This is a genomic window from Acidovorax sp. Root219, from assembly GCF_001428665.1.
GTDB lineage: Bacteria > Pseudomonadota > Gammaproteobacteria > Burkholderiales > Burkholderiaceae_C > Acidovorax.
The window spans coordinates 198,194-255,580 of the sequence record NZ_LMIJ01000046.1; the positions used below are offsets into that span (position 1 = coordinate 198,194).

Below are 57,387 nucleotides of genomic sequence, written 5' to 3' on the forward strand. Positions count from 1 at the left end.
AGTTAGACGGTTGAAGGCAAATCCGTATCANACGTTGTACTTCTGCCGCGCCTTGCGCACCCACTCGTTGCTGAAGGTGCGGGCCAGGTCGACCTTCACGTCGGTCACCTCAGGGCCGGTGCGGCCCAGCACGCGCAGCGCGGTGGCGGGCCCGTCGTCGGGCATCAGGCCGTTGGGCGAGAAGGTCTCGCGCACACGGCTGAAGGCGGCCAGGTACAGCCCGCGGTCGCCCAGCAGGTAACTGGGCGGTACCACCTTGATCAGGTCGGCCGGCGCGGCCGTCTGCAGCCACTTGAGCGCATGCACGATGCCATTGGTCAGCGCCTGCACCTGGGCCGCCTGCTTTTGCACGAAGGCCTGGGGCCCATACAGGCAACCGGCCGGCATGTTGCCGCCAAACAGCTCCTGTGAGCCCTTCAGGGTGCGCATGTCGCCTACGATGTGCACGTCCATCTTCTGCTCCAGCAGCGTCATGATGGGATCTGCATGGCACAGCGCCTGCACCTGGCCCGTGCGCAACGCCGCCACGGCCGGCGCGCCCGAGCCCACCCCCACAAAGCCCACGTCGCGCTCGCGCATGCCAGCGCGCGCCAGCAGGTGGATGGCCATGAGGTGCGTGGACGACCCCAGGGCCGAGACACCGATGCGCCGGCCCGCGAGGTCAGGGAGTGCCTCGTAGCGCGGCAAGGCCTTGCGCGAAACGCCCATGGCGATCTGCGGCGCGCGGCCATGCACTGCCATGGCGCGCAGGTAGCTGCCACGCACCTGCTGGCGGATGGTGTATTCGTAAGCCCCCGACCCCACGTCGGCGGCCCCTTGCAACACGGCCTGCAGTGCCATGGCGCCACCGGCAAAGTCGGAGACCACCACCTGCAGCCCTTCGCTCTCGAAGTAGCCCAGCAGGTCGGCCAGCGCCAGCGGCAGGTGGTAAAGCACGCTTTGCCCCCCGACAGCTACCGTGACGCGACCCAGCCCCGGCGCGGCCGCCTGCTGTGACAGCACGGCAGGCGCAAACACCGCAGCCGCCGAGAGGGCGGATACGGCACCAAATGCGCGGCGGCTGAGCAAGGGACTGGGCATGGAAAAATGAAAGGCGAAGAGGCCATTGTTGCACTGCAACAATCGTGCCTCAGCATAGCCCGGCAGGCATCAGGGACTACCCCTGAGGACTAATACGTAGGTGACAGTGGCGTGGGGCCCACGAAGGGCAAAAAAGCGGGCCGCGAGGGCCCGGCCGCGGGCGAAAAACGCCCGCCAGCCCTGGCGATCAGCGGTATCCCATGAACAGGATGCCGATGTTGACGAGCAAGGCACCCGACCACAGCGCACTGCGCACGGTAGGCATGTCCGCCACATACATCATGATGTAAAAAATGCGCAGAAACACCCACAGCAGGGCTGCCAGGTCCAGCAGTGTCTGGCCTGCGCCGAGCTGGTGCGCAATGATCACCGCGCCGATGAAGAACGGCAGCGCCTCGAAGCTGTTGGTCTGCGCTGCATTGGCGCGTGCCTGCCAGCCTGTCTGCCGGGCCAGCCAGGCCCGTGGGTCGCTGTTGTCGAAACCGCCCTGCCCGCGCGATTTTCCCAGCCCCCCGCTCTTGGCCAGGTAGGAGCACACCATGGGCAGCAGCGCAGCCACCAGCACACACCAGTAGGCCGCCGTGAACCGGGCCATGTGCATGGAGGAGTTCATTCTTGTTGCACTTTCTTCTTGCTATTGCCTGCCAGCCTTGCCTGGAAAGCCATTGAATCGATAGGAGGGCACGGATTCTAAGCGGCCCTGCACCCAAGCCACTTCAGCGCCGGTCCACGAGCGCATGGGCGATGGTGCCCAGGTCCACGTATTCCAGCTCGCTGCCCACCGGCACGCCGCGAGCCAGCCGCGTGACGTGCAGGCCCCGGGCCTTGAGCGCCTCGCTGATCACATGCGCGGTCGCCTCGCCCTCGGCATTGAAATTGGTCGCCAGGATCACCTCCTGCACCGTGCCGTCGCTGGCCCGGTCCATGAGCTTGTGCAGGCCGATCTCCTTGGGGCCGATGCCGTCGAGCGGACTGAGCCGCCCCATCAGCACGAAGTACAGCCCCTTGAAGGCCCCCGTGCGCTCCAGCGCCGACTGGTCCGCAGGCGTCTCCACCACGCACAGCCGCGTGGCATCGCGCTCCGGGTCCAGGCAGGTGCTGCACACATCGGCCTCGGTGAATGTATGGCAGCGGCTGCAGTGGTGAACCGACACAGCCGCATCGTGCAGCGCCCGTGACAAGGCCTCGGCCCCCTCCCGGTCATGCTGCAGCAGATGAAACGCCATGCGCGAAGCCGACTTCACCCCCACCCCCGGCAGCCGCTTGAGCGCCTGGATCAAAACATCAAGGGAGTTCGTGGAAGAAGAAGCCATAGGCCCAGTGTACGCAGCGAAAAGCCGGTTTCAAAAAAATGCCCAGGCGCAAGCAAGCGAAGCGAGCAACGCGCCGCCCCCCCCGGCTTCACACCCCGCCCTGACAGGCGTAGCGAGCGGGATAAGCTGCTAGGCGGACGGAGCACAGGAACCGGAACGTACTTGAAGTACGTGAGGATTCCGAGCACCGCCCAACGACGCAGATTGCCCGCTCGGTAGCCAGCCAACTTAGAAAGGGAGTTTCATGCCGCCGGGGAGGCCTGGCATCCCTGCCGTGAGCTTGCCCATCTTCTCACTGGAAGTCTCTTCCGCCTTGCGCACCGCCGCATTGAACGCAGCCGCCACCAGGTCTTCGAGCATGTCCTTGTCTTCGGCCAGCAGGCTCGGATCGATGGTGATGCGCTTGACGTCGTGCTTGCAGGTCATGAGCACCTTCACGAGGCCGGCGCCGGATTCGCCCTCGACCTCGATGAAGGCCAGTTCGTCCTGCGCCTTCTTCAGGTTGTCCTGCATGGCCTGGGCTTGCTTCATCAGGCCGGCGAGTTGTCCTTTGTTGAACATGGTGGTGGTCCTTGGGTTGGAGGTTGTAGGTTGGAGGTTGTCTGTCTATCGATCTGTCGGCATCGGTTGCTGCAAACGCCTCACGCAGGCTTGATGCTGCCCGGCACGATTTTCGCGCCATGGTCGCGCAGCAGCGTCTGCACATAGGGGTCGTTCATCACGATCTCTTCGGCCACGCGCTGGCGCTCGGCAGCGGCAGCGGCGTTGCGGCGCGCGGGGCTGTCGATCACCACGCCCACCTCGACGGTGATCTGGGTGGCATGGCCGGCATTTTCCAGCGCGGCGCGCAGGCGCTCGCGCGCCGTGGGCTGGTTGAGCGACTCGCGCTCCACGCGCAGCAGCCAGTGGCCACCATCGCGTGCCACCAGTTGCGACTGCAGCGCCAGCTCGCGCACCAGCGCGGTGATCACTTCGGCGGCCACCAGGGACTGTACGGTGGTGTACCAGACCTCGCCCTCTTCGGTCGGCGTATAGCGGGCCGAGGCAGGCAGCGATGCCGCCGAAGGCGAATGCGCCGTGGGCTGCAGGCGCACGCCAGGCTCTGCGGACATGCTGCGCACGGGGATGGACATCACGTCGGCCGCCGGGCGCTCGGCCACGGCCGTGGCGGGTGACGATGACCTGGCGTGCTCGCCGCCATCGCGCTCATCGCCAGACCCGCCGTGCTGCCGGTCGAAATCGTCGAGCGTGCGCACCGGCAATAGCGTGGACTGGGGCGCCGCGGCCACGGGCGCAGGTGCGGGCACGGGAACCTCCGGTGCAGCGACGACCTTGGCAGCCGCAGGCTCTGCGGCCAACGGAGCGGCGACATGGGCGGCGGCGGCCACCGGGACAGGGGCAGTGGCAACCACCGCGGGTGGCTGCACGACAGCCACGACCGGGGCCGGAGCCGGAGCCGGAGCCGCCGGCAAAGGTGCAGCAACCGGGGCGTGAACAGGGGCCGAAGCCGCCGGTTCAGGCCGCGTCAGAGTTTTTTTTTCTGCCGGGCCGTCGCCGGCCGGGGGTTTGAAGGCCAACAGGCGCAGCAGCACCATGGTCAGGGCTGCGTATTCGTCGGGCGCCAGGCCCAGCTCGCTGCGGCCGTGCAGGCACATGCTGTACAGCAGTTGCGTCTCATCAGGCGGCATGGCAGCCGACAGGCGCGCGGTCTCGGCAGCCTCGGGGTCGTCGGCATCGACGGCGCCCACCATCTGCGGCACGGCCTGGAACACGGCCATGCGCTGCAGCACGGCACTCATCTCTTCGAGCGTGGAGGCGGCAGACAGGCCGTTCAGGCGCAGCACATCGGCGGTTTCCACCACCGTCTTGCCGTCGCCCAAAGCCAGGGCTTCGATGAGGCGGAACACGTAGGAGCGGTCCACCGCGCCCAGCATCTGGCGCACGCCGGCTTCCTGCAACTGGCCGCTGCCGAAGGCAATCGCCTGGTCGGTGAGCGAAAGCGCATCGCGCATGGAGCCGCGCGCGGCGCGCGAGAGCAGGCGCAGCGCCTGGGGCTCGGCGGGCACGTTCTCGGCCGCGAGCACCTGTGTGAGGTGGCTGAGCACCGTCTCGGGCGCCATGGGGCGCAGGTTGAACTGCAGGCAGCGGCTGAGCACGGTGACCGGCACCTTCTGCGGGTCCGTCGTGGCAAGCACGAACTTCAGGTACTCGGGCGGCTCCTCCAGCGTCTTGAGCATCGCATTGAAGGCGGTGTTGGTGAGCATGTGCACTTCGTCGATCATGAAGACCTTGAAGCGCCCCTGCACCGGCTTGTACACGGCCTGCTCGAGCAGGCTCTGCACCTCGTCCACGCCGCGGTTGGAGGCAGCGTCGAGTTCGGTGTAGTCCACGAACCGGCCGCTGTCGATGTCGGTGCAGGCCTGGCACACGCCGCAGGGCGTGGCGGTGATGCCGCCCGTGCCGTCCGGCCCCTGGCAGTTGAGCGACTTGGCCAGGATGCGCGACACCGTGGTCTTGCCCACCCCCCGCGTGCCCGTGAACAGGTAGGCATGGTGCAGGCGCTGCTGGGTGAGCGCATTGGTGAGCGCCTGTACCACGTGCTCCTGCCCCACCATTTCGGTGAAATTGCGGGGGCGGTACTTGCGGGCGAGCACGAGATAGGACATGGCTTGATTCTAAGGGGGTCTGCGGATGCCCCTGCACAGCGCTCGCCACCACCGGAGACGGCTTTCACCCCCCCAAAAGGCGCCGCTGGCAACCCGGGGAAAACGGATCTGGGGAGGCCCTGCTGTCGATGGTGCTGCAGAGCAAGGGGGCGACTGTTCGCGATGCCCTGGGTGCCGGTGTGTCCGGGGTAGGCCGGGCAATGTCCATGGCCTTGCAGGGATTGCCATCTGTGCCATGCATCGGCGTCACCATCTGGGGGCTGGTGGGGCCCCAACCTTCATTGCTTGGCAGCGCCGTGTGGCACGAGCATCCAAATAACCCGTCGCGGCAAGGACAAACTGGCCATCGAAGCCGGCCACCTGCCGCGCACCCGCTACAATAGCCAGTGACGGGCCTCCCCGCATGGTAAAGCGGCCAAACGGGTCAGGTGGGGAACCAAGCAGCCCTAACTGTGGAGTCAGTGCCGGGGGTAAGGCTCGTCAACTTCTTTCTTCTTTTTTGCGCCCTGCGCAAAAATGCCTTTTTGGTCGCGCACGCATTGGCGCGCGACGCGCCACAACCGATTGCCATCCCTCCTGAGGTTCCGCCCAAGGTTCTTTTGAACAGGCGCGCAGACCTTGTCGGTGATGTCCGACACAGTTTCGCGGCATTCGGAGCTTCCCCTCGCCGATGGAGAGGCGCACACTTTGCAGCATCGCCTAGTCCATCTTTTTTCTATCGGGTGCTGCCATGTCTACCGCCATGACCGTGCAAGTATTCACCGCCCGCAGCCAAGCAACCGGGCATCCCGATGGCTACGCCATTGCAATGGCAACAGGGCATGCGGCCCACCGCAGAAGCAGGGATCTTTGCACCGCAGGGCTGTTTTGGCTCACCACCGGAGTGGCCACGGCGGCGGGTGTGAACTTCGCCGACGAAGCCATGGCCAGCCTGCGCGAAAAGACCACCAGGGCATCCTCGTTCTATGAGATCAACAGCGTGGTGCTGCCGGACTTTGGCGACTATTCCGCACGCATCAATGCGCTACCCGGCAGCCCGGGATACCAGTTCAACAGCACCCAGTCCATTGACCTCACCGGCTGGCTCATCACACGCGAGTCTTACGGCAAGTTCGGGCTGTCATTGGGCATGAGCGCGCCAACGGCCAGTGCCGTGCCGCTGGCATCGGATGCACCCAGCCCTGCAAGCGTGGACTTCGGCGTGCGCTGGCGTTCGCAGCGTGAGAGCGGGCCACAGTTCGACGTATCGGCCTGGGCACGGACTTCGCAGCTGGCGCCTTCATCCGACGCATTGACCATGATCCGGGACGCACAGCAACCCCTGTATGGCACGCGCCTCGAAGTGCAATGGGAATCGTCAAAGACCCGGGGTCTCGTGCCCGAATTCGGCGCGGTCGGCGTGCAGTTGCAGGGCGGATCGCGCCTGCTGTTGCGCGCCAGGAAGGGCGGGCCGATGCTGTATTACCGGTCGAGGTTCTGACAACCTGCATCCGTGCGGCATTGCAGCAGTGCCGACAACGCCCGCGCTCGGGCAAGCCCTCAAGCGCCAGCGCGCAGGAACTTCAGCACGCCCTGCCCCGCCAGCCTGCCGCTGGCCATGCTGGCCGTCAGCAGGTAGCCACCCGTCGGAGCCTCCCAGTCCAGCATTTCGCCGGCGCAGAACACACCCGGCGCGCGGGAGGCCATGAGGTCGCCGTCAAGTGCCTCGAAAGCGACGCCACCGGCGGTGCTGATGGCTTCGTCCAGCGGCCGGGTGGCCACCACCGTCACGGGCAGCGCCTTGATGGCATGGGCCAGTGCCACAGGGTCGGCCACGCCATCCTTGCCCAGGTGCTCGTAGAGAATGCCGGCCTTGATGCCATCGAGCCCCAGGCGACTTTTGAGGTGGCTGGACAGCGAGCGTGAGCCACGCGGGTGGCGCACCTCCACCAGCACGCGCTCGGGCGTGTGGTCGGGCAGCAGATCGAGGTGGAAGGTGGCGTGGCCATGGGCCTCGATCTCGTCGCGCAGCAGCTGCGAGACAGCGTAGACCAAGCTACCCTCCACGCCCGTGGCCGTGGCCACGAATTCGCCGCGGCGGCTGAAGCTACGCCCTTCGCTGTCGGTGAAGCTGATGGCCACCGTCTTGAACGGCTGGCCGCCGAAGCGCTCGGTGAAGTGCGGGGTCCAGCCTACGGCGGGGGTGGGCGCGCGGCCGATCAGCTCGCGAAAGAAATCACGCCGCGTCTCGCCAGCGGGCACATCGCCACGCACCACGTCGAAACCGCAGTTGGCCGGGCGCAGCGGTGCCACGGCCACGCCGCGTGCAGCCAGCAGCGGCACCCAGGCGCCATCGGACCCCAGGCGTGCCCAACTGCCACCGCCCAGGGCCAGCACGGTGGTGCGCGCGGTCACGGCCAGCTCCCCAGCGGGCGTGGCAAAGCGCAGTGCACCGCCCTGCCCCTCATTGGCCCAACCCAGCCAGCGGTGGCGCATATGGAACTGCACGCCCTGGCTGCGCAGGCGCTGCAGCCAGGCGCGCAGCAGCGGCGCGGCCTTCATGTCGGCCGGGAAGACCCTACCCGAGGTGCCGACGAAGGTTTCCACACCCAGTCCCTGCGCCCAGTCGCGCACCGCCGGCCCGCCGAAGGCGGTGATCAGCGGCTCGACCTGCTTCTCGCGGCCCACGAAGCGGGTGGCAAAGCTCTCGTGCGGCTCGGAGTGCGTGAGGTTGAGCCCACCCTTGCCCGCCAGCAGGAACTTGCGGCCCACCGAGGGCATGGCATCGAACAGGTGCACGGCCACACCGGCCTGCGCGAGCACCTCGGCCGCCATGAGGCCCGCCGGGCCGCCGCCGACGATGGCGACGTCACAGGCCAGGCCAGGGGTGGCAGCGTCCTGCGCGATGGGGGTGCTTGCATTCATGGTGAGGGGCTTTCGGAAATCGGGAGAACAACAACAGCGGGGATCAGAACAGCGAGCCCTGCGGGGAATCGTCCGTGCCGGGCGGTGCCTGGCGCGGCTTGCGGGACGAAGAAGAAGGAGAAGAAGCGGGGGTTGCCGCGGCCATGGCCACAGGCACAGCGGGGGCGAGAGTATGCCCCACCACGGCGACGGCCCCATCCACTGCGCTGGAATCCGCAGCCAGCACCACCATGCGCCCGTCCCCGGTCAGGAAGGCCGCGTGCACGGCCTCGCCCGGCATCAGGGCGTGCACGGCCTCGCGGTAGCGCTGCAGTTGCGCCATCAGGCCGGGCTGGCGCTCGGGCTGGGCGGCGCTCTTGTAATCCAGCACCCACCAGCCCGGCGCAGGGCCTGGGCCTTGGCGCCCCACCGGCCGGCGCACCAGCCGGTCGAGCCGCAGGCTCTGGCCCTGGTGGTTCAGGGGTGCCTCGTTCATGGCGCTGTCCATCTCGGCAGGGTCCCAGGCCCAGGCGCCCTCGCCCGCCAGGATGCGCTGGGCCAGTTGCGCGGCGCGCGCGGCGGCGGCAGCGGTGATCTCGTGGTCCTGCGCCAGGCGGGCCAGGCGCGCCGGCGGCCAGCCGTGGGCGCGCAGAGCGGCCAGCGACATGCCCGCCACGCCGGCCTGCTCGAGCAACTGGTGCATGGCATCGCCGAGGCGGGATTCGGGGGTGGACTGCGCAGGCGCCAAGGCGCCGGGGCTGGCGGCGCCTTGGGCCGCGCCGAACCCTTCGACCAGGCCCGCACCCGACTCACCCTTGCGGCCCTGCCCCAGTTCGGGCGGCAGCACGGGCAACTCAGGCACCACAAAGTGGGCAGCCGCTTCGCCGCCGGCCGCCACTGCCGGGGCATCGACCCCTTCCTCCTCTGGCAAGACCGCATCGTCCACCAGCATGGCCAGCCGGTTCCACCAGCTGCCAGGAGATGAGCTGGCGGGCTGCACCGACGACAGGGCTAGGCAGTGCTTGGCCCGCGTCATGGCCACGTAGAGCATGTTGAGTTCTTCACGCTGGCGCGCCTGCTGCTCCACGGCGAGGGCATCGACCGCGCTGGGCGGCGGGCTCGATTCGCTGGCCAGGAAGACAAAGCCCGTGGGCACCGGCTGCTCGCCAGGCCAGTCCACCAGCACGCCCATGGTCTCGGCCTTCTGGGGGCGGGTGTCGGTGTCGAGCAGCAGCACGCACTGCGCCTCCAGCCCCTTGGCGCCGTGCACCGTGAGCAGGCGGATGGCCTGCGCATCCACCCGGCCGGGCGCACGCACGCCGCCCTTCTTCATGGCGCGCACGAAGGCATAGGGCGTGAGGTAGCGCCCGCCATCGTGCTGCAGCGCGGCGGCCAGCAGCGCGCGCAGGTTGGCCTGCACCGCTGCGCGCTGGGTGGCCGGGGCCGCCGCCGCAAAGCGGGCCAGCACGTCGCCATGGGCATAGATGGCGTGCAGCGCATCGTGCGGGGGCAAGGTGTCGACCCAGGCCTTGTACTGCGCGAGCACGGGGCCGGCAGCAGCGCAGGGCGTGGCGTCCACCAGTTCAGGCCGCTGCAGCAGTTCGAACCAGCTCAGGCCGGAATGCTCGGGCTGGCGGCGCAGCAGGGCCAGGGCCACCAGCGCATCGTCACCCAACCCGAACAGCGGCGACCTGAGCGCGCGCGCCAGCGACAGGTCGTGCCCGGTGGAGACCAGGGCATCGAGCAGGGCCACCATGTCCTGCACCTCGGGCGCGTCGAACAGGTCGGCCTTCTCGGGCTGCACGCAGGGCAGGTGCAGGGCACGCAGCGCGTCCTGCATGGAGGCGAGGCGATCACGCTTGCGCGCCAGCACCAGCACCTCCTTGGGCGGCACACCGCCCGCGATCTGCGCCGCCACCCAGCGCGCGGCCTGCTCGCATTCGCGCATGCGCTGGGTTTCCTCGGCCTCGTGGCGCGGCTCGGTCAGGCTGTCGCGCCAGGCCAGCAGACCGCCGCCCGCAGGGCCACTGGCTTCCAGAGGCTCGATGGCCGGCAGGCGCAGCAGTTCGCCAGGGTCGGTCGATTCGGTCGTGTGGTTGCGAAAACCACTGGTCTCGCCCTGCGCCTGCGCCGTGCCCAGGGCATCGTTCACGGCGGCGATCACACCCGTGGCATTGCGGCGTGTGTGGTCGCAGCTGAGCAGGTCGCCCGAGAGGCCGTTGCGCACGAAGGCCTGCGCCGCCAGGAACACCTGCGGCTCGGCCCGGCGAAAGCGGTAGATGCTTTGCTTGGGGTCGCCCACGATGAACACGCTGGGCGCGGCGGAACCGCCGCCCGAGCCCGCGTAGCCCGAGAGCCAGGCGTGCAGCGCCTGCCACTGCAGCGGGTTGGTGTCCTGGAACTCATCGACCAGCAGGTGGCGGATGCGTGCATCGAGCCGCTCCTGCACCCAGCCGCTGAGCACCGGGTCGGCCAGCATCACCAGGGCCGTGCGCTCCACGTCGTTCATGTCCACCCAGCCGTGCTGGTTCTTGACGGCCGCGAACTCTTTGATCAGGCAACGCGCCAGCCGCGCCATGCGCTGCTGGTGCAGCCAGGCGTCATGCTGGCGGCGCGCCAGCAGCAGGCGCTGCAGCTCGGGCTCGGCCTCCTGCGCGGCGGCGAATTTCTCCAGGTTTTTCGACAGCCGGTCTTCCTTGGCCACGAACAGGGCCTTGCGCAACAGGTCCAGGCGCAGGTCGAGGTCGTCGCAGGCGAAGGCATCGACGATGGAATCGGCTGCCTTCTGCGGGGTCTTGGCAGACTCCACCCTCAGGGCCTGGGCCCGGTCGAGCCAGCGGCGGCGCACGAGGTCGCCGCGCAGCGCATCGGCAGGGTTGTCCATGCCGGCCAGCTCGGGGCAGTGCTCCGCGAACGGGGGCACCGAGGCATCGACCACCCCGGCCTCGTCGGCCAGATCGAATTCCACGCGCTTGGACAAGGCTGCCGCGAGCGCCTTGTGCGTCTGCGAACGCCCGTGGCGGAACACCGCCGCCTCGTAGTCGGCGCGCAGGCCGGCGTGGCTGTCCACCGCGTGCAAAAAGGGCTGCCACACCTCGCGCACGGCCTCGGCATCGTCCTCCAGCAGCTCGAAATTGGCGGGCAGGCCCTGCGCCTGCAGCAGCGCCAGCGGCGCCGTGCCCAACAGCGCGGCAAACCAGCTGTGGAAGGTACGGATCTGCACCGGCCGGCCGCTGGCCAGGACCTGCCGGTACAGCCCGCTCAGCGCCTCGCGCTGCTCCAGGGCCCGCTCGGGGCGGATGCCGCGGGCCACCAGTTCACCCGTGAGCTGGTCCAGAGGCGCATCGGCAAACTGCTCCAGCCATTCCTGCAGGCGCTGGCGCATTTCGCCTGCGGCCTTCTTGGTGAAGGTGATGGCCAGGATCTCGTGCGGCGCAGCGCCGTCGAGCAGCGCGCGCAGCATGCGCGAGACCAGCATCCAGGTCTTGCCCGCACCGGCACAGGCCTCGACCGCCACGCTGCGCGCTGGGTCGCAGGCAATGGCATAGAAGGCCTCGCGCGAAACGCCCTGGCCGTTGTGTTCGTACGCAGCGTTCGTCATGCCCAGAAATCCTTGCGGCACAGGCCGCGCGCCGCGCAGTACTCGCACACCATGCCCTCGCCCAGTGCGGGCATGGGGTCGCCTGCGGCGATGCGCTCGAAGTCGTGCTGTATGCCCTCCACCAGCAGGTCGCGCAGGGCCACCACCTCCTCCTGCTCGTGCATCTGCGTCTCGCCGCGCTCGCCCACGTTCACATAGGCGGCGCGCAGGGTGTCGTGGCTCAGCAGCGCGGCGTAGAAGGCCAGCTGTGTGTCTTCAGCCCCGGCACCGATGCGCTGGCGCGTGACGGAGTCGCTCTCGGTCTTGTAGTCGATCACCAGGGTGGTCACCTCGCCGGCGCCCGACACCCCATCGATGCGGTCGATGGTGCCCACGAGCTCCATGCCCCCCAGCGGCTGCGTGGTCCGGAACTCGGCCTGGCGAAAGCCCGCGCCCAACTGCTCGTGCTGTGCCAGCCAGCGCAGGTAGCCATCGCGCACCTGCGGCCAACCCGCGGCAAAGGGCAGAAAGTCGCCACCTGTGAGGCCCTGGCGCGCCGTGACGGCCTCGGCCGATGCGTCGAGCCGATGCGTGCGTCCAGGGCCCGCATCAAGCGGCGCCTGCAACAGGCCTTCGTGAAAATGCTGCAGCACCTCGTGCAGCCAGTTGCCGAAATCGCGCTTGTCCACTTCGCTGCCCAGTTCCTCCGCATCCTGCAGGCCCAGCTGGCGCAGCGCGAAGAAGCGGTAGGGGCAATGGCGCAGGTCCGAATACGCGGTGGACGACAGCTTGTGCACCGGCAATGCCTGGCCGCTGGGCAGCGGCCGGGCCGTGGGCGCACTGGCCACGCTGCGCGCAAGGCGCAGGTCCTCGCCCGCGTGTGCTGCGCCGTCGAGGTGCAGCGCCAGCACCAGGGCACTGGCCAGCAGCGGCTCGCCCCCCTCATCGCCGGTGCGCCACAGCACGTCCACCACGGGGGTCTGCAGCGCGCTGCGCCAGGCCAGGCGTTGCGCGGCCTCCAGCGAATCGCGGGTGGGCAGACCCCAGGCCTCGCGCTGGGCCTGCGTCCATTCGCCCGGCGGCTCCGGGGCGGGCTGCAGGCGCTTTTCATCGCAGCCCGGCAGCACCAGCGCGGCAAAGGGCCGGGCCAGCAGCTGCGGCAGCGGCAGGATCACGACCGGCGCGCCGGGCGGCGGCGGCGGCACGAAGCGCGCGGCCTCCAGCACCTCGTCTACCCAGCGGGTGAACTCGGCCAGCGCCATGCGCCGGCCCACGCCGTCCCAGGCTTCGAGTTCGGCCTGCAGGCCCTCGGGCAGGCGCAACACGGCAAGCACGCGCTCGCCCGCCTCATCGGCCTCAAGCACGGCCCACTGACCCGTGGCTTCGAGCAGGCCGCGCAGGGCGGCAAGCCACTGCACCAGCGGGCGCGCCGCACGCAGGCCGGCGCGCCAGGCCTCGGTCTGCGCCACGGTCGCTGCCAGTGCCGGGTGGGTGCTCCAGTCGCGCTCGGCCACCGCACCCCAGCGCGCCAGCGATGCCTTGCGCAGGGCTTTTTCCAGCGGGTTGAGGGTGCCTGCCTCCCACGCCGGCACCTGCTTGAGCCAGGCAAGCACGGCGTCGGCGTCGGCATCCCAGGCGCAGGCTTTCAAGGCGGCCATGAGCTGCGCGGCCGCGCGCGTGGTCGACAGCGTCCAGCCGCTCTCGTCGCGCACGTCCACGCCGCTGCTGCCCAGGTGGGCGCGCACGCGGCGGGTCAGCGCCCGGTCGGTCGCGGCCAGCACCACGGGCACGCGGCCGGCGGCCAGGTGGGCCAGCACGCAGGCGGCGGCGCGCTGCGCTTCGTCCTCGGCATCCGTTGCGGCATGCAGGGCGATCTGCCCTTGCACCGCGCCATCCCCTTCGGGCGCATACAGCGGCAGCAGCAGCGCTCGCTCGCCCCAGTGGGCCAGCAGCGCGGCCGCCATGGGCTCGGCCTGGAAGCCTTCGAACACCACCAGCGCATCGGTGGCGGCCCGCACGCCAGGCTCGAACAGCACATCGGTCGCGTAACGCGAGGCCAGCGCCCATTCAAGCGCAATGCGCGCCACCACGGCCTCGAAGCGCAGCGCGCTGCCTTCGTCCGCCGGCGGCAGCAGGCTGCGCGCCTGCACTCCCCAGGCATCGCGCTGTGCGGGCGGTACGGCCGCCACGGCCAGGGCCAGTTGGGCGGCGGCCTCCTGCAGCGGCGTGGCCAGCACGTCGCGCTGGGCCGACAGGCCGGCCTGGTCCAGCAATGTGCGCGCGGTGAGCGTGTCGCGCGCCACGTCGCCCGCCAGGTCCTGCCCCTCTGGCACGAAAACCGCGAGCTGGTGGGCCCAGTTGCGCGTGGTTTCGAAGCGCGGCACGAAGCTGTCCGGGTGCCGGCGCGCCCACAGGCGCTGGCCCCAGGGCATGAGCTGCGCATAGGGCACCAGCACCACGGTGCGGGCCGGGTGCGCGCCGTGCCCGGCGAGGTGCCGGGCGACCTCGCCCAGCACCCGCGCCCAGCAAGGGGCTGCATGATCGGTTTTAGCTATGACAGTCATAGCATCGGAGGGCCCGGCCACACCGGTGAACGTGGGATTGGTTTCTGTCACAATGACCCAACTTTATACGTACCCCGGTCCCAACCCGCCCAGCTACAAGGAATACGCCATGGCCAGCGAACTCATCAAGCACCTCACCGACGCCAGCTTTGAAGCCGACGTACTGCAGTCCACCACCCCCGTGCTGGTGGACTACTGGGCCGAATGGTGCGGCCCCTGCAAGGACATCGCCCCCCACCTCGACGACCTGGCCAAGGCCTATGAAGGCAAGCTGCAGATCGCCAAGCTGAACATCGACGAGAACCGCGAGACGCCTGCCAAGTTCGGCATCCGCGGCATCCCCACGCTGATGTTCTTCAAGGACGGCCAGCTGTCGGCCACCAAGATCGGCTCCATGCGCAAGGAGCAGTTGACGGCCTTCGTCGACCAGCAATTGGCATAACGCCACTGCTGGTGGTGGCACTCCGGGCCGGGGTGCCACCGCCTTGCATTTCACCGCCGCTTGCATCTCTTCACATGCCCGAGGGCAGCGGCCTGGCCTTCCCGGATTTTTTCCTGTCATAATTCCAGCAGATCACCGGCTTGCACGCATTGGCAACCGGTTCGAGAGATCCCCAGGCACGCCGTGACTGCCATCAGCAGACCACCGGCGAACAGCCCACCTCCCCCGAGACACCTACCTACTCCGCCAAGGAGTCATTCCATGCACTTAAACGAACTCAAGGCACTGCACGTGTCTGAAGTCCTGAAGCAGGCCGAAGAACTCGAAATCGAAAACACGGGCCGGATGCGCAAGCAGGAGCTGATGTTTGCCATCATCAAGAAGCGCGCCAAGGCCGGAGAGCAGGTGTTTGCGGATGGGGTGCTGGAAATCCTGCCCGACGGCTTCGGCTTCCTGCGCAGCCCGGACACGAGCTTCACCGCCAGCACGGACGACATCTACATCTCCCCCAGCCAGGTGCGCCGCTTCAACCTGCACACCGGCGACATGATCGAAGGCGAAGTGCGCACCCCGAAGGACGGTGAGCGCTACTTTGCCCTGACCAAGCTCGACAAGGTCAACGACGGCCCGCCGGAGCAGAACAAGCACAAGGTGATGTTCGAGAACCTGACGCCCCTGTTCCCCAAGGAACAGATGCGCCTGGAACGCGACGTCAAGAGCGAAGAGAACATCACCGGCCGCATCATCGACATCATCGCGCCCATCGGCCGTGGCCAGCGCGCCCTGATCGTGGCCCCGCCCAAGAGCGGCAAGACGGTGATGATGCAGCACATCGCCCACGCCATCACGGCCAACAACCCCGATGTGCACCTGATGGTGCTGCTGGTGGACGAGCGCCCTGAAGAAGTGACCGAAATGCAACGCACGGTCAAGGGCGAGATCATCGCCTCCACCTTCGACGAGCCCGCAGCGCGCCACGTGCACGTGGCCGAGATGGTGATCGAGCGCGCCAAGCGCCTGGTCGAGCTCAAGAAGGACGTGGTCATTCTGCTCGACTCCATCACCCGCCTGGCCCGCGCCTACAACAACGTCGTGCCCTCCAGCGGCAAGGTGCTGTCGGGCGGTGTGGACGCGGCCGCGCTGCAGCGCCCCAAGCGCTTCTTCGGCGCCGCCCGCAAGGTCGAGGAAGGCGGCTCGCTGACTATCATCGCCACCGCGCTGGTCGACACCGGCAGCCGCATGGACGAAGTGATCTTTGAAGAATTCAAGGGCACGGGCAACTGCGAAATCCACCTGAACCGCCGCCTGTACGAAAAGCGCGTGTTCCCCGCCATCGAACTCAACAAGAGCGGCACGCGCCGCGAAGAGTTGCTGCTGGTGCCCGAGATCCTGCAGAAGACCCGCATCCTGCGCCAGTTCATGTACAACATGGATGAGATCGAGTCCATGGAGCTGATGATCAAGAACATGAAGGCCACGAAAACCAACGTCGACTTCTTCGACATGATGCGCCGCGGCGGCTGATACGGATTGACCTTCGACCGGCTAACGTCGTTGGGTCGCCTTGCCGTGCCAAAGCACTGTCTGCGGCTCCCCGCCTAGTTATCCGGCCGAATGCCAACCCGTACAAGGCTGCCTTTTGGCACCACGGATACAACGCCCCGCAGGCCCAAAAGCCTGCGGGGCGTTGTTGCTTGAGGGCCATTTACCAGCGCGCCTGCGCAGAGCCCAGAGCCAGTGCCGGCCGGTCCCAATGCATGTCAGCGCACTGCACTTTCAGTGGTGCGCGCACCCGCCGGGCCAGGCCCCATGAGGTGGGCTCCAGCGCGTCATTCCAATCATCTTGCTGCTCGGGCGCCAGAGGCTCCACGGGGCCCCTCTCGGCGGACACCAACCAGTGCGCCGTGCGCGCCAGGGACAGCCGCGCCGTGCAGCCCGCACCGATGGCCACGCGGCGCACCAGGCCGCGCACGGCAGCCGCCGCCATCAGGTAGCCCGTGGCGTGGTCGATGGCCTGCACGGGCAGCGGCACGGGCAGGTCCTGGCCCGAGAGACGCATGCCCGTCTCGGCGATGCCGGTGCTCATCTGCACCAGGCTGTCGAAGCCGCGCCGGCCCTGCCAGGGGCCGCTTGAGCCATAGGCATTGAGCGACACGTCCACCAGACCCGGGTTGAGCTCGCGCCGCCTTTGCTCGCCAAGCCCCAAGTGCTCCAGCGCGCCGGGCCGCAGGCCATGCACCAGCACATCGGCCTGGCGCAACAAACCTTCGAACACCAACAAGTCGGAGGCGACCCGCAGGTCCAGCCGCGTACAGCGCTTGCCCAGCACCACCTCGGGCACGGTGACAGGCTCATCCCAACCGGGCGGGTCGATGCGCAGCACATCCGCGCCAAAGCCCGCCATGAAACGCGTGGCCGTGGGGCCGGCAAGGATGCGCGTGAGATCGAGCACCCGCACACCGCGCAGGGGCCGCGCGGGATCGATGCGCCAGTCGGGCTTGGCCACCGGGTTTCCAATACGCCAATGCACCAGGGGTTCGGCCTGCACCGCCAGGCCCTGTGGGTGGGCATTCCAGCCCGCCACGCCGCGCATGGAGGCAGCGCAACCGCCCCGCTCCACCACTGCGGCCTCCAGTGCGTCGGCATTCCAGCCCGCCACGGCGCGCGCAACGACCTCTCTGTCGGCCTCCACACCCAGCACGGCCAAGGCCGCATCGCGGTGGTGCGGCGCATTCGTGTGCAGCCGCACCCAGCCATCGGCCGCGCGGTAGTCCCCGGCCACGGCGTCCCATACCGGCGGCAGAGACCAGCCCTGCGGGCGCAGCGACATCCCGAACCAGAAGGAGGCCAGGCGCCGGTCCACCTGTACGGCAGGCCCATCGCTGGCAGCCTGTGCGATGAACTCTGCCACGGCCAGCCCCGCCACACCCACCGAGGCGGCGGCCAGGTCCGTGACCGGAAACACCGAGGGCAGATCGCCCCGGCCTGCGACGGACAGGTGGTGCAGCGCTGCTGCCGGGCCATCCAGCGCTGCCCATGCCTCGCAAGCCAGCGCCAAAGCGCCCGTGGGGACTGAAATCGTGTGGGCAGACATAGAAAAACCTCCTTGAAAGAGGCTTCCCAGAATAGGTTGGCACCATTTATTGTCAATATTGATTTATATTTTCAACATCATTTTTTTCAGTACCCCGTGTCCAGCTACCTCACCGCCGCCGAAACCGCCGAACGCCTGGGTGTCTCGCGCGCCACGCTGTACGCGTACGTGAGCCGGGGCATGCTGCATGCCCACCCCGGCCCCACGCCGCGCGAAAGCCGCTATGCGCTGGCCGACGTGGACATGCTGGCGGGCCAGCGCAAGCGCGGGCGCAAGCCGAGGGAGGTGGCCAAGGCCACGCTCAGCTGGGGGCTGCCGGTGCTCGAATCGGCAATCACCTTGATCGAGGACGGCCGGCTGTACCTGCGCGGTGCCAGCATCGAAGGCCTGGCGCAGACCAGCAGCGTGGAGGCCGTGGCCGCCCGGCTCTGGCAGTGCGCGCAATCCGTCTCCTTTGGACCCGTGGCACCGACCTCCCCTGCCGTGTTGGCGCCCGTGCAAGCCCACATGGCCCGCCAGCGGCCCGAAGAATCGCTGCTGCCCCTGTTCACCCTGGCCTCCGAAGACGCCCCCACCGCCCAGTGGCAGGCCACGCCCGAGCGCCTGGCCGACGGCTGCGGTGCCCTGGTGCGCCTGCTGGCCGCCTGCCTGCTGGGCACGGCGCCCAGCGCCGACCCCCTCCACCTGCAATGCGCCAGGGCCTGGCAGCTCGATGGCGAAGGTACCGATCTGGTGCGCATGGCACTGGTGCTGTGCGCCGACCACGAGCTCAATGCCTCCAGCTTCACCGCGCGCTGCGTGGCCTCCACCGGGGCCAGCCTGCGCGCGGCCGTGGTGGGCGGGCTGGCGGCACTGACCGGCGCACGCCACGGCGGAGCCACGGCCCGGGTGGAGGCTCTGTGGGACGAGTTGGGCGATTCTTCGCCCGCCGCAGGCCTGCACCAACGGCTGGNCCACCACCTGTACCCCGAAGGCGACGTGCGCGCGCGGCTGCTGCTGGCGCGCATCCTGCCCCTGCGGCCCACATGGGCGCCCTGGATCAGCGAAGCCCAGGCCCTGGTGGGCCAGCCCCCGTCGCTGGACTTTGCGCTGGTGGCCGCGCGCCGCCACCTGGCCCTGCCGCAGGGCGCCGCCTACGGGCTGTTTGCCCTGGGCCGATCCCTGGGCTGGATCGCGCATGCGCTGGAGCAGCGCAGCAGCGACGGCCTGATACGCCCTCGGGCTGCCTACACGGGCCCACGGCCCTGAGTTTGGAAGTTTTGGCGCTCGGGTTATAATGGAGGGCTTTTTCTGCGGAAAGTACGCTGGATGCTCCACGGCGCAAAGGTTGCTCCGGGTCCAGCACGGCTCCCGCACTTGACAAGGATTGATCATGAAAGAAGGCATTCACCCCAACTACCGCGAAGTTCTGTTCGTGGACCTGTCCAACGGTTTCAAGTTCGTCACCCGCTCGTGCGTGAACACCAAGGAAATGGGCAAGACCGAAGACGGCCGTGAGCTGCCCCTGTTCAAGCTCGACACCTCCAGCGAATCGCACCCCTTCTACACGGGCACGCAAAAGTCCGTGGACAACATGGGCGGCCGCGTGGAACGTTTCCGCAACCGTTTCGGCAAGACCACGTCGACGACCGCTGCGCCTGCTGCTGCCGACAAGTAATCTGCACGCAATGCGCCAAGAGGCAGCCCGGGCAACCGTGCTGCCTTTTTTCTTGGGCGCGCCGTGCCCTGTGACCGGGGTTACCAGATTTACCCTGACCACCACAGCCTGCTGACGGAACCCGGGCGCTTATCCCTTATTCTTGGCGGCTCCCCAAAGCCACTGACCACCGCGTGAACCCACCGACCCCAGCCATCGTTACCCAGAATGCCGTGCGGCCACTGCCGCGCTGGGCCCTGATGCTGCTGTGCATTGCCTACGTGGTCCCCGGCTTCGTCGGGCGCGCGCCCTGGAAGAGCGCCGACATTACCGCCTACGGCTACATGCTGGAGCTGGCGCAAGGGCGCACCGACTGGCTCAACCCGCTGCTGGGCGGCATGGCGCCCGAAACCGAAGGCCTGCTGCCCTACTGGATCGGGGCGCTGGCCATCCAGTGGGCGCCGTCCTGGCTGTCGCCCGAGATGGCAGTTCGCCTTCCGTTTGCCGCCCTGCTGGCGCTCACGCTCATGGCCACCTGGTATGGCGTGTACTACCTGGCGCGCAGCCCGGGTGCCCAGCCCGTGGCCTTTGCCTTCGGCGGCGAGGCCCCCCCGCTCGACTACGCGCGTGCCATTGCCGATGGCGCCCTGCTCGCCCTGATCGCCTGCCTGGGCCTGGCCCAGCTCTCGCACGAGGTGACCAGCTACCTGGTGCAGCTCAGTTGCACCTCCTTCCTGTTCTTCGCCTTTGCTGCGCTGCCCTACCACGCCGGCAAGGCGCTGGGCGCCATGCTGGTGGGCGCCTTCGGCCTCACGCTCGCCGGGGCACCCGCGCTCACGGTGCTGTTGGGTGCCAGCGGCGTGCTGCTGGCCTTGCGTCTGCCCGACAAGGACGAGCACCAGTGCAAGTCCTGGGCGGTGGCCACGGCGCTGGTCATCGTGGCAGCCGCCGCGCTGGCCTGGCAGCTCGACCTGTGGCGCTGGCGCATCGTGGGCACCGAGGAAGGCGGCAAGGAATGGGCGAGCCTGGCCCGGTTGCTGGTCTGGTTCGGCTGGCCCGCCTGGCCCCTGGCGCTGTGGACACTGTGGCGCTGGCGCAAGCAGATCGCCAGCCGCCAGTGGCACCGCCACCTGCTGCTGCCGCTGTGGTTCACGGCCATCTCCATCGGCGCCACCATCACCACCCAGCCGGCCGACCGTGCGCTGCTGCTGGGCCTGCCCGCACTGGCGGCACTGGCGGCCTTCGCCCTGCCCACGCTCAGCCGCAGCATGGGAGCGCTGATCGACTGGTTCACGCTGCTGTTCTTCAGCGTCTCGGCGCTGGCCATCTGGGTGATCTGGATCGCCATGCAGACCGGCGTGCCCGCCAAGCCGGCCGCCAACGTGGCCAAGCTGGCGCCCGGCTTCGTGCCCGAGTTTTCGCTGCTGGCCCTGGTGGTGGCGCTCGCGGCCTCGGTGGGCTGGTGCGCGCTGGTGTGGTGGCGCGCCTCGCGCAACCGTGCCCCGATCTGGAAGAGCCTGGTGCTGCCCGCCAGCGGCGCCGCGCTGAGTTGGCTGCTGCTCATGAGCCTGTGGCTGCCGCTCCTGGACTTCGCGCGCAGCTACGTGCCGCAGATGCGCGCCATCAACGCCGTCGTGGGCGAGAACCCGGGCTGCGTGCAGACCGTGGGCCTGAGCCGCGCCCAGGTGGCCGCCCTGCAGTACCACGCCGGCTTCACGCTGCGCCCTGCCAGCCTGTCGGTGAGCGGCTGCGAGTGGCTGGTCTCGGACATCGCCTCCTGGCCCGCACCCGCATCCACGGTGGACGGGCTGCAGTGGGAACGCGTGGCCACGGTGGTGCGCCCCACCGACAAGACCGATTTCCTGCTCGTGTTCCGGCGCATCGAAACCGAAACCAAAAACTGATGAGCGAGCTGTCGACCATTTCCCGCCACGCCGTGACGGTGCTGGCCGGGCAACTGGCGGTGATGGCCTTCGGCGTGGCCGACACCATCGTCGCGGGCCGCTACAGCGAAGCATCTCTGGCCGCGCTGTCGGTGGGCTCGGCCATCTTCATCAGTGTCTACGTGGCGCTGATCGGAGTGCTCAGCGCCCTGCTGCCGGTATGGGCCGAGCAGCGCGGCGCAGGGCACCAGCGGCAGCTGGGCGCCTCGCTGCGCCAGTCGCTGTACCTGTGTGCCGTGGCCAGCGCCCTGGGCATGGCGGTGCTGCTCTCGCCCGGCGCCGTGCTGCGCTGGACCGAGGTGCCAGATGCGCTGCGCAGCGAGGTCGAAAACTACCTGGCCGTGCTCGCGCTGGCACTGCCGCCAGCCCTGCTGTTTCGCGTCTACAGCACGCTCAACCAGGCCCTCGGGCGCCCGCAGCTGGTCACCTGGCTGCAGGTGGGCTCGCTGTTCATCAAGGTGCCGCTGTCCATCTGGTTCACCTTTGGCGGCGCGGGCCTGCCCGCGCAGGGCGCCGTGGGCTGCGCCTGGGCCACGCTGGTGGTCAACTGCAGCATGCTCGCGCTGGCGATGTGGCTGCTGCGCACGCAGTCGTTGTATGAGCCGCTGGCCATCTGGAAGCCGCTGGAGCGCCCTCACTGGCCCACCATCGCAGGCTTTGCGCGCCTGGGTGTGCCGGCCGGCCTGGCGGTGATGGTGGAGGTGACCTCGTTCACGCTGATGGCCCTGTTCATCGCGCGCCAGGGCACGATTGCCTCGGCCGCGCACCAGATCGCGTCCAACCTCGCAGCCGTGCTGTACATGGTGCCGCTGTCGCTGTCCATTGCCACCAGTGCGCGCGTGAGCTACTGGCTGGGCGCAGGCGAGCCGCAGCGCGCACGCCAGGTGGCACTGCTGGGCGTGCGCCTGGCCTGCGCCATCGGCCTGGGCCTGGCGGCGCTGATGTTCCTGGCGCGCAACCACCTGGGTGCGCTGTACTCATCGAACGCACTGGTGGTGGCGGTGACGGGCGGGCTGCTGGCCTGGGTGGCGGCCTACCATGTGGCCGACGCGCTGCAGACCCTGTGCGTGTTCGTGCTGCGCTGCTACCGCATCACGGTGGCGCCGCTGGTGGTGTACTGCACGCTGCTGTGGGGCGCCGGCCTGGGCGGCGGCTACCTGCTGGCCTACCAGGGCCTGGGGCCCTGGGGCGCGGTGGCCACACCGGCCACCTTCTGGGCCGCCAGCGCCGCAGCCCTGGTCGTGACGGCCGCCTTGTTCGCAGCCATGCTCTGGCGCGCGATCAGGCTGCCAGCGCCTGCGGCACTGGCGCGCGCAGCCGGCTGACCGGAAAGGTGACGCAGAAGGTCGAGCCCTTGCCCAGGGTGCTCTGGATGCTGAGCGTGGCGCCATGGCGCTGCAGCACATGCTTGACGATGGCCAGGCCCAGGCCCGTGCCACCGGTTTCGCGCGAGCGGCTGCGGTCCACCCGGTAAAAGCGCTCGGTCAGCCGCGGAATGTGCTCGGGCGCGATGCCCGGGCCCGTGTCCTTGACCGAGAACGCGGCCGAGCCATCGTCCTTGCGCACCCAGCTCACCGTGATCGTGCCGCCTGCAGGCGTGTAGCGCACGGCGTTGTTGATGATGTTGGACAGCGCGCTCTGCAGTTCCGCCGGCACACCGGCAATGTCCCCCTGGGCCCGCAGCTCCTGCGCCGATGGAAAGATGAGCGTGTGGTGGCGCTGCTGGGTCTGCGTGAGCAGGGCCGACAGGGCACGGCTTTCCTCCTCGCAGCGCTGCACCAGGCCCTGCACGGGCATCCACTCGGCCATGCCGGGCGGCGGGCTGCCCTCCAGGCGCGACAGCGTGAGCAGGTCCTGCACCACGCTCTGCATGCGTGCAGCCTGCTGGGACATCATGCCCAGATAACGGGCGCGCTCGTCCTGCGCCAGCGGCAGGGTCTGCAGCGTCTCGACGAAGCCCATGAGCACCGTGAGCGGCGTGCGGATCTCGTGCGAGACGTTGGCCACGAAGTCACGGCGCATGGCCTCGGCCTGCTCCAGCGCCGTCACATCGCGCGACAGCAGCAGCGTGCGGCCGTCGCCATAGGGGTGCAACTGAACCGAGATGCGCACCGGGCGCGACGAGGTGCTGAAACGCCCTTCCAGCACCACATCGTGCGTGAAATCCTGGGTGGTGTAGTAGGCCGTGAAATCGGGGTCGCGCACCAGATTGCCGATCGACTGCATGACATCGCGCTGCGCGTCGAAGCCGAACTGGCTGGCCGCCATCTGGTTGCACCACTCGATGTGGCCCTGCGCATCCAGCAGCACCACGCCGTTGGGCGTGGCCTGCAGCGCGGCCAGGATCTCCTGCAGGCGGTTCTGGCTGCTCTGCACCTCCTGGGCCTGCAGGCGCAGCAGGCGCCGCGAGCGGTCGGCCGCCTCGCCCCACATGCCGCGCATGACCGGCGCGTTCGACAGGTCGCCCGTGCGCAGCCAGTGCAGCACGCGCGCGCCGCGCAGCAGGTCCCACACAAACCAGGCCCAGGCCGCTATCGCCGCTCCCAGTGCCGCCCCCCAGGGCCCACCCTGCCACCAACCGAGTCCGCCACCGGCGATTTGCCAGAGCAGAAAATACGTGAATCGCCAGAGCATGCGGATTGCAAAGCCTTCTCAGAAAACCGAGGGCGCCACCGTGGCGCCCTGTGACCCGTCAGGCTTGCAGCTGCTGCACCTGGGGTTGCGATTGCGCCGTGAGCCGGTAGCCGGCACCGCGCACCGTTTCCACCATCACCGATGCGGCGCCCAGCGCTTCGCGCAGGCGCTTGACGTGCACGTCCACTGTACGCTCTTCGATGAAGACATGGTCGCCCCAGACCTTGTCCAGCAGCTGCGAGCGGCTGTGCACGCGCTCCGCATGCTTCATGAGGTAATGCAGCAGCTTGAACTCGGTGGGGCCGACCTTGAGCTGTTGACCCTGAAACGTTACCCGGTAGGTGCCCGCGTCCAACGCCAATTCGCCGATGGTCACGCTGTCGCTGACCTGCTCGGGCGCGCGGCGGCGCAGCACGGCACGGATGCGCGCCAGCAGTTCCTGCGTGGAGAACGGCTTGGTGATGTAGTCGTCGGCACCGGCGTCCAGGCCCGCCACCTTGTCCGGCTCGTCGCCGCGGGCCGTGAGCATGAGGATGGGGATGGGCTTGGTGCGCGCATCGGCACGCCACTTGCGCGCCAGCGACAGGCCACTCTGGCCAGGCAGCATCCAGTCGAGCAGGATGACGTCGGGCAGCACGGCATCGAGCTCGCGCTGGGCCGACTCGCCATCTTCGGCCCAGAAGGGCTGGAATCCGTTGTGCCGCAGGTTGACCGCGATCAGCTCGGCGATCGCAGGTTCGTCTTCGACGATCAGAACACGGGGTAGCTTTCTCATACAGCGTTCACGGGCCTACAGTACGGCCGATTCGATCTCATCGAGGGCCGTGTGGCGCACGTCCTTGCCCTTGACCAGGTAGATGATGAGTTCGGCCACATTCTTCGAATGGTCGCCGATGCGCTCGATGGCCTTGGCCAGGAACAAAAGGTCCAGGCTCGGGGAGATGGTGCGGGGGTCTTCCATCATGTAGGTGACCAGCTTGCGCACGAAGCCATCGAACTCCTTGTCGATCAGGTCGTCCTCCTTGAGGATGGACACGGCCATCGTGGTGTCCAGGCGGGCAAAGGCATCGAGCGCCTTGCGCAGCAGGCCCGAGGCCAGCTCGGCGGCCACACGCAGGTCGCTCGACGGCAGCGAGCGCGCGGCGCCGCTCTCGATGATGGAGCGCACCATGCGCGCCATCTTGTTGGCCTCGTCGCCCATGCGCTCCAGGTTGGCGGTGGCCTTGGAGAAGGCCATCAGCAGACGCAGGTCGCGTGCGGTGGGCTGTCGGCGGGCGATGATGGAGGACAGCTCGTGGTCGATCTCCACTTCCATGGCGTTCACGCGCACTTCGATGGCGGCGACCTGTTCCACGGCCTCCAGGCTGAACTGCGACAGGGCGTACACGGCCTGGCGGATCTGCGACTCCACGAGACCGCCCATTTCCATGACGCGGGCGGAGACGCTGTTGAGTTCGGAGTCGAACTGCGACGAAAGGTGCTTGTCGGGCATTGCTGTCTCCTTAGCCGAAACGGCCGGTAATGTAGTCTTCGGTTTCCTTGCGCTGCGGCTTGAAGAACATCTGTTCCGTCTCGCCGAACTCCACCAGGTCGCCCAGGTACATGTAGGCGGTGTAGTCGCTGCAGCGCGCGGCCTGCTGCATGTTGTGGGTCACGATGACCACTGTGTAGTCGTTCTTGAGCTCGGCGATCAGCTCTTCCACCTTGGCGGTCGAGATCGGGTCCAGGGCCGAGCAGGGCTCATCGAGCAGCAGCACTTCTGGCTTGATGGCAATGCCGCGGGCAATGCACAGGCGCTGCTGCTGGCCGCCCGAAAGGCTGGAACCGCTCTGGTTGAGCTTGTCCTTGACCTCGTTCCACAATGCGGCCTTGCGCAGCGCCCATTCCACACGGTCGTCCATGTCGGTGGCGTTCAGGCTCTCGAAGAGCTTCACGCCGAAGGCGATGTTGTCGTAGATCGACATCGGGAACGGCGTGGGCTTCTGGAACACCATGCCGACCTTGGCGCGCACCAGGGCCACGTCCTGCTTGCTCTTGAGCAGGTTCTCCCCGTCCAGCACGATCTGGCCTTCGGCGCGTTGCTCGGGGTACAGCTCGAACATGCGGTTGAAGGTACGCAGCAGCGTGGATTTGCCACAGCCCGAGGGACCGATGAAGGCCGTGACCTTGTTCTCGGGGATGTCGAGGTTGATAGCCTTCAGGGCATGGAACTTGCCGTAGTAGAAGTTCAGGTCGCGCACCGTGATCTTGGACTTGTTGGGCGCGTCGTTCTTGAGAATAGCGGACATGAGGGTGTCTTTCTTGCTGCTGGGGCTTACTTTTGGCGGGTCAGGACCCGCGCCAGGATGTTCAGGCCGAGAACTGCGACGGTGATCAGGAAGACGCCGGCCCAGGCCAGTTGCTGCCAGTTCTCGTAGGGGCTCATGGCGAACTTGAAGATGGTCACCGGCAGGCTGGCCATGGGCTTGGCCAGGTCGCCGTTCCAGAACTGGTTGTTCAGCGCAGTGAACAGCAGCGGAGCGGTTTCACCGGCGATGCGGGCCACGGCCAGCAGCACACCGGTGATCACACCGGCGCGGGCAGCGCGCAGCGTCACCATCAGGATCACCTTCCACTTGGGCGTGCCCAGGGCGTAGGCGGCCTCGCGCAGGCTGGCAGGCACCAGGATGAGCATGTTCTCGGTGGTGCGGATGACCACCGGTATCACGATCAGCGCCAGCGCCAGGATGCCGGCATAGGCCGAAAAGCTCTTGAAGCGCGCCACCACCACGGCATACACGAACAGGCCGATGACGATGCTGGGCGCCGACAGCAGGATGTCGTTGACGAAGCGCGTGACCGAAGCCAGCAGGCTCTTGGTCTCGTACTCGGCCAGGTAGATGCCGGCCATGATGCCGATGGGCGTACCCACGAAGGTGGCCAGCAGCACCATCACGAACGAGCCGTAGATGGCATTGGAAATGCCGCCCGCTTCGTTCGGCGGTGGCGTCATCTGGGTGAACAGGGCGATGTTCAAGCCCCCCACGCCCAGGCGCACGGTTTCCCACAGAATCCAGACCAGCCAGAACACGCCGAACGCCATGGCGGCGAGCGACAGGACGAGCGCGATCTGGTTGACGCGCTTGCGGCTGTTGTAGCGCGCTTGGCGCTGCTGGTCGAGCTCGGCCGCCGAGATCAGGCGCTGCGAGGTGCTGGTGCTGGTGCTCATGTGCGAGCTCCTTCGTTCTTTTGCAGGCGGGACAGCAGGATCTTGGACAGCGTCAGCACCACGAAGGTGATGAAGAACAGGACCAGGCCCAGGTAGATCAGCGAAGCCTGGTGCAGGCCCTCGCCGGCTTCGGCGAACTCGTTGGCCAGCGCCGAGGTGATGCTGTTGGCCGCCTCGAACATCGACAGCGAGGACAGCTGGTTCATGTTGCCGATGACGAAGGTCACGGCCATGGTCTCACCCAGCGCCCGGCCCAGGCCCAGCATGATGCCGCCGAGCACGCCGGTCTTGGTGTAGGGCAGAACCACCTTCCACATCACTTCCCAGGTCGTGGAGCCCAGGCCGTAGGCCGACTCCTTGAGCAGGGCGGGCGTGACTTCGAACACGTCGCGCATCACCGAGGCGATGAACGGGATGATCATGATGGCCAGGATGATGCCGGCCGACAGGATGCCGATGCCCACCGGGGGGCCCGACACGAAGGCACCCAGGTAGGGCACGCCCGCGAACAGCGCCTGAAGCGGCTGCTGCACATAGGTCGAGAGGATGGGGCCGAACACCATCAGTCCCCACATGCCGTAGACAATGGAGGGCACTGCCGCCAGCAGCTCGATGGCGGTGCCCAGGGGGCGCTTGAGCCATGCAGGCGACAGCTCGGTCAGGAACAGTGCGATGCCGAAGCTGACGGGCACCGCAATGACGAGGGCGATGATGGACGTGGTCACCGTGCCATAGATCATGACCAGGCCGCCGTACTCGTCCTGAACCGGATCCCACACGCTGCTGGTGAGGAAACCGAGGCCGTACTTGGCAATGGAGGGCCAGGCGCCCACGACCAGGGAGCCCAGGATACCGACCAGCAGCAGCAAGGTCAGAATGGCGGCGCCGCGCGCCAGCCAGCCGAACAGCCGGTCGGCCAGCATGCCGGAGATCAGGGGGCGGGAGGGAGGTGGAGGCATGTTTTTGGTGCGCAGAGGGGCCGTCTCGAGGGACGGATTGTCGCGGACCGGCATCGTAGTGGACACGTTGGTAGCCTTGGATTCAGTGAAGTGAAATCGAAAGGCCGGCGTGTCGCCGGCCCTGTGAGATTACTTGAAAGCTACCGCTTTGCCAGAGGTGTCCTTGATGTCACCCCACGACTTGAGGATGATGGCCTTCACGCTGTCGGGCATGGGCACGTAGTCCAGGTCCATCGCGGTCTTGTCGCCCTGGGCATAGGCCCAGTCGAAGAACTTGAGTGCGGTGGTGGCCTGGGCAGGCTTGTCCTGCGATTTCTGCATCAGCACGAAGGTCGCGCCGGTGATGGGCCACGAATCCTTGCCAGGCTGGTTGGTCAGGATCTGGTAGAAGCTCTTGGCCCATTCAGCGCCAGCAGCAGCGGCCTTGAAGGCCGTGTCGTCAGGAGAGACGTAGGCGCCATCGGCGTTCTGCATCTGCACATAGGTCATCTTGTTCTGCTTGACGTAGGCGTACTCCACATAACCGATGGAGTTGGGCAGGCGGCCCACAAAAGCGGCCACGCCTTCGTTGCCCTTGCCGCCGGCACCCGTGGGCCAGTTCACGGCCGTGCCTTCACCGACCTTGGACTTCCACTCGGCGTTGACCTTGCTCAGGTAGTTCGTGAAGATGAAGCTGGTGCCCGAGCCATCGGCGCGGCGCACGGGGGCAATGGCAGCGTCTGGCAGGGCCAGGCTGGGGTTCAGCGCCTTGATGGCGGCGTCGTTCCACTTGGTGATCTTGCCCAGGTAGATGTCACCCAGCACTTGGCCACTCAGGCGGATCTGGCCGGGAGCGATACCCTTGATGTTGACCACCGGCACCACACCACCGATCACGGTGGGGAACTGCACCAGGCCCTTTTTGGCCAGGTCTTCGTCCTTCAGGGGCGCATCCGAGGCACCGAAGTCGACCGTCTTGGCTTCGATCTGGCGCAGACCGGCACCCGAACCCACCGACTGGTAGTTGATCTTGATGTTGGTGGCCTTGTTGTAATCGGCCGCCCACTTGGAATACAGAGGCGCCGGAAAGCTGGCACCTGCACCGGTGGCTTCCTGCTGCGCCATGGCTTGAGAGAACGCACCAGCAGCGACGACACCAGCAACAAGAACCCGAATCGCGGACATTTTCATGAAGACACCTCTTGGATGAGTGAGTAGGGATGAGGCGACTCTAGGGTCCGTATATGACATTGTCGTGACACACAGGCCGGTTGTCACACATCTCTTCTCCATGGAGGACCGCCCTCTTGTGTCATCCAGTTGTCACGGGAGCTGCTTAGTCTCCCGCCACCGAGATGAATCGGCTATCTACCTGGAGAATCACATGTTCCGCCGTTACGCACTGCAATCCGCTCTCGCCCTGGCTGCCGCCGCCACCCTGGCCGGCTGCTCCAGCATGGGCTCTGCCCCCGCAACCCTCGACGGCACGATTGCAAAGACGCCTTCGCTGAGCACCTTCAGCAAGCTGGCCGTGCAGGCCGGCCTGACCGACACGCTCAAGGCCGCCGGCCCCTACACCGTGTTCGCTCCCTCGGACGACGCCTTCAAGACCGTGCCCGCCAAGACCCTGGCAGAACTGCAGGCCAATCCCGCCCAGCTCAAGGCCGTGCTCAGCCACCACATCGTGGCAGGCCGCGTGACCGCCGCCGAGGCCAAGGCCGGCAATGCCAAGACCCTGAATGGATCGAACGTGGCACTGGCCCGTGCTGGCGCTTTCGTCACGGTGGACGAAGCCATGGTGACGCAGGCCGACGTGATCGCCACCAACGGTGTCGTACACGTGGTCGACACCGTGCTGATGCCCCCCAAGAAGTAACCGGCCAGCCGCACGACATGACCCGCACACCCCGCCCTGGCCAGACCGGCGTCCTGCGCCGCCACTGGCTGCAAGGGGTGGCGGCCATGGGCCTGACAGACAATGTCTGGGCCCAGGGGACGGAGCCATCCGCCAAAAAAGCGGATGCCGACCGCCCCCATGTGGTGGCGCAGGTGGCGGACCTGTCTGCGGACCAGCAGGATGTGAGCCGCGACTTCCTCGTTGGCTCGCGCACCGCCTGGCAGGAGATCAATGCCAAGGGCGGCGTGCATGGCCGCCCCGTGCAGCACCAGACGCTGGAGACCGACGGCACCCCCGCGAGCCTGCAGTCCGCCTGGCAGAGCGCGCAGCGCCAGGCCAGTTGCATCGCCCTGTCGGGCTGCGTGGGCAACACAGCGGCCAGCGGGCTCATCGCCTTGCAGGCCAAGTCGCCCGGCGATGCCGCACTGCCCTTCGTGGCGCCCTGGCTGCATGACACGGCAGGCATCTCCACGGCCAGCGGAGCCAGCGACACCGTGTTCGACGTGTTCGCGGGGCACGAAGCCCAGATCACCCACGCCATCAAGAACCTGGCCAGCATGGGCGTACAGACGGTGGGCGTGGCCTATGCCAATGCGGTCGTGCGGCGCCAATCCGAGGCCATGGTGGCCCATGCGGCCCAATCGATGTCGCTCAAGGTGCAGACCATTTCGCCACCAGGCAGCGCCGCAAAGGCCGGCACCGGAGCGCGCGTGGACCAGACCATCATCCTGTTCATCGGCGGCACACCCGAGCTTTTTTCGTTCCTGGACCAGCTCGCGCTGCCCCAGGGCCGCCAGTGCTATGTGGTGGCCCTGGCCGACGTGAACCTGCAGGTGCTGGCCCAGATGGGCCCCACGGCCGCCAAGGCCTCGGTCATCGTCACCCAGGCCGTGCCCATGGTGAACGCCAGCCTGCCCGTGGTGCGCAGCTACCGCGACGCCCTGGCGCGCTTCTACGACGAACCCCCCTCCCCCCTGGGCCTGGCCGGCTACATCGCCGCGCGCTACACCGCCGAGGTGATGGGCGGCATCACCGGCCCGGTCACCCGCGCCAGCATGCTGGCCGCCCTGCAAAAGCGCGCCGCCGTGAACATCGGCGGCTATGCCATCGGCTACCAGGGGCGCCAGCGCACCAATGCCTATGTGACGCAGAGCATGCTCACCACGAACGGGCGCATCATTGGCTGAACTCACTCTTGCGCGCCGGCCCGGGTGCTATGCTGGGCCGAAAGGAAAAACGCGCACTCCGCGCACCACCATGCACAACGGAACACTGCTCGCAGCTGTGGATCTGGGATCCAACAGCTTTCGCCTTGAAATCGGCCGCTACGAGCACGGCCATGTCCAGCGCGTCGAATACCTCAAGGAAACCGTGCGCCAGGGCAACGGCCTGGACGAGAACCGCAACCTCACCCCCGAGGCCATGCAGCGCGGCTGGGATTGCCTGGCCCGCTTCGGCGAGCGCCTGGCGGGCTTTTCGCGCACGCAGGTGCGCGCTGTGGCCACCCAGACCTTGCGCGAAGCGCGCAACCGCGAAGAATTCATCACCCGTGGCAGCCAGGTGCTGGGCTACCCCATCGACGTGGTCTCGGGCCCCGAAGAGGCCCGCCTGATCTACCAGGGCGTGGCACGCCTGCTGCCGCAATCCGACGAGCGGCGTCTGGTGGTGGACATCGGCGGGCGCTCCACCGAACTCATCCTGGGCCAGCAGTTCACACCGCATGCTGTCGCCTCCTTTCGCGTGGGCAGCGTGGCCTGGTCCTCGCGCTACTTTGCCGGCGGGCTGTTCACGCCCCAGGCTTTCATGGCCGCCGAGATCGCCGCCAAGGCCGTGCTCGACGAAGCCCTGGCCACCTTCCGCCCCGATGGCTGGGACGTGGCCTACGGGTCCTCGGGTACGGCCGGCGCGGTCGGTGACATCCTCACCGCCGCAGGTGGGCCCGAAGGCCTGATCACGCGGGAAGGCCTCGACTGGCTCCATGAACGCCTGCTGCGCGCGCAGAGCGCCGACCGTGTGCGGCTCGATGGTTTGAAGGACGAGCGCCGCGCCGTGATCGGCGGCGGCATCAGCGTGCTGCGCGCCGTGTTCGATCTGCTGCACATCGAGCAGATGCAGGTGGCCCAGGGCGCACTGCGCCAGGGCGCGCTGTACGACCTGCTGGACCGCGAGCAGCCCGGCACCGACCTGCGCAGCACCACGGTCAACGGCCTCATGCAGCGCTTTGGCGTGGACATGGAGCATGCCGAGCGCGTGGCCCGCATCGCCTGCCAGCTGTTCGACCAGGCGGCCCCGGCCGGCAGCGAGCGAGCCTCGCGCAAGCTCGACTGGGCGGCGCGCCTGCACGAGATCGGCTGCCGCATCTCGCACAGCGACTACCACCGCCACGGCGCCTACATCCTGGACAACACCGACGCCGCCGGCTTTGCCATGCCCGAGCTGCACCGCCTGGGCATCCTGGTGCTCGGCCAGCGCGGCAAGGTGCGCAAGCTGGTGGAGGTGGACCTCACCGATGCAGGCTTTGCACTGCAGCTGCTGTGCCTGCGGCTGGCCGTGGCCCTGTGCCATGCGCGCCGCGACCCGGACACCGAAGGCCTGCAGCTGCAGGTCAAGGGCAACCGCTTTGCGCTGGCGGCGCGCCGCGGCTGGGCAGCCGGCTACCCGCAATCGGCCCACCTGCTGCGCGAGGAAATGCTGGCCTGGCAGAAGACCCCATGGGAGCTGGTGGCAGAGCTGCCGTGACGTGAAAAGAAAAACGGTATAAACTGTTTATACCGTTTTATTTTTTGAAGTCATGACCACCACCGCACCAGCAACCACCCCCATCGTTCCCACCGCAGCAGCCACCCCGGCCGTGGCCTCCGCCGCCAAGGCACCCGCCGCCGTGAAAAGCGCCGCCGCGTCCAAGCCCGCCAAGGTAGCGCCCAAAAAGGCGGCGGCCGCCAAGCCTGCCGCCCCCAAGGCAGCCGCCAAGGCCCCCGCGGCCAAGCCTGCAGCCACCGCAAAGCCCGCAGCCAAGGCCGCCGCCAAGCCCAAGACTGTAGCGCCCGCCGTGAGCAAGCCTGCGACCAAGCCCGCAGCAGCCGTGGTACCCGCCAAGGAAACCAAGGCCAAGAAGCCCAAGCTCGTGCGCGACAGCTTCACCATCCCCAAGGACGAGTACGCTGTGGTCGAGACGCTCAAGCAGCGTGCCGCCGCCCTGGCCCAGCCCGCCAAGAAGAGCGAACTGCTGCGCGCCGGCCTCAAGCTGCTGGCCGGCCTGTCCGACACCGCCCTGCGCAGCGCGCTGCAGGCCGTGCCTTCGATCAAGACCGGCCGCCCGAAGGCCGAGGCCCCTGCCGCCAAGAACGGCCGCAAGTAAGAAAGCGGCCCGAGGGCCGCTGTATGGTAGCAACTGAAGGTGCTGCCGTCAGTGTCAGACGAACTCCGGCGACTGCACGGCCATCAGCACCGTCTGGCTTTCGTCCATGCGCTGGCGCTGGCGCAGCCACCACACGGCGCCCTTGCGCACCGCGCATTCGGGCGCCTGCATGCCCAGCAACTGCGCAATGGTCTGGCCCAGCACGGGCTGGTGGCCCACGATCAGCACGGCACCGCGCGCCCGCGGCCACTGCGCCAGCTCCAGGAGCTCTTCCGTAGTGCCGCCGGGCAGCAGCTCGGCACGCATCTTGAACTTTCGGCCCAGCGCGTCGGCTGTCTGCTCGGTGCGCCGGGATGGGCTGGCCAGCACGCGCAGGCCCTCGGGCAACTGGCGGTCCAGCCAGGCGGCCATGCGCGCCGCCTGCTTTTCGCCCCGTGGCGTGAGCGCGCGGGTCAGGTCGTCCGAGCCGTCCTGGGCCTCTTCGGCCTCGGCATGGCGCCACAGGATCAAATCCATCATCACGTTCCTTGCTGCTCCACCCGCGCCACCGGCGCAGGCGGTCCGTAGCGCACCATGAGCGCCGCCTGCGCGCCCTGCCCGTCTTCGGGATGGGGCGCCCTGGCATAGGTGCCGTCGGGGTTGAGCGTCCATGCATCGCGGTCATCGTGCAGGTAGGCCACCAGGCATTCGTCGACGATCTGGCGGCGCAGGCGAGGCTCGGTCACGGGCCAGGCCAGCTCCACGCGGCGCATCATGTTGCGGTTCATCCAGTCGGCACTCGACAGGTACAGGTCTTCCTCGGCGCCAGCGCGGAAGTAGAAGACCCGCGTGTGCTCCAGAAAGCGCCCGATCACCGAGCGCACGCGGATGTTGTCGGTCACGCCAGGCACCTGGGCCGCGAGCATGCAGGCGCCGCGCACGATCAGGTCGATGCTGGCACCGCGCTGGCCCGCCAGGATCAGGGCACGGATCAGCGCCTCGTCCGTCAGCGCGTTCATCTTGGCGACGATGCGCGCATCTTCGCCACGGCTGGCGGCCAGGCCCACCTGCTCGATCTTCTCGATCATGCGGCGCTGCAGGTGAAAGGGCGCGAGCAGCAGCTTGCGCAACTTGGGCGGCCGGTTCTGGCTGGCCAGGTGGTTGAACACGCCGTCCATGTCGGCCGTGGTGTCCTCGTCGGCCGTGAGGTAGCTCAGGTCGGTGTACAGGCGCGCGGTGCGCACGTTGTAGTTGCCGGTCGACAGGTGGCCATAGCGGCGCAGCTGGCGCCCCTCGCGGCGCGTCACCAGCAGCATCTTGGCGTGGGTCTTGAGGCCCACCACGCCGTACACCACCTGCGCACCGATGGATTCGAGCGCTTCGGCCCAGTTGATGTTGGCCTCTTCATCGAAGCGTGCCTTGAGTTCCACCACCGCCATGACCTCCTTGCCGCGGCGCACGGCCTCGGTCAGCAGGTCCATGAGCTCGGAGTCGGCACCCGTGCGGTAGATGGTCTGCTTGATGACCAGCACCTGGGGGTCGTTCACCGCCTCGCGCAGAAAGGCCAGCAGCCCGTCGAAGCTCTCGAACGGCTGGTGCATGAGCACGTCGCGCTTTTGCAACTGCTCCATGATCGAGACCCCCGGCACCAACTGGCGCGGCCAGGCCGAGCGCCAGGCGGGGAACAGCAGCGCGGGATCGTTCACCAGGTCCACCAGTTGCGTCAGGCGCACCAGGTTCACGGGGCCGTGCACGCGGTACAGCGCAGGCTCGGGCAGGTCGAACTGTTCGAGCAGAAAGCGCGAGAGGAACTGCGAGCACCCGGCCGAAACTTCCAGCCGCACGGCCTGGCCGTAGTGGCGGTGCTGCAGGCCCTGGCGCAGGGCGGTGCGCAGGTTGCGCACGTCTTCCTCGTCGAGCGCCAGATCGGAGTGGCGCGTCACGCGGAACTGCGAGAACTCCGTGACCTCGCGCCCGGGAAACAGGTCCGCCAGGTGCGCCCGAATGATGCTCGACAGGCTCACGAACAGCGATTCGCCCTTGGCCGCCAGGCGCGGCGGCATGCGCACCAGGCGCGGCAGCGCGCGCGGCACCTTGACGATGGCCACCTCGTTCTTGCGGCCGAAAGCATCGTGCCCGTGCAGCCGCACGATGAAGTTGAGCGACTTGTTGGCCACCTGCGGAAACGGGTGGGCGGGATCGAGCCCCACGGGAATCAGCAGCGGGCGCACCTCGCGCATGAAGTATTCGTGCACCCAGGTCCGTTGCGCGGACGAGCGGTCCCCGTGCGAGACGATGCGGATGCCGTGCCGGGCAAACTCCGGCACCAGGGAGTCGTTGTACAGCGAGTACTGGCGCGCCACCAGGTCATGGGCCTTGGACGCCAGCGCCACGAAAGAGGCTGCGGTATAGACCCCTTTGCCCTCGCCGCTCTTGGCAGCGGTCAGGTGCGCGGCGGCGCGCACCTCGAAGAACTCATCGAGGTTGGACGAGACGATGCACAGGTAGCGCAGGCGCTCCAGCAGCGGAACGTCGGTGCGCACCGCCCAGTCGAAGACACGCTCATTGAAACCCAGGATGCTGTGGTCCCGGTCCAGGAACATGGGAGCCCCGGGCACGGCAGCAGGTACCACCGCTGCGGGCGGGGGCGGGGGCGCGGGCTCGGTTGCCGCAGCGGGGGCGGCATCCTGGCGGTCATCGGGGCTGTCACATTGCGGAATCACGGGTTTTCTGGAGGAGAAGGATGGCATGGACACTCGAAAGCCACGGGAGGCAGGTGCCTGCAGTATTTAACGGCCAGATGACAGTGATGTGACAGTTTTTGTGACAGAAACCGCATCGTCATCTCCGCGCGGGCGGGCTGGAACCAGGAATTGCTGGAACAGGCGGGCTGCATGCGCCCAGGTGAACTCCAGTGCCCGGTTGCGCGCCTCGTGGCGCGGCACGGCCAGCGCGTTCTGGGCGGCGGCCATCAGGTCGGTGTCCAGCACGCCGCCGCGTGCCTGCCCACCGGCATGGGCGCCCAGCACCTCCATCGGGCCGTCCTCGAAGTAGGCGGCCACGGGCGTGCCGCAGGCCATGGCCTCCAGCATCACCAGGCCAAAGGTCTCCGAGCGGCTGGGAAACACGAACACGTCGGCTGCCGCGTACACGCCCGCCAGGGCGGCGCGGTCCAGAATGCCCAGCCAGCGCGCCTGCGGGTAGCGCGCCTTGAGCCGCTCTTCCAGCGGGCCCACGCCGCAGATCACCTTGCTGCCCGGCATGTCCAGCTGCAGGAAGGCCTCGATGTTCTTCTCGTACGACACGCGCCCCACGTACAGGGCCACCGGGTGGGCCAGCGCGCCCACCAGCGGGTGCGGCGTGACCTCTCCCTGGTAGGGGAAGGCCGTGGTGTCCACCCCGTGCGTCCATTGCCTGAGGTTGCGAAAGCCTCGCCGTTCCAGCATCTTCAAAACCCCCACCGTGGGCACCATCACACCCGACGAGGGGCGGTGAAAATGCCGGAACAGCGCATAGCCCAGCGAGAGCGGAATCCGCAAAGCCGCTTGCAGGATCTCGGGAAAGCGGGTGTGGAAGGCGGTGGTGAAGGCCAGCTTCCTGCGCAGGCAGTAGCGGCGCCCGGCCCAGCCGATGGGGCCTTCGGTCGCCAGGTGGATGGCGTCGGGCTGCAGTTCGTCCAGGATGCGCTCTATCTCGCGCCCGGGCCGGATGGCCAGGTCGATCCCCGGGTAGCCCGGGCAGGGGCGCGTCTTGAACATGCCCGGCTGGATCACGTGCACCTGGTGCCCGGCACTCTCCATGTGGCGCACCAGCTCCACCAGCGTAGTGACCACGCCATTGATCTGCGGGGCCCAGGCGTCGGACAACAAGGCGATTTTCATACGGCCATCTCGCTGCTGCGGGTTTGCGTGCTGGTCTGGTGGCCGGGCACGGTGTGCCACTGGACCAGCTCCAGGCGGCCATCCATGTGCTCGACCAGCGCGGTGTGGCTTTCCACCCAGTCGCCGTCGTTGCAGTACAGGGTGCCGTCGATCTCGCGCATTTCGGCGCGGTGGATGTGGCCGCAGACCACGCCATCGTGGCCACGGCGGCGGGCCTCGGCGGCCACGGCCACCTCGAAGTCCGTCACGTAGTTCAGTGCCGTCTTGACCTTGCCCTTGAGGTAGGCCGAGAGCGACCAGTACGGCAGCCCCATGCGTGCGCGCAGGGTGTTCAGGTGCCGGTTGAGCTTGAGCGTGAACTCATACAGGTTGTCACCCACGTAAGCCAGCCACTTGGCACACTGGATCACGCCGTCGAAGTAGTCGCCATGCGTCACCCACAGGGTGCGGCCATCGGCCGTGGTGTGCACCGTGTCCTCGGCCACCTCGATGCCGCCGAACGAATGGCCGACGAAGGCGCGGGCGAATTCATCGTGGTTGCCGGGCACGAACACCACGCGGCAGCCCTTGCGCGCCCGGCGCAGCAGCTTTTGCACCACATCGTTGTGGGCCTGGGGCCAGAACCAGCGGCGCCGCAGCTGCCAGCCGTCCACGATGTCGCCCACCAGGTAAAGGTGATCGCTCGGGTGGTGCTTGAGAAAGTCGAGCAGGCCTTCGGCCTGGCAGCCGGGCGTGCCCAGGTGCAGGTCGGAGATGAACACCGCGCGCAGGTGGCGGTGGCCGGGTGGATGCGCGTCGTCGGCGTCGGCAGCAGTGTCCTGCCCACCTCCCACGTGCGCAGTCCAGTCGCCGAGCGCGTCGAACGCGGCGCGCATCAGGCCCCCAGGAAGTGCTTGCGGTAGCGGGGATGCAGGTCTGCCAGGCGCATCAGCATGGGCAGGTCTGCGGTGTTGAAGTCCGGGTCCCATGCAGGGGCGCCCAGCACCCGCGCACCCAGGCGCAGGTAGCCCTTGATCAGGGCCGGTGGCTCCACGAAGACCGAGCCATCGAGCTTCTCGATGGGCAGCGGCAGGCGCGGCAGCACGTGGTATTCGATGGGGGCCAGGTGCGTCTGGCGCACCTGGTTCCAGATGCTGGCGGCCGCATCGCCGCTGATCACGCCGTTGTGCAGCATGGGGATGCTGGCGCAGCCGATCATGGTGTCGAGCTGGTTGCGCACCATGAAGTCGGCCAGCGCGCTCCACAGCGCCATGATCACGCCGCCATGGCGGTGCTCGGGGTGCACGCAGCTGCGGCCCAGTTCCACCATGCGCGGGCGCAGGGTGCGCAGGCGGGTCAGGTCGAATTCGGTGTCGCTGTAGGTGCTGCCCACGCGGCGTGCCTGGGCGGGGGTCAGAACCCGGTAGGTGCCAATCACCTGCTGGGTGGCCGTGTCCCGCACCAGCAGGTGCTCACAGTAGTCGTCGAACAGGTCCACGTCGTGGCCGGGAACGGGGGTCGTCAATCGAGCGCCCATCTCCTCGGCAAACACGTCGTACCTGAGTTTCTGCGCCTGGCGGACCTCGTCGAGGTGCCGTGCCCACGAGACCTCCACAGCGCCACGCACCGGGGTGCCAGCCACTGCTGCGACCGCGCCCACTGCAGCGCCAGGGCGGTGGATTGCCCCTCTGGACGGAGCAGCAGGGAGCAGCGGCAGGGCGGGGTTGGGCAAATCGCTCATGGATCAACTCCTTCGTACAGGGCGGCCCCATGGCCGCTGGTGCCCCGGATCACCGGGTGGTGTGCTTCAATGCGATGGAGTTTGAAAGCCGCAGGTGACGCCTGCATGTCCGTGCGATGTCAACGCCGTGACAGAGGGGCACGGCATGCCGGTGGGTGACCGAAGCCCCCCCTTGCGGCACAGGCAGGGGCCGGTTACCGAGCGGTTACCGCTGTAAGCCTGGGCTGCTACACTTTGGAACATTTTTTTGGGGCATCGCGCCTCTCCCTCCGGGTCCGGCCGCCATGTCCTTGCTGTCCATTGCCCCAGAACGCCTGCCGTCTGGGGACTCTTCCGACGCGTCTTTGGAGCGCACGCTGCGCGAGCAGCAGATGCTGCTGGAGAGCGCGGGCGTGGGCATCGTGTTCATCCGCCAGCGCGTGGTGGTGCGCTGCAACCAGCGCTATGCCGAGATCTTCGGCTACGAGTCGGCGCAGCGCCTGGCGGGCCTGAGCAGCGAGGCCTTCTACCCCGACCGCGATGCCTTCCGTGCACTGGGGCGCGAAGCCTACCCCGTGCTTGCCAAGGGCCAGGCCTACCGCGTGGAACGCCAGATGCGCCGGCGCAACGGGCGGCTGTTCTGGGGCAGCCTCACGGGCCGGCTGATCAACCCGGCCGACACCAGCGAGGGGTCGATCTGGATCCTCGACGATATCGACGAGCACAAACAGGCCCAGGCCCTGCTGAGCGCTGCTGTGCGCGAAAAGCAGGTGCTGTTCGACCAGGCCATGGTGGGCATCGTGTTCCTGCGCGACCGGCACCTGACCCGCTGCAACCGCCACTTCGAGCACATGCTGGGCTATGGCCCCGGCGAACTGGCGGGCAGCCCGTCGCGCCGCTGGTATGCCAGCGACGAGGACTGGGAGGAAGTGGGCCACCGCTGCTACCCGGTTCTCGCGGCCGGCCAGTCGTACGAGGGCGAAGTGGTGCTGTGCCGCAGGGACGGCACACCGCTCACCTGCGAGGTGCGCGCCAAGTTCATCGACCCCGACGACCCGGACCAGGGATCGATCTGGATCACCATGGACATCTCCGAGCGCAAGCAGGCCCAGGAGGCGCTGGCACGCGTGCACGAGGAGCTGGAGCAGCAGGTCCAGGACCGCACGCGCGAACTGCGCGACACGGTGGACAACCTGCACCGCGAGATCAGCGACCGCAAGGCCGACCGGGACCGTATCTACTGGCTGGCCCACTACGACCCGCTGACCGGCCTGCCCAACCGCGCCCTGCTGTCCGAGCGGGCCCAGGAGGCCATCCGCGTGGCGCAGGAGGGCCATACGCCGCTGGCGCTGATCTTCCTGGACCTGGACCATTTCAAGCACGTCAACGACTCTCTGGGCCACCGCGTGGGCGATGCCCTGCTGGTGGAGATCGCCAAGCGCCTGCGCGCCGTGGTGCGCGACAAGGACACCGTCTCGCGCCTGGGCGGCGACGAGTTCATCCTGCTGCTGCCGGGCGCCAACGCCCATGGGGCCGCGCGCGTGGCCGGCAAGCTGCAGGAGGCCTCGCGCCAGCACTACCAGATCGACCACCACGAGCTGACCATGGCGCCGTCCATGGGCATCGCCCTGTTCCCGCAGGACGGCAGCGATTTCGACACACTGACCCAGTCGGCCGACGTGGCGATGTACCGCGCCAAGCTCGACGGGCGCAACACCTTCCGCTTCTTCACGCCCGAGATGCAGGCCCAGTCGGTGCGCGCCCTGCAGATCGAGAATGCCCTGCGCCGAGCGCTCGAGCGTGGTCAGCTGCACCTGCACTACCAGCCCCAGATCCACCTGGCCACGGGCCAGGTGCACAGCGTGGAGGCCCTGCTCCGCTGGGACCACCCACAGATGGGCAGCATCACACCCACCGAGTTCATCCCCATCGCCGAGGACAGCGGCCAGATCCTGCAGATCGGCGAGTGGGTGCTGCGCACCGCGCTCACGCAGCTCAAGGACTGGCACGAGAACGGCTTTCCCGCGCTGACCATGGCGGTCAACCTGTCGGCCATCCAGTTCCGCCAGCCGCAGCTGCCCGAACTGGTGAGCCGCATCCTGACCATCTTCGAACTGCCCCCCGACTGCCTGGAGCTGGAGCTAACCGAGGGCGTGGCGGTGGACGACCCGCATTCGGCCGTGGCCACCATGGACAGCCTGCATTCGCGCGGGGTGCGCATGTCCATGGACGACTTCGGCACCGGCTACTCATCCCTGAGCCAGCTCAAGCGCTTTCAGATCTTCAAGCTCAAGATCGACCAATCCTTCGTGCGCGACCTGGGCGATGACGGCAACGACCGCGCCATCGTCAGCGCCATCATCCGCATGGCCCAGGCCCTGGGCATGCGCACCACGGCCGAGGGTGTGGAGACACCGGAACAACTGGCCTTCCTGCGCGAGCAGGGCTGCGACGAGGCCCAGGGCTACCTGTTCAGCCGGCCGCTGCCGGCCGACGAGCTGGAACTGTTCCTGCGCCAGTACATGCCCGCGTGAGACGCCCCCTGCCGCGCTTTGGGGCAGGTCAGAATGAAGGGCGCAGACACCTGGCCGGGTGCAGGCAAGTCCGCATCAACCGCCACGCCGCCACTGCGCGGGCGGCACCCCCATGGCCTGCTGAAAAACGCGCGCAAAGTGCGATGCATCGGCAAAGCCGCAGCGCCGCCCGATCTCGGCCACCGCCACATGCGCCAGCTGGGGCCGGCGCAGCAGCTGCGCCGCGCGCACCAGGCGCAACTGGCGCAGCGTGCCCGCGAAGGTGCCGCCCTGCGCCGCAAACGCGCGGTGCAGCGTGCGCGGGGAGACGCCAGCCTCCTGCGCAAGGGCCTGGGCCGATACGCCGGGCTGGTCGACGCGCCCCCCGCAGCAGTGCGCACAGGTGGGCATGCAGGCCCTGGCCCGCTGAGGCCGCCGGCGCCGCAGGCGGCTCCAGCGCAGCACACAGCAAGGCACCCAGGTGGTCCGACAGCAGCGCGGGCGGCAAGGCCTGGGCCGAGGCCGGGTCGCGCGCAAGCTGCACGGCCAGGGCTCCGAGGCTCTGGCACCAGCCCTGGTCGCGCCAGGCCACGCGGGGCCCCCGCGCCTCTGCCTGGGCCAGCCATTGGCCCACCCAGGCGCGCGGCAGCTGCAGCGAGACGCAGCCCACGCCTTCGGGAAAATGCAGCTCGTAGGGCCGCGCCGAGTCCAGCAGCACCACGTCGCCCGGGCGCAGGTGGGCCACCTGCCCGTCCTGGCGCACATGCCACGCGCTCTCTGCCTGGGCGATCAGGTAGAACGGCAGGTTACGGCTGCGTGCAATGCCCGCTGGCGTGCGGTACACGTCCTGCGTGGAGGCGCGTACCTGGTTGACCGACAGGGCCTGCACCGCCAGGCTCTGCAGCACCCCGCCAAACACAGGGGCCTCGCGCGAGCTGCAGCCCATCTCCAGAAAGGCCTCGCAGATGGCGCCCACCCAGTAGTCCAGGCGCGCCGCGGGCGCGACCCCATCGGTCGTCCACTGGCGCAAGGGCGACGTGGCAGGAGCATGGACTGCGGGCATGGCGCCAATCTAACGGCAAGCGCCACGGGCAGGCAACAGGGCTTGCCCGCCCCCGCTGCGCCATGAAAAAGCCCCGTGGAGGCAGCCAGGGCTGCGCTCCACGGGGCCTTGGGGCCGTTGCCGGCGCCGGATCAGGCGGCAGCCAACTGCGCGTGCAGCTCCTGCACCGAGTACACGTCCAGGTTGTCCAGGTACTTCATGCCTTCCACGGCCGCTTCGGCGCCGAAGATGGTGGTGAAGGTGGTCACCCGGGCCAGCAGCGACGAGGTGCGGATGGCGCGTGAATCGGCGATCGCGTTGCGGCGCTCTTCCACGGTGTTGATGACCATCACGATCTCGTTGTTCTTGATCATGTCCACGATGTGCGGGCGGCCTTCGGTCACCTTGTTGACCACCTTGACCGGCACGCCGGCCGCTTCGATGGCCGCTGCCGTGCCCTTGGTGGCCACGAGCTCGAAGCCCAGGGCCACGAGCTGGCGTGCGATGTCGACGGCGCGCGGCTTGTCGGCATTCTTCACGGTGAGGAACACCTTGCCCGAGGTGGGCAGCTTGGTGCCCGCGCCGAGCTGGCTCTTCACGAAGGCTTCGCCGAAGGTCTTGCCCACGCCCATGACTTCGCCGGTGGACTTCATCTCGGGGCCGAGGATGGTGTCCACGCCGGGGAACTTCACGAAGGGGAACACGGCCTCCTTCACGCTGAAGTACGGCGGCGTCACTTCCTTGGTGATGCCCTGCGAGGCCAGCGTCTGGCCGGCCATGCAGCGCGCGGCCACCTTGGCCAACTGGATGCCGGTGGCCTTGCTCACGAAGGGCACCGTGCGCGAGGCGCGGGGGTTCACTTCGAGCACATAGATCACGTCCTTGCCGTCGACTTCCTGGATGGCGAACTGCACGTTCATCAGGCCCACCACGCTCAGGCCTTCGGCCATGGCAGCGGTCTGGCGCTTGATCTCGTCGATGGTCGGCTGCGACAGGTAGTACGGGGGCAGCGAGCAGGCGGAGTCGCCGCTGTGCACGCCGGCCTGCTCGATGTGTTCCATCACGCCGCCGATGAAGGTGACGCCTGCGGAGTCGCGCACGCAGTCCACGTCGCACTCGATGGCGTTGCTCAGGAAGCGGTCCAGCAGCACGGGCGAGTCATTGCTCACCTTGACGGCTTCGCGCATGTAGCGCTCCAGGTCGCGCTGCTCGTGCACGATTTCCATCGCACGGCCACCCAGCACGTAGCTGGGGCGCACCACCAGGGGGTAGCCCAGGGTGGCAGCCTTCTCAAGGGCCTCGGGTTCCGTGCGGGCCGTGGCGTTGGGCGGCTGGCGCAGGCCCAGTTGACCCAACAGCTTCTGGAAGCGCTCGCGGTCTTCGGCAGCATCGATCATGTCAGGGCTGGTGCCGATGATCGGCACGCCTTCGGCTTCCAGGCCCAGGGCCAGCTTCAGGGGCGTCTGGCCGCCGTACTGCACGATCACGCCGACCGGCTTTTCCTTGTCCACGATCTCCAGCACGTCTTCGAGCGTCACGGGTTCGAAGTACAGGCGGTCGGATGTGTCGTAGTCGGTGGAGACAGTCTCGGGATTGCAGTTGACCATGATGGTCTCGTAGCCGTCCTCGCGCATCGCCAGCGCCGCGTGCACGCAGCAGTAGTCGAACTCGATGCCCTGACCGATGCGGTTGGGGCCGCCGCCGAGCACCATGATCTTCTTGTTGTTCGTCGGCTCGGCTTCGCACTCGTCTTCGTAAGTGGAGTACAGGTAGGCGGTGTTGGTGGCGAACTCGGCGGCGCAGGTGTCCACACGCTTGTAGACGGGGCGCACATTGAGCGCACGGCGCGCTTCGCGCACGGCCTTCTCGGTGGTCTTGAGCAGCTTGGCCAGGCGGCGGTCGGAGAAGCCCTTTTGCTTGAGCGTGCGCAGCGTGGGCGCGTCCAGCGCCGCCAGGGCGCCCTCGCCCTTTTCAGCGGCCAGCTTGTCGATGTCGAGTTCGATCTTCACGATCTGCTCGATCTGCACCAGGAACCAGCGGTCGATCTTGGTCAGCTCGAAAACTTCGTCCACCGACAGGCCCATGGCGAAGGCATCGCCCACATACCAGATGCGCTCGGGACCAGGCTCGCCCAGCTCCTTTTCGAGCACTTCGCGGTCCTGGGTCTTCTCGTTCATGCCGTCCACGCCGACTTCCAGGCCGCGCAGGGCCTTCTGGAAGGATTCCTGGAAGGTGCGGCCCATGGCCATGACCTCGCCCACGGACTTCATCTGCGTGGTCAGGCGGCTGTCGGCGGTCGGGAACTTCTCGAACGCGAAGCGCGGGATCTTGGTGACCACGTAGTCGATGGACGGTTCGAACGAGGCCGGCGTGACGCCGCCCGTGATCTCGTTGCGCAGTTCGTCGAGCGTGTAGCCCACGGCCAGCTTGGCAGCGACCTTGGCGATGGGGAAACCCGTGGCCTTGGAGGCCAGTGCCGAGGAGCGCGAAACGCGCGGGTTCATCTCGATCACGACCATGCGGCCGTCCTGGGGGTTGATCGAGAACTGCACGTTGGAGCCGCCCGTGTCCACACCGATCTCGCGCAGCACCGCCAGCGAGGCGTTGCGCATGATCTGGTATTCCTTGTCGGTCAGCGTCTGCGCGGGGGCCACGGTGATCGAGTCGCCGGTGTGCACGCCCATCGGGTCCAGGTTCTCGATGGAGCAGATGATGATGCAGTTGTCCGCCTTGTCGCGCACCACTTCCATCTCGTACTCTTTCCAGCCGAGCAGCGACTCTTCGATCAGCAGCTCGTTGGTGGGCGAGGCTTCCAGGCCGCGCTTGCAGATGGTCTCGAACTCTTCGGGGTTGTAAGCGATGCCGCCGCCCGTGCCGCCCAGCGTGAAGCTGGGGCGGATCACGGTGGGGAAACCCACCTGCTTTTGCACGCCCCAGGCCTCTTCCATGCTGTGGGCGATGCCCGAGCGCGCCGAGCCCAGGCCGATCTTGGTCATCGCGTCCTTGAACTTCAGGCGGTCTTCGGCCTTGTCGATGGCCTCGGGCGTGGCGCCGATGAGCTCGACCTTGTACTTGTCGAGCACGCCGTGGTGCCACAGGTCCAGGGCGCAGTTGAGCGCCGTCTGGCCACCCATGGTGGGCAGGATGGCGTCAGGGCGCTCCTTGGCGATGATCTTCTCGACCGTCTGCCAGGTGATGGGCTCGATGTAGGTCACGTCGGCCGTGGCCGGGTCGGTCATGATCGTCGCGGGGTTGCTGTTGATCAGGATGACCTTGTAGCCCTCTTCGCGCAGGGCCTTGCAGGCCTGCACGCCGGAGTAGTCGAACTCGCAGGCCTGGCCGATGATGATCGGGCCAGCGCCGATGATGAGGATGCTTTTGATGTCTGTACGTTTTGGCATGTTGCGTCGATCAGTCGATCGTGGGTTCGGCTGCCTGGGGGCTGGTGGGCGCAGTGGCGGGGGCTGCGGCGTCGCGCCGCACCTTCAGCCTGGCGATGAGCGCCTGCGCGCGCTCGGGCGGCAGGTTCTTCTGCATCAGCTGCAGCAGGCCATCGCCCTGCACCAGGGGAAGCAGCACTTCGGTCTCTGCGTCATAAAACGTCACGTCCCACTCGGCCATGGCTTCGGCAAAGGTTTCTTCGTCCCAGGTCTTGCCCTTGGCCACCAGCGTGACCAGCGGCATCGCCTTGTTCTCGATGAAGGACTTCTTGTAGGGCTTTTGCGACCAGCGTTCGGTAAACCATTCGCGGTGCGGCGACGGCAGGGTCAGCACACGCTTGTGGATGGCTTTTTCGAGCGAGGCGGCGGGGAAGCTGAAGAGTTTCATGGCGCGATTCCTTCGTTGTGCTTACTGGGTGCGCGCGCTGCGCATCGCGTCGGTGAAGCGGTCGAACAGGTAGGCGATGTCGTGCGGGCCGGGCGATGCCTCAGGGTGGCCCTGGAAGCAGAACGCCGGCTTGTCCTTGTGCACCAGGCCCTGCAGCGTGCCGTCGAACAGGCTGACGTGCGTGGCGCGCAGGTTGGCGGGCAGCGAATCCATCTCCACCGCAAAACCGTGGTTCTGGCTGGTGATGCTCACGCGGCCGGTATCCAGGTCCTTCACCGGGTGGTTGGCACCGTGGTGGCTGTGCGTCATCTTGAAGGTCTTGGCGCCAGCGGCCAGGGCCATGATCTGGTGGCCCAGGCAGATGCCGAAAGTGGGCATACCGCTTTCGACGATAGTGCGCGTGGCCTCGATGGCGTAGTCGCAAGGCTGCGGGTCGCCAGGGCCGTTGGAGAGGAACACGCCATCGGGCTTCATGGCCAGCACGTCGGCTGCGGGCGTCTGCGCCGGCACCACGGTGACCTTGCAGCCGCGCTGCGCGAGCATGCGCAGGATGTTCTTCTTCACGCCGTAGTCGTAGGCCACCACATGGAACTGCGGTGCCTCGAGCGTGCCGTAGCCCTTGCCCAGCACCCATTCGGTCTCGGTCCACTCGTAGGCAGCCTGGGTCGACACCACCTTGGCCAGGTCCAGTCCGGCCATGTTGGGGGCGGCCTTGGCGGCGGCCAGGGCCTGGTCGATCAGCGCCTGCGTCACCTCCTGGCCTTCGGCCAGGCCGACAATGGCGCCGTTCTGGGCGCCCTTTTCGCGCAGCAGGCGGGTGAGCTTGCGGGTGTCGATGTTGGAGATGGCGACGGTGCGCTCGCGCACGAGGTACTGGGACAGCGTCTCGGTGGAGCGGAAGTTGCTGGCAATGAGCGGCAGATCCTTGATGATCAGGCCTGCGGCATGGACCTTGTCGGCTTCGATATCCTCGGGGCTGACGCCGTAGTTGCCGATGTGCGGATACGTCAGGGTGACGATCTGCTGGCAGTAGCTCGGGTCGGTAAGGATTTCCTGGTAGCCGGTGATGGAGGTGTTGAACACCACTTCGCCGACGGTGGTGCCGGTGGCACCGATCGAATTGCCGATAAAGACCGTGCCGTCTGCGAGCGCCAGGATGGCGGGCGGGAAGGTTCCCTTGAGAGACAAAAGCACTGGGTTCTCCGAATGGTTACGGTCGCCCGGAGTCGCAGGAAGTGATCCTGGGACTGCTGTTTGTGGGAGGTTTGCTTTGAGTGCGGCCGGGCGACGTGTTTGCGGGAAAGCCTCCAATTGTAGCCTGAGAGGCCCATCTTTCCGTGCCAGCCCGGTACATTCCCCTCGACTGCCGCTGCTGAAGTGCTCTGCGGCCACGGCGGCACGGCGGCGTGCCCTTTCTCGTTCGCTATTGTTTGTATAGCAAACTTGATTGTAACAAGCAGCGACGATTCCAGCGCCTTGTGACAGAGCAGGACCCGCCTCGGACTGCCACCACCCCACGGCCGCGGCGCAACCGAGAAGCTTTTCACGAACCGACACAACTTCGCGCCGCAGCAGGCAGGACCGGCCAGGGCCCTCCTATAGACTTTGCCGCACCGTAGACACCACAAAGAGAGATGGGATGACCAAGAAGACTTCGATTGCATGGGCATGCGCACTGTTGTCCACCCTGGCCGGCGCGCAGGACCTGGCGGCCTACCCGCAAGTGTTCTCGGGCCCGCAAGGTCTGGAGGTGGTGCTGGCACCGACCACGGACGGCAAGGCCGCGCTGATGCGCGTGAGCGGCTTCAACAGCCCCATCGACAAGGTGATCTTCCTGGGCAAGCAGGAGCAGCGCGGTAGCGGCACTGAGGCCTATGTGACCACGCTCGATGGCCGGGACTGGGGCTTGGTGCAGAAGCAGACCAACCGCTACGGCAGTGGCGAGCGCTATGTCACCTACCTGCCGGGCCGCCAGGGCGCGGTGGACCTGTCGTTCGACGAGAAGAAGAGCAAGGCCTTGAACGTAGCCGAGCTCAAGAGCACCTATGCGCGCCAGCAAAAGGACGGCGTGCAGGAAAAACTGGCCCGCTTCGACCGCGACAAGCACCTGGCGTCGGCACAGACGGACCTGGCCAGCACCGACACCTCGGCCAGCTCCGCCTGCGGCAGCCCAGTAAAGACGGCGGTGGACTGGAAGTCCATCGACGACGACAAGCTCAAGAAGCTCAGCATCGCCAGTTTCTGCGGTGAGGTAGCTTCGCAGATGGACAGCATGTGCAAGAGCAATGCGAGCTTCAAGGCCAAGGCCGCTTCGCTGGGCCAGATCCAGTGCCAGTTCGGCGCCGAGATGAAGTTGCGCGTGGAAGGTCAGAAGCTGGTGTTCACCACCCACCAGGATGCTTCCAACCAGGGTGACTTCATCCAGCAGTTTCTGCGGAACCAGTAATACGGCCTTCGCCTTGCGAGGCGGTGGTTCAGCGCCCCGCCTGCAGCGCACGCTGCGCCGCACTCGCATGCAGGCAGATGGCAGCGGCCGCGCCCACGTTGAGCGACTCCTCCCCGCCCGGCTGGGCGATGCGGATGTGCTGGCTGGCGCGCTCCTGCAGCACCGCGCTCACGCCCTGCCCTTCGTGCCCCATGACCCAGGCGCAGGGCCAGGGCAGATCGGCGCGGTGCAGGTAGTCGCCCTGGTGCGAGCTGGTGACCAGCATCGGCAGATCCAGATCGGCAAGGTCCTCGGGCGCCAGGCCCTCGACCATGTCGAGCGCAAAATGCGCGCCCATGCCCGCGCGCAGAACCTTGGGCGACCACAGCGCAGCACTGCCCTTGAGCGCCAGTACCTGCCGAAATCCGAAGGCCGAGGCACTGCGCAAAATGGAGCCGACGTTGCCCGCATCCTGCACGCGGTCTAGCACCACGGCGGCCACGCCGGGCCGGGGCGACCCACCCTCGGGCAGGTCGAGCACGAAGCCCATCTTTGCCGGCGACTCCAGCCCGCTGATGTCGGCAAACAGCGCGTCGGCCAGCACCACGACCTTGGGGGCGGCCTTGCCCCACTCGGGCTGGGCGGTGGGCCACAGCGATTCGGCGAACACCGCCACGGCCGGCGCCACGCCGCGCTCCAGCGCCGCACGGCACAGGTGGTCGCCTTCGAGCCAGACGCGGCCCTGCTTGCGGTAGGCGCCATTGTCCTGCGCCAGGCGGCGCAGGTCCTTGACCCAGGCGTTGTCGCGCGAGTGGATGGCAGTGACGGAAGAAGAGGTCATGGAACGGCAGTGCCGCAGCGCGTCACGCGCCGATGCCCTGGGAAACGGAGAGGGATGATGAGGAGGACTGCACCAGCACCTGGGCCACCGGGGCAAACGAGCGCCGGTGGTGGATGCAGGCGCCATGGGCACGCAGGGCTTCCATGTGCACCACGGTGCCGTAGCCCTTGTGGGCCGAGAAGCCGTAGTGCGGAAAATGCTCGTGCACCTCGTTGCACCAGCGGTCGCGGTGGACCTTGGCAAGGATGGAGGCGGCCGAGATGGACTTCACCAGCGAATCGCCCTTGACGATGGCCTCGGACGGCACATCGAGCCGGGGCAACTGGTTGCCGTCCACCAGCACGCGCACGGGCTTGAGGCGCAGGCCCATCACGGCTCGGCGCATGGCCAGCAGCGTGGCCTGCAGGATGTTCAGCTGGTCTATCTCTTCCACGCTGGCCTCGGCGATGGCAAAGCACAGCGCCTTGGCACGGATCTCGTCGAACAGGGCCTCGCGGCGCAGCGCGGTGAGCTTCTTGGAATCGTCCAGCCCGGCGATGGGGCGCAGGTCGTCGAGGATCACGGCGGCTGCCACCACAGGCCCGGCCAGCGGGCCACGGCCGGCTTCGTCCACGCCGGCCACCAGGCCGGGCGGATGCCAGTCCAGGCTCACCTGTTCAAACAGCAGCGGTGGTGGCAAGGATTTTCTCGATCGCATCGGCAGCCAGTTGGGAAGTGTCGCGCCGCAGGCTCGCGTGCAGCGCGGAAAAACGCTGTTCCAAAGCGGTGATGGTAGCGGGATGCTGCACTTTTGCGTCAAACCATTGCAAGGTGGCGTCGCACAGCGCCTGCGGCGTGGCCGCGCCCTGGATCAGCTCGGGCACCACGAATTCGCCGCACAGGATGTTCGGCAGCCCCACCCAGGGCTGCAGCTGCTTGCGCTTCATGAGCCACCAGCTCAAGGGGTGCATGTGGTAGCCAATGACCATGGGGCGCTTGAACAGCGCTGCCTCCAGCGTGGCCGTGCCGCTGGCGATCAGCGTCACATCGCAGGCGGCCAGCACGGTGTGCGACTGGCCGGTGACGATCTGCAGCACATCGGCCACACCGTGTGCACGCGCAGCCTCTTCGATGCGCGGTTGCAGCGCGGGCACGGCAGGTACCACCATGCGCAGGTTCGGACGCGCCTTGCGCAGCAAGGCGGCCGCCGCGAAGAACGCGGGCGCGATGTACTGCACCTCGGCAGAGCGGCTGCCGGGCAGGATGGCCAGCACCTCGTCGGCATCCGAGAGGCCCAGGCGAGCGCGCGCAGCACGGCGGTCGGGCACCTCGGGGATCACGCTGGCCAGGGGGTGGCCGACGTAGGTGGCGGCAATGCCGTTCTTGGCAAGCAACTCCGGCTCGAACGGGAAGATGCACAGCACATGGCCCGCACTTCTGCGGATCTTCTCGATCCGGTCGGCGCGCCAGGCCCAGATGGAGGGGCACACGAAGTGCACGGTGGGAATGCCGGCAGCCCGCAGGTCCGCCTCCAGCGCCAGGTTGAAGTCGGGCGCATCCACGCCGATGAAGATGTCGGGCCGGTCGGCCAGCAGGCGGGTGCGCAGCGCTTTGCGGATGCCCAGCAGCTCGCGCAGGCGGCGCAGCACCTCCATGCTGTAGCCGTGCACGGCCAGCTTGTCGCTGGGCCACCAGGCCGCAAAGCCGCGTTTGGCCATCTGCGGCCCGCCGATGCCGTGCGCCGTGGCGGCAGGCCAGCGGGCCTGCACACCGTCGAGCAGCAGGCCGGCCAGCAGGTCGCCCGAGGCCTCGCCTGCGACCATCGCCACGCGGGGCGCCTTGTCCTTCATTCAGCAGTCTCTTGGTGGGGGATCAGCGCGCGATGCCGTGGGCAGCGCTGTCGAGGAAAGCATCCATCAGCGCCACGTCACCGGCCGCCTCGGGCATGTCACCAGGCAGGGCAAGAATCTGCTTGCGTGCTTCGTCCAGGGTCAGCCCCTGGCGGTACAGCAGCTTGTGCATCTCGCGGATGGCGGCAATGCGCTGGGCCGAAAAATCGCGCCGGCGCAAGCCCACCAGGTTCACGCCGCGCACGGCCAGGGGGTTGCCGTCCACCACCATGTAGGGTGGCACATCCTTGCTGACGTGGCTGGAGAAACCGACCATGGTGTGCGCGCCGATGCGCATGCGCTGCAGCACGCCCGTGAGGCCGCCCACGGTGGCCCAGTCGCCCACCTCCACGTGGCCGGCCAGCGTGGTGTTGTTGGCCAGGGTGGTCTGGTGGCCAATGGCACAGTCGTGCGCCACATGCACATAGGCCATGATCCAGTTGTCGTCGCCCACCGTGGTCTCGCCGCGGTCCTGCACCGTGCCGGTGTTCAGCGTGCAGAACTCGCGGATGGTGTTGCGGCTGCCGATCACCAGGCGCGTGGCTTCGCCAGCGTACTTCTTGTCCTGCGGGGCCGCGCCCAGCGAGGCGAACTGGAAGATGCGGTTGTCCTGCCCGATGGTGGTGTGGCCCTCGATGACGCAGTGCGCGCCCACCGTGGTGCCGGCACCGATCACCACGTTCGGGCCAACCACGGCATAAGGGCCCACCTGCACCGACGGGGCCAGGCGGGCGCCGTCGGCGACAACGGCGGTGGGATGGATATTGCTCACGTTCGACAACCGGCGGAAAGAGGTCAGTTGACGCTGCGCATGGTGCACATGAGTTCGGCCTCGCAGGCCACTTCTTCACCCACGCTGGCCACGCCCTTGAACTTCCAGATGCCGCCGCGCACGCGGTCGATGGTGATCGACAGGATGAGCTGGTCGCCAGGCTCCACGGGGCGCTTGAAGCGCGCGCCATCGATGCCCACGAAGTAGTAGATGTTGTTCTCGTCGGGCACCTTGCCCATGGCGTCGAACGCCAGCAGCCCGGCGGCCTGGGCCAGGGCTTCGAGGATCAGCACGCCGGGCATCACGGGACGCCCCGGGAAGTGCCCCATGAAGTATGGCTCGTTGAAGGTGACGTTCTTGATCGCCTTGATGCGGGTGTTGCTCTCCAGCTCCAGCACCTTGTCCACCAGCAGGAACGGGTAGCGGTGCGGCAGTTGCTTGAGAATCGCGTGAATATCCATCATCGAGTTGTTCTTCCGTTCATGCTGCCTTGAGAGCCTGCTCGAGCGCCTTGATGCGATCGCGCAAGCTGTGCAGTTGTTTCAGTGTTGCAGCGTTTTTTTCCCACCGCGCATTGTCGTCGATGGGGAACATGCCGGTGTACTGGCCCGGTTGCGTCAGCGAGCGGGTGACCACGGTGGCCGCTGATATGTGCACATTGTCCGCCAGCGTGAGGTGGCCCAGGACAATGGCACCCCCACCCACGGTGCAGTGCGCGCCGATGGTCGCGCTGCCGGCCACGCCGACGCAGCCGGCCATGGCCGAGTGCTTGCCGATGCGCACGTTGTGGCCGATCTGGATCAGGTTGTCGAGCTTGACGCCGTCCTCGATGACGGTGTCGTCCAGCGCCCCGCGATCAATGCAGGTGTTGGCCCCGATCTCCACATCGTCACCGATGCGCACCGCGCCCAGTTGCTCGATCTTGACCCACTGCCCCTTCTCGGGAGCAAAGCCGAAGCCGTCGGCACCGATCACCACACCCGCGTGGACGATGCAGCGCTCGCCGATGCGACAGCCTTCACCGACCGTGACGCGGGACTTGAGTACGGTGCCTGCGCCGATGTACGCACCCCGCTCGACCACGCACAGCGGGCCGATGGTGGCGCTGGGATGCACCTGCGCCGACGCATCGACCACGGCGCTGGCATGCACACCGCCCTGCCCTGCCGGTGCCGTGTGCTGGCGCCACAGCTGCGTGGCGCGGGCGAAGTAGACATAGGGGTTGTCCGCCACGATGCAGGCGCCGCGTGCCACGGCGGAATCGCGCATGGCAGGCGCCACAATGACACAGGCCGCCCGGGAGGCGGCCAGTTGCTGCTGGTAGCGGGGGTTGCTCAGGAAACTGAGATCGCCCGGCCCCGCAACCTCCAGGGGCGCGATGCGGGAGATGGGGGTGTCACCCGTTCCTCCCTCCAGCGAGCCACCCAGCGCATCGACGATGTGCCTGAGAAGCAAGCTCACGCGCCACCTGCCGGGTTGCGCTGCCGGTGCTTACTTGGCGGCAGGCGCGGCATTGAGCGCCTTGATCACCTTGTCGGTGATGTCGTGCTTGGGGTTGATGTACGCGGCTTCCTGCAGGATCACGTCGTACTTCTCGGCCTCGGCCACCTGCTTGACGACCTTGTTGGCACGGTCCACGACGGCGGCGAGTTCTTCGTTGCGGCGGGCGCTCAGGTCTTCCTGGAACTCCCGGCGCTTGCGCTGGAAGTCGCGGTCCTGGTCCACCAGCTGGCGCTGGCGGGTATTGCGCTGGCTTTCGGCCAGGGTCGGGGCTTCGCGTTCGAACTTCTCGGAGGCGGTCTTCAGGGAGTTGCCCATGTCCACCAGCTCTTTTTCGCGGCGAGCAAATTCCTGCTCGAGCTTGGCCTGGGACGCCTTGGAGGTGTTGGCTTCGCGGAAGATGCGGTCGATGTTGACCAGGCCAGCCTTGAACGATTCTTGCGCCTGTACGGGCGCGCCCATGGCAAACGTGCCGAACAGCAGGGCCAAGGCGAAATGGCGGGAAAGGGATTTCATTAGAAAGACGTTCCAATCTGGAATTGCAGTTTCTGGATTCTATCGCCAGCAAACTTGCGTACCGGTTGTGCAAAGGCCAGGCGCAGCGGGCCCAGCGGGGAAATCCAGCCCAGGCCCAGCCCCACGGAGGCTCGCATGTCGCTGGCGGTTACTTTTTCATGCTCGCCATACACATTGCCTACATCCATGAAGGTGAAGACGCGCAGCGTACGGTCGTTGCCCGCACCCGGGAAGGGTGCGATCAGCTCGGCATTGAGGGTGACCTTCTTCGGGCCACCCAGGGAGGAGCCCGTCACGTCGCGCGGGCCCAGGGTGCCCTGGTCGAAACCACGCACCGAACCCAGGCCACCCGAGTAGAAGTTCTTGAACACCGGGAACGGCCGGCCGTTCATGCCCTTGCCGATGCCCAACTCGCCGTTGAAGGCCAGCGTGAAGCGCTTGTTGAGCGGCACGTACTGCTGGTACTGGTAGTTGGCGCGCACGTAGCGTGCATCGCCCGCCACCGACCACTCGGAGTTCACGCGCTGGTAGCGGCCCGAGTTGGGGGCCAGCGCGCTGTCGCGGTCATCGCGCGACCAGCCGATGGTCAGCGGAATCGAGGTGCTCTTGTAGCCGAAATTGTCGGCATAGGCCAAGTAGGTGGCCGGGATGTTGGTGCCGGGCTTGATGGTGGTCTGCTCCAGGCCACCACCGAAGAACACCGTGTCCGTCTCGCTGAAGGGCACGCCAAAGCGCATAGATCCACCGGTGGTCACCAGCTGGTAGTTGCCGCCCTGGTCCTCGTACGGCTTGTCGGTGCGGTAGTACAGGTCCACCGTGCGCGAGATGCCTTCATCGGTGAAGTACGGGTTGGTGGTGCTGAACACCAAGGTGCGGCGGTATTTGCTGGTATTGACGTCCACGCCCAGGTAGTTGCCCGAGCCGAAGAAGTTCTCCTGCTTGATGCCGAAGGACAGGGCCACCTTCTCGGCACTGGAGAAGCCCACGCCCATCTGCAGCGAACCCGTGGGCTTTTCGGCCACGTTGATCACCAGGTCCACCTGGTCGGGCGAGCCGGGCACTTCCTGCGTCTCGACGTTGACTTCGGTGAAGAAGCCCAGGCGGTCCACGCGGTCGCGCGACAGGCGGATGCGTTCGCCGTCGTACCAGGAGGCTTCGTACTGGCGGAACTCGCGGCGGATCACTTCGTCACGGGTGCGGTTGTTGCCGCTCACGTTGATGCGGCGCACATAGGCGCGGCGCGAAGGCTCCACCTGCAGCACCAGGGCCACGCGGTTGTTCTCGCGGTCGATCTCGGGCACGGCCTCCACGCGCGCAAAGGCAAAGCCGAAGCGACCGAAGTACTCGGAGAAGGCCTTGGTGGTTTCGGTCACCTGGTCAGCGTTGTAGGGCTCGCCTGCACGGATGGTGATCAGCGACTTGAACTCGTCCTCGCGCTCCAGGTAGTTGCCTTCGAGCTTGACGCCCGAGACCACGTAGCGCTCGCCTTCGAACACGTTCACGGTGATCGAGATGCCCTGCTTGTCCGGCGAGATGGCGACCTGCGTGGACTCCACACGGAACTCCAGGTAGCCGCGCTGCAGGTAGTAGGTGCGCAGGGTTTCCAGGTCGGCATTGAGCTTGGCGCGCGAGTAGCGGTCGGACTTGGTGTACCAGCTGAGCCAGCCACCCGTGTCCTGGTCGAACAGGCCCTTGAGCGTGGATTCGCTGAAGGCCTTGTTGCCCACCAGGCGCACTTCGTTGATGCGCGCGGGCTCGCCCTCGACCACCGAGAACGTGAGGTTCACGCGGTTGCGCTCGATGGGCGTCACCGTGGTCACGACTTCGGCGCCATACAGGCTCTTGTTGATGTACTGGCGCTTGAGCTCCTGCTCGGCGCGGTCGGTCAGCGCCTTGTCGTAGGGGCGGCCTTCGGTCAGGCCCACTTCGCGCATGCTCTTCTTGAGCGCATCCTTGTCGAACTCGCGGGTGCCCGCGAAATCCACGTCGGCAATGGTGGGGCGCTCTTCGACCACCACCACCAGCACGTTGCCCGAGGCTTCCAGGCGCACGTCCTTGAACAGGCCCAGGCCGAACAGCGCGCGGATGGCCGCAGCGCCCTTCTCGTCGTTGTAGTCATCGCCCACACGCAGGGGCATGGAGGCGAAGATGGTGCCGGGCTCCACGCGCTGCAGGCCCTCCACGCGGATGTCCTGCACCTTGAAGGGCTCCAGTGCCCACGCCGCGTTGGCGACAAAGACCATGGCTGCAATGGCCGATGCGGTACGCACGCCCAGGCGATTGATTGGATTTTTCATGAATGAAGCTGGAGCCGCTCTTGCAAGGCAAGGGCGGAAAAATGGTTAGCCAAAAAGCCGGGTGATATCGTTGAACAGGGCAATGGACATCATGAGGAGCAGCACTGCGACACCGCCGCGCTGCAGCCGCTCCAGCCATGCGTCCGACACTTGCTTGCCCGTCACGCCCTCCCAAAGATAATACATCAGGTGCCCACCGTCCAAAACAGGCAGCGGCAGCAGGTTCAGCACACCCAGGCTCACGCTGATCAGCGCCAGGAACACCAGATACTGCGTGAGGCCCAGGCTGGCCGAGCGGCCGGCATAGTCCGCAATGGTCAGCGGCCCGCTGAGGTTCTTGAGGGAAGCCTCGCCGATCACCATGCGGCCCATCATCTTCAGGGTGAGCAGCGAAACGTCCCAGGTCTTCACCACACCGGTCCAGAAACCCTCGAGCACGCCGTATTCAACGGTTACAAATTCGGGGGGCGCACCAACGTAGGCGCCGATGCGGCCCACCGTGGCACCGAGCTCGGGCTGGGCATCGGGCAGCACGTCCAGCGTGAGCGAATTGCCCGCACGGTTGATCAGCCAGGGCTGCGACAGCGGCTCCGTGCCGCGCATGGACTGGCGGATCAGCTCGCGCAGCTGCTGGCCATCGACCACCTCGGCGGCACCGATCCTGAGCACCACGTCGCCCTGCTGCAGGCCCGAGCGCTCTGCCGCGCCCTTGGCCACCACCTCACCCAGCACCGGCCGGGTCCAGGGCCCCAGGATGCCGATCTTGCGGAACAGCTGGGCATCGGCCTCGCGGGAGTCGATTTTCGACATGTCCAGCACCAGCTCGCGGTGCGCACCGTTCTGCGGCTGCACGTCCAGGCGCACGGATTCGCCCTCCAGCGCGCCACGGGTCAGCAGCCAGCGCAGGTCTTCGAACGAGCGCACGGGCTCCAGCTCGTCCGACCCCAGGGCGGCGCGCTGCACCAGTTCGCCGCCACGCAGGCCGGCCGC

The 57,387-nt window shown here is 67.4% G+C and carries 46 protein-coding genes, 1 other RNA gene and 3 pseudogenes (1 of these 50 running past the window's edge); 15 read left to right on the forward strand and 35 right to left on the reverse strand.

Annotated features, from left to right (window positions below):
* Positions 1–31 precede the first annotated feature (31 nt).
* The 5 genes and pseudogenes from ASE28_RS29430 to dnaX form a co-directional block, all read right to left on the reverse strand.
* A pseudogene (locus ASE28_RS29430) lies at positions 32–1,080 on the reverse strand (ABC transporter substrate-binding protein); the annotation flags it as partial.
* A 187-nt stretch (positions 1,081–1,267) separates the two neighbouring features.
* Positions 1,268–1,693 carry an MAPEG family protein gene (locus tag ASE28_RS29435; protein ID WP_057205690.1) on the reverse strand — a complete coding sequence of 142 codons (426 nt, stop codon included), beginning with the start codon at positions 1,691–1,693 and terminating at the stop codon, positions 1,268–1,270.
* 103 nt (positions 1,694–1,796) lie between these two features.
* A complete protein-coding gene (gene recR / locus ASE28_RS29440) occupies positions 1,797–2,393 on the reverse strand; it encodes a recombination mediator RecR (protein WP_057269593.1) in 597 nt (198 codons plus the stop codon).
* 228 nt (positions 2,394–2,621) lie between these two features.
* Positions 2,622–2,954 (reverse strand): YbaB/EbfC family nucleoid-associated protein, encoded by a 333-nt coding sequence (locus tag ASE28_RS29445; protein WP_007847962.1) that lies wholly within the window; start codon positions 2,952–2,954, stop codon positions 2,622–2,624.
* 80 nt (positions 2,955–3,034) lie between these two features.
* Positions 3,035–5,059 carry a DNA polymerase III subunit gamma/tau gene (gene dnaX / locus ASE28_RS29450; RefSeq protein ID WP_057269594.1) on the reverse strand — a complete coding sequence of 675 codons (2,025 nt, stop codon included), beginning with the start codon at positions 5,057–5,059 and terminating at the stop codon, positions 3,035–3,037.
* A gap of 388 nt (positions 5,060–5,447) precedes the next feature.
* Here dnaX and ffs point away from each other — a divergent pair.
* Positions 5,448–5,544: signal recognition particle sRNA small type (ffs, locus tag ASE28_RS31730), an RNA gene on the forward strand.
* 416 nt (positions 5,545–5,960) lie between these two features.
* Positions 5,961–6,539: a hypothetical protein gene (locus ASE28_RS29455; protein WP_235516247.1), complete on the forward strand. Its 579-nt coding sequence runs from the start codon at positions 5,961–5,963 to the stop codon at positions 6,537–6,539.
* 59 nt (positions 6,540–6,598) lie between these two features.
* Here ASE28_RS29455 and ASE28_RS29460 read toward each other — a convergent pair whose 3' ends face one another.
* From ASE28_RS29460 to ASE28_RS29470, 3 genes are read right to left on the reverse strand one after another with little or no spacing between them, the layout of a single operon-like run.
* Positions 6,599–7,963 carry a TIGR03862 family flavoprotein gene (locus ASE28_RS29460; RefSeq protein WP_057269595.1) on the reverse strand — a complete coding sequence of 455 codons (1,365 nt, stop codon included), beginning with the start codon at positions 7,961–7,963 and terminating at the stop codon, positions 6,599–6,601.
* A gap of 43 nt (positions 7,964–8,006) precedes the next feature.
* Positions 8,007–11,543, reverse strand: coding sequence for an exodeoxyribonuclease V subunit beta (locus tag ASE28_RS29465; protein ID WP_057269596.1), 3,537 nt, complete (start codon positions 11,541–11,543; stop codon positions 8,007–8,009).
* Positions 11,540–14,086 (reverse strand): PD-(D/E)XK nuclease family protein, encoded by a 2,547-nt coding sequence (locus tag ASE28_RS29470; protein WP_057269597.1) that lies wholly within the window; start codon positions 14,084–14,086, stop codon positions 11,540–11,542. The genes ASE28_RS29465 and ASE28_RS29470 overlap by 4 nt, the downstream gene beginning before the upstream one ends.
* Before the next feature lie 109 nt (positions 14,087–14,195).
* On the opposite strand from ASE28_RS29470, the gene trxA reads away from it, so the two are divergent.
* Both trxA and rho read left to right on the forward strand, forming a co-directional pair.
* Positions 14,196–14,528 carry a thioredoxin TrxA gene (trxA, locus tag ASE28_RS29475; protein WP_057205675.1) on the forward strand — a complete coding sequence of 111 codons (333 nt, stop codon included), beginning with the start codon at positions 14,196–14,198 and terminating at the stop codon, positions 14,526–14,528.
* 261 nt (positions 14,529–14,789) lie between these two features.
* The gene (gene rho, locus ASE28_RS29480) at positions 14,790–16,052 is read left to right on the forward strand and encodes a transcription termination factor Rho (protein WP_007847642.1); all 1,263 of its coding nucleotides are present in this window, start codon (positions 14,790–14,792) and stop codon (positions 16,050–16,052) included.
* A gap of 181 nt (positions 16,053–16,233) precedes the next feature.
* Here rho and ASE28_RS29485 read toward each other — a convergent pair whose 3' ends face one another.
* Positions 16,234–17,622 (reverse strand): CoA transferase, encoded by a 1,389-nt coding sequence (locus ASE28_RS29485; protein WP_057269598.1) that lies wholly within the window; start codon positions 17,620–17,622, stop codon positions 16,234–16,236.
* A gap of 96 nt (positions 17,623–17,718) precedes the next feature.
* On the opposite strand from ASE28_RS29485, the gene ASE28_RS29490 reads away from it, so the two are divergent.
* The 5 genes and pseudogenes from ASE28_RS29490 to ASE28_RS29505 all read left to right on the forward strand — a co-directional run.
* A partial coding sequence (locus ASE28_RS29490; protein WP_235516248.1) for a citrate synthase occupies positions 17,719–18,574 on the forward strand: 856 nt, incomplete at its 3' end.
* A gap of 1 nt (position 18,575) precedes the next feature.
* Positions 18,576–18,870, forward strand: a pseudogene (locus ASE28_RS33290) (citrate/2-methylcitrate synthase); the annotation flags it as partial.
* A gap of 124 nt (positions 18,871–18,994) precedes the next feature.
* Positions 18,995–19,279 carry a type B 50S ribosomal protein L31 gene (locus tag ASE28_RS29495; RefSeq protein WP_057206201.1) on the forward strand — a complete coding sequence of 95 codons (285 nt, stop codon included), beginning with the start codon at positions 18,995–18,997 and terminating at the stop codon, positions 19,277–19,279.
* A gap of 173 nt (positions 19,280–19,452) precedes the next feature.
* A complete protein-coding gene (locus ASE28_RS29500) occupies positions 19,453–21,162 on the forward strand; it encodes a hypothetical protein (RefSeq protein ID WP_057269600.1) in 1,710 nt (569 codons plus the stop codon).
* Complete coding sequence (locus tag ASE28_RS29505) at positions 21,162–22,526, forward strand: MATE family efflux transporter (protein WP_057269601.1); 1,365 nt, start codon at positions 21,162–21,164, stop codon at positions 22,524–22,526. Before ASE28_RS29500 ends, ASE28_RS29505 begins: the two co-directional genes overlap by 1 nt.
* On the opposite strand, the gene phoR is transcribed toward ASE28_RS29505, so the two are convergent.
* From phoR to pstS, 7 genes are all read right to left on the reverse strand, one after another.
* Positions 22,483–23,835: a phosphate regulon sensor histidine kinase PhoR gene (gene phoR, locus ASE28_RS29510; protein WP_057269602.1), complete on the reverse strand. Its 1,353-nt coding sequence runs from the start codon at positions 23,833–23,835 to the stop codon at positions 22,483–22,485. The two genes, ASE28_RS29505 and phoR, sit on opposite strands and share 44 nt — an antisense overlap.
* Before the next feature lie 58 nt (positions 23,836–23,893).
* Positions 23,894–24,610, reverse strand: a complete 717-nt coding sequence (gene phoB, locus ASE28_RS29515) for a phosphate regulon transcriptional regulator PhoB (RefSeq protein WP_057205663.1) — start codon at positions 24,608–24,610, stop codon at positions 23,894–23,896.
* A 15-nt stretch (positions 24,611–24,625) separates the two neighbouring features.
* The gene (gene phoU, locus ASE28_RS29520) at positions 24,626–25,327 is read right to left on the reverse strand and encodes a phosphate signaling complex protein PhoU (protein ID WP_057205661.1); all 702 of its coding nucleotides are present in this window, start codon (positions 25,325–25,327) and stop codon (positions 24,626–24,628) included.
* Positions 25,328–25,337: 10 nt separating this feature from the next.
* Positions 25,338–26,123 (reverse strand): phosphate ABC transporter ATP-binding protein PstB, encoded by a 786-nt coding sequence (gene pstB / locus ASE28_RS29525; protein ID WP_057205659.1) that lies wholly within the window; start codon positions 26,121–26,123, stop codon positions 25,338–25,340.
* 26 nt (positions 26,124–26,149) lie between these two features.
* A complete protein-coding gene (gene pstA / locus ASE28_RS29530; RefSeq protein WP_057205657.1) occupies positions 26,150–27,043 on the reverse strand; it encodes a phosphate ABC transporter permease PstA in 894 nt (297 codons plus the stop codon).
* The gene (gene pstC / locus ASE28_RS29535; protein ID WP_082604392.1) at positions 27,040–28,056 is read right to left on the reverse strand and encodes a phosphate ABC transporter permease subunit PstC; all 1,017 of its coding nucleotides are present in this window, start codon (positions 28,054–28,056) and stop codon (positions 27,040–27,042) included. The genes pstA and pstC overlap by 4 nt, the downstream gene beginning before the upstream one ends.
* Positions 28,057–28,131: 75 nt before the next feature.
* Entirely contained in the window at positions 28,132–29,172 is a 1,041-nt protein-coding gene (gene pstS, locus ASE28_RS29540) for a phosphate ABC transporter substrate-binding protein PstS (RefSeq protein ID WP_057205655.1), read from the reverse strand.
* Positions 29,173–29,365: 193 nt separating this feature from the next.
* On the opposite strand from pstS, the gene ASE28_RS29545 reads away from it, so the two are divergent.
* The 4 genes from ASE28_RS29545 to ASE28_RS29560 all read left to right on the forward strand — a co-directional run bounded on the left by ASE28_RS29545 (position 29,366) and on the right by ASE28_RS29560 (position 33,236).
* Positions 29,366–29,857, forward strand: coding sequence for a fasciclin domain-containing protein (locus tag ASE28_RS29545; RefSeq protein WP_057269603.1), 492 nt, complete (start codon positions 29,366–29,368; stop codon positions 29,855–29,857).
* A 17-nt stretch (positions 29,858–29,874) separates the two neighbouring features.
* On the forward strand, positions 29,875–31,065 hold the full coding sequence (locus ASE28_RS29550; RefSeq protein WP_057269604.1) for an ABC transporter substrate-binding protein: 1,191 nt from the start codon (positions 29,875–29,877) through the stop codon (positions 31,063–31,065).
* A 70-nt stretch (positions 31,066–31,135) separates the two neighbouring features.
* Entirely contained in the window at positions 31,136–32,617 is a 1,482-nt protein-coding gene (locus ASE28_RS29555) for a Ppx/GppA phosphatase family protein (RefSeq protein WP_057205650.1), read from the forward strand.
* A gap of 52 nt (positions 32,618–32,669) precedes the next feature.
* Positions 32,670–33,236 carry a hypothetical protein gene (locus ASE28_RS29560; RefSeq protein ID WP_057205648.1) on the forward strand — a complete coding sequence of 189 codons (567 nt, stop codon included), beginning with the start codon at positions 32,670–32,672 and terminating at the stop codon, positions 33,234–33,236.
* A 54-nt stretch (positions 33,237–33,290) separates the two neighbouring features.
* Here ASE28_RS29560 and ASE28_RS29565 read toward each other — a convergent pair whose 3' ends face one another.
* From ASE28_RS29565 to ASE28_RS29585, 5 genes are all read right to left on the reverse strand, one after another.
* Entirely contained in the window at positions 33,291–33,755 is a 465-nt protein-coding gene (locus tag ASE28_RS29565) for a histidine phosphatase family protein (protein WP_057205647.1), read from the reverse strand.
* Positions 33,755–35,818, reverse strand: a complete 2,064-nt coding sequence (gene ppk1 / locus ASE28_RS29570) for a polyphosphate kinase 1 (RefSeq protein ID WP_057205646.1) — start codon at positions 35,816–35,818, stop codon at positions 33,755–33,757. The genes ASE28_RS29565 and ppk1 overlap by 1 nt, the downstream gene beginning before the upstream one ends.
* 186 nt (positions 35,819–36,004) lie before the next feature.
* On the reverse strand, positions 36,005–37,096 hold the full coding sequence (locus tag ASE28_RS29575; protein ID WP_057269605.1) for a glycosyltransferase family 1 protein: 1,092 nt from the start codon (positions 37,094–37,096) through the stop codon (positions 36,005–36,007).
* On the reverse strand, positions 37,093–37,971 hold the full coding sequence (locus ASE28_RS29580) for a UDP-2,3-diacylglucosamine diphosphatase (RefSeq protein WP_057205641.1): 879 nt from the start codon (positions 37,969–37,971) through the stop codon (positions 37,093–37,095). Before ASE28_RS29580 ends, ASE28_RS29575 begins: the two co-directional genes overlap by 4 nt.
* The gene (locus tag ASE28_RS29585; RefSeq protein ID WP_057205639.1) at positions 37,971–38,816 is read right to left on the reverse strand and encodes a GNAT family N-acetyltransferase; all 846 of its coding nucleotides are present in this window, start codon (positions 38,814–38,816) and stop codon (positions 37,971–37,973) included. The genes ASE28_RS29580 and ASE28_RS29585 overlap by 1 nt, the downstream gene beginning before the upstream one ends.
* A gap of 284 nt (positions 38,817–39,100) precedes the next feature.
* Here ASE28_RS29585 and ASE28_RS29590 point away from each other — a divergent pair, with 284 nt between their 5' ends.
* Positions 39,101–41,329 carry an EAL domain-containing protein gene (locus tag ASE28_RS29590; protein WP_057269606.1) on the forward strand — a complete coding sequence of 743 codons (2,229 nt, stop codon included), beginning with the start codon at positions 39,101–39,103 and terminating at the stop codon, positions 41,327–41,329.
* Between the two features lie 75 nt (positions 41,330–41,404).
* On the opposite strand, the gene ASE28_RS33295 is transcribed toward ASE28_RS29590, so the two are convergent.
* The 5 genes and pseudogenes from ASE28_RS33295 to carA form a co-directional block, all read right to left on the reverse strand.
* Positions 41,405–41,719: a helix-turn-helix transcriptional regulator gene (locus ASE28_RS33295; protein WP_235516250.1), complete on the reverse strand. Its 315-nt coding sequence runs from the start codon at positions 41,717–41,719 to the stop codon at positions 41,405–41,407.
* 103 nt (positions 41,720–41,822) lie between these two features.
* Positions 41,823–42,371: pseudogene (locus ASE28_RS33300) on the reverse strand (AraC family transcriptional regulator); the annotation flags it as partial.
* Positions 42,372–42,502: 131 nt separating this feature from the next.
* Positions 42,503–45,751 (reverse strand): carbamoyl-phosphate synthase large subunit, encoded by a 3,249-nt coding sequence (carB, locus tag ASE28_RS29600; RefSeq protein ID WP_057269607.1) that lies wholly within the window; start codon positions 45,749–45,751, stop codon positions 42,503–42,505.
* A gap of 10 nt (positions 45,752–45,761) precedes the next feature.
* A complete protein-coding gene (locus tag ASE28_RS29605) occupies positions 45,762–46,178 on the reverse strand; it encodes a hypothetical protein (RefSeq protein WP_057269608.1) in 417 nt (138 codons plus the stop codon).
* 21 nt (positions 46,179–46,199) lie between these two features.
* Positions 46,200–47,372, reverse strand: coding sequence for a glutamine-hydrolyzing carbamoyl-phosphate synthase small subunit (gene carA, locus ASE28_RS29610; protein ID WP_057269609.1), 1,173 nt, complete (start codon positions 47,370–47,372; stop codon positions 46,200–46,202).
* Between the two features lie 445 nt (positions 47,373–47,817).
* Here carA and ASE28_RS29615 point away from each other — a divergent pair, with 445 nt between their 5' ends.
* Positions 47,818–48,624, forward strand: a complete 807-nt coding sequence (locus tag ASE28_RS29615) for a hypothetical protein (RefSeq protein WP_057269610.1) — start codon at positions 47,818–47,820, stop codon at positions 48,622–48,624.
* 28 nt (positions 48,625–48,652) lie between these two features.
* Here ASE28_RS29615 and ASE28_RS29620 read toward each other — a convergent pair whose 3' ends face one another.
* The 9 genes in view from ASE28_RS29620 to rseP are tightly spaced (at most 45 nt apart) and all read right to left on the reverse strand, a layout consistent with a single transcriptional unit that may run on beyond the window.
* On the reverse strand, positions 48,653–49,444 hold the full coding sequence (locus ASE28_RS29620) for an RNA methyltransferase (protein ID WP_057269611.1): 792 nt from the start codon (positions 49,442–49,444) through the stop codon (positions 48,653–48,655).
* 22 nt (positions 49,445–49,466) lie between these two features.
* Complete coding sequence (rnhB, locus tag ASE28_RS29625; protein WP_057269612.1) at positions 49,467–50,141, reverse strand: ribonuclease HII; 675 nt, start codon at positions 50,139–50,141, stop codon at positions 49,467–49,469.
* The gene (lpxB, locus tag ASE28_RS29630; RefSeq protein ID WP_057269613.1) at positions 50,101–51,273 is read right to left on the reverse strand and encodes a lipid-A-disaccharide synthase; all 1,173 of its coding nucleotides are present in this window, start codon (positions 51,271–51,273) and stop codon (positions 50,101–50,103) included. Before lpxB ends, rnhB begins: the two co-directional genes overlap by 41 nt.
* 22 nt (positions 51,274–51,295) lie before the next feature.
* The gene (lpxA, locus tag ASE28_RS29635; protein ID WP_057205623.1) at positions 51,296–52,093 is read right to left on the reverse strand and encodes an acyl-ACP--UDP-N-acetylglucosamine O-acyltransferase; all 798 of its coding nucleotides are present in this window, start codon (positions 52,091–52,093) and stop codon (positions 51,296–51,298) included.
* A gap of 14 nt (positions 52,094–52,107) precedes the next feature.
* Positions 52,108–52,548: a 3-hydroxyacyl-ACP dehydratase FabZ gene (gene fabZ, locus ASE28_RS29640; RefSeq protein WP_057205621.1), complete on the reverse strand. Its 441-nt coding sequence runs from the start codon at positions 52,546–52,548 to the stop codon at positions 52,108–52,110.
* 16 nt (positions 52,549–52,564) lie between these two features.
* Positions 52,565–53,545 carry a UDP-3-O-(3-hydroxymyristoyl)glucosamine N-acyltransferase gene (gene lpxD / locus ASE28_RS29645; protein WP_057269614.1) on the reverse strand — a complete coding sequence of 327 codons (981 nt, stop codon included), beginning with the start codon at positions 53,543–53,545 and terminating at the stop codon, positions 52,565–52,567.
* A gap of 30 nt (positions 53,546–53,575) precedes the next feature.
* Complete coding sequence (locus ASE28_RS29650; RefSeq protein WP_057205617.1) at positions 53,576–54,100, reverse strand: OmpH family outer membrane protein; 525 nt, start codon at positions 54,098–54,100, stop codon at positions 53,576–53,578.
* Positions 54,100–56,397, reverse strand: coding sequence for an outer membrane protein assembly factor BamA (bamA, locus tag ASE28_RS29655; protein ID WP_057269615.1), 2,298 nt, complete (start codon positions 56,395–56,397; stop codon positions 54,100–54,102). The genes ASE28_RS29650 and bamA overlap by 1 nt, the downstream gene beginning before the upstream one ends.
* Positions 56,398–56,442: 45 nt before the next feature.
* Positions 56,443–57,387, reverse strand: partial view of an RIP metalloprotease RseP gene (gene rseP / locus ASE28_RS29660; protein WP_057269616.1) — the 3' portion only. 417 nt of this gene lie beyond the right edge of the window; only the last 945 of its 1,362 coding nucleotides appear in the window; its start codon lies off the right edge, out of view; the stop codon is at positions 56,443–56,445.

Bases quoted from the DNA above. Each gene is read 5' to 3' on its own strand.
- pstS (WP_057205655.1), bottom strand. From the start codon at position 29,172: ATGAAAATGTCCGCGATTCGGGTTCTTGTTGCTGGTGTCGTCGCTGCT.
- phoB (WP_057205663.1), bottom strand. From the start codon at position 24,610: ATGAGAAAGCTACCCCGTGTTCTGATCGTCGAAGACGAACCTGCGATC.
- ASE28_RS29435 (WP_057205690.1), bottom strand. From the start codon at position 1,693: ATGAACTCCTCCATGCACATGGCCCGGTTCACGGCGGCCTACTGGTGT.
- ASE28_RS29555 (WP_057205650.1), top strand. From the start codon at position 31,136: ATGCACAACGGAACACTGCTCGCAGCTGTGGATCTGGGATCCAACAGC.
- ASE28_RS29580 (WP_057205641.1), bottom strand. From the start codon at position 37,971: ATGCGCGCCGCGTTCGACGCGCTCGGCGACTGGACTGCGCACGTGGGA.
- ASE28_RS29505 (WP_057269601.1), top strand. From the start codon at position 21,162: ATGAGCGAGCTGTCGACCATTTCCCGCCACGCCGTGACGGTGCTGGCC.
- ASE28_RS29495 (WP_057206201.1), top strand. From the start codon at position 18,995: ATGAAAGAAGGCATTCACCCCAACTACCGCGAAGTTCTGTTCGTGGAC.
- ASE28_RS29445 (WP_007847962.1), bottom strand. From the start codon at position 2,954: ATGTTCAACAAAGGACAACTCGCCGGCCTGATGAAGCAAGCCCAGGCC.
- ASE28_RS29650 (WP_057205617.1), bottom strand. From the start codon at position 54,100: ATGAAATCCCTTTCCCGCCATTTCGCCTTGGCCCTGCTGTTCGGCACG.
- ASE28_RS29560 (WP_057205648.1), top strand. From the start codon at position 32,670: ATGACCACCACCGCACCAGCAACCACCCCCATCGTTCCCACCGCAGCA.
- recR (WP_057269593.1), bottom strand. From the start codon at position 2,393: ATGGCTTCTTCTTCCACGAACTCCCTTGATGTTTTGATCCAGGCGCTC.
- ASE28_RS29465 (WP_057269596.1), bottom strand. From the start codon at position 11,543: ATGACGAACGCTGCGTACGAACACAACGGCCAGGGCGTTTCGCGCGAG.
- ASE28_RS29550 (WP_057269604.1), top strand. From the start codon at position 29,875: ATGACCCGCACACCCCGCCCTGGCCAGACCGGCGTCCTGCGCCGCCAC.
- bamA (WP_057269615.1), bottom strand. From the start codon at position 56,397: ATGAAAAATCCAATCAATCGCCTGGGCGTGCGTACCGCATCGGCCATT.
- phoR (WP_057269602.1), bottom strand. From the start codon at position 23,835: ATGCTCTGGCGATTCACGTATTTTCTGCTCTGGCAAATCGCCGGTGGC.
- phoU (WP_057205661.1), bottom strand. From the start codon at position 25,327: ATGCCCGACAAGCACCTTTCGTCGCAGTTCGACTCCGAACTCAACAGC.
- ASE28_RS29590 (WP_057269606.1), top strand. From the start codon at position 39,101: ATGTCCTTGCTGTCCATTGCCCCAGAACGCCTGCCGTCTGGGGACTCT.
- pstC (WP_082604392.1), bottom strand. From the start codon at position 28,056: ATGCCGGTCCGCGACAATCCGTCCCTCGAGACGGCCCCTCTGCGCACC.
- ASE28_RS29460 (WP_057269595.1), bottom strand. From the start codon at position 7,963: ATGAATGCAAGCACCCCCATCGCGCAGGACGCTGCCACCCCTGGCCTG.
- ASE28_RS29470 (WP_057269597.1), bottom strand. From the start codon at position 14,086: ATGACTGTCATAGCTAAAACCGATCATGCAGCCCCTTGCTGGGCGCGG.
- dnaX (WP_057269594.1), bottom strand. From the start codon at position 5,059: ATGTCCTATCTCGTGCTCGCCCGCAAGTACCGCCCCCGCAATTTCACC.
- ASE28_RS29615 (WP_057269610.1), top strand. From the start codon at position 47,818: ATGACCAAGAAGACTTCGATTGCATGGGCATGCGCACTGTTGTCCACC.
- carB (WP_057269607.1), bottom strand. From the start codon at position 45,751: ATGCCAAAACGTACAGACATCAAAAGCATCCTCATCATCGGCGCTGGC.
- ASE28_RS29620 (WP_057269611.1), bottom strand. From the start codon at position 49,444: ATGACCTCTTCTTCCGTCACTGCCATCCACTCGCGCGACAACGCCTGG.
- ASE28_RS29575 (WP_057269605.1), bottom strand. From the start codon at position 37,096: ATGAAAATCGCCTTGTTGTCCGACGCCTGGGCCCCGCAGATCAATGGC.
- rho (WP_007847642.1), top strand. From the start codon at position 14,790: ATGCACTTAAACGAACTCAAGGCACTGCACGTGTCTGAAGTCCTGAAG.
- ASE28_RS29545 (WP_057269603.1), top strand. From the start codon at position 29,366: ATGTTCCGCCGTTACGCACTGCAATCCGCTCTCGCCCTGGCTGCCGCC.
- ASE28_RS33295 (WP_235516250.1), bottom strand. From the start codon at position 41,719: ATGCCCACCTGTGCGCACTGCTGCGGGGGGCGCGTCGACCAGCCCGGC.
- trxA (WP_057205675.1), top strand. From the start codon at position 14,196: ATGGCCAGCGAACTCATCAAGCACCTCACCGACGCCAGCTTTGAAGCC.
- fabZ (WP_057205621.1), bottom strand. From the start codon at position 52,548: ATGATGGATATTCACGCGATTCTCAAGCAACTGCCGCACCGCTACCCG.
- pstB (WP_057205659.1), bottom strand. From the start codon at position 26,123: ATGTCCGCTATTCTCAAGAACGACGCGCCCAACAAGTCCAAGATCACG.
- ASE28_RS29605 (WP_057269608.1), bottom strand. From the start codon at position 46,178: ATGAAACTCTTCAGCTTCCCCGCCGCCTCGCTCGAAAAAGCCATCCAC.
- ASE28_RS29485 (WP_057269598.1), bottom strand. From the start codon at position 17,622: ATGTCTGCCCACACGATTTCAGTCCCCACGGGCGCTTTGGCGCTGGCT.
- ASE28_RS29565 (WP_057205647.1), bottom strand. From the start codon at position 33,755: ATGATGGATTTGATCCTGTGGCGCCATGCCGAGGCCGAAGAGGCCCAG.
- pstA (WP_057205657.1), bottom strand. From the start codon at position 27,043: ATGAGCACCAGCACCAGCACCTCGCAGCGCCTGATCTCGGCGGCCGAG.
- ASE28_RS29585 (WP_057205639.1), bottom strand. From the start codon at position 38,816: ATGAGCGATTTGCCCAACCCCGCCCTGCCGCTGCTCCCTGCTGCTCCG.
- lpxB (WP_057269613.1), bottom strand. From the start codon at position 51,273: ATGAAGGACAAGGCGCCCCGCGTGGCGATGGTCGCAGGCGAGGCCTCG.
- ppk1 (WP_057205646.1), bottom strand. From the start codon at position 35,818: ATGTTCCTGGACCGGGACCACAGCATCCTGGGTTTCAATGAGCGTGTC.
- rnhB (WP_057269612.1), bottom strand. From the start codon at position 50,141: ATGCGATCGAGAAAATCCTTGCCACCACCGCTGCTGTTTGAACAGGTG.